Source organism: Bacillus sp. sid0103 (assembly GCF_019219025.1).
In genome coordinates this window covers 1-57,671 of the sequence record NZ_JAHUWN010000020.1, presented here as the reverse complement: position 1 = coordinate 57,671, position 57,671 = coordinate 1, and the positions used below count along the sequence as shown (strand labels likewise).

The following is a 57,671-nucleotide window of genomic DNA, read 5'->3' as shown; positions in this document are numbered from 1 at the left end:
GAAACCAATCGTTCTTCTCCATGGCTTTTGTGGTAGTTCTAGTTATTGGGAGTTTGTTATCCCAGCGTTATCAACTGAATACAGGGTGATTGCTCCCGATCTTCCTGGACACGGACAGTCTGAGCCTTTAAAGGGAAGCAGTTCGATTGAGGATATAGCGGATCAAGTGAAAAAACTGCTGGATGCATTAAATATATCTGAGGTAACAATGTTTGGTCACTCATTAGGCGGCTACATCACATTAGCCTTTGCCGAAAAGTACAGCAGCAAATTAAATGGTTATTCTTTGATTCATTCCACCGCATTCCCTGATTCGGAGGACGCGAAAAAAGGCAGATTAGCTAATATTGAAAAAATAAATAAGTCCGGGATTTATTCGTTAATCGATGGCTTGGTACCGAAACTATTTTCTCCGGAAAACCAAGATGAGAATTATGTGGGGACGGCAATGGAAATAGGCTATTCTACTTCCGCACAAGGCGCGATCGATACCCTCCATGCGATGAAAGACCGGCCAGACCGAAACCGAGTATTAGAATCCTCGACATTGCCTGTTCTGTTAATTGCCGGTGAGGAAGACCAAATCATCCCAGTAGAAAAAACATTTTCCGTCAGCAAGGCCAATATTAAGCAATCATTAATAAAAGAATCGGGCCATATGAGTATGTATGAAAATCCCATGGAACTTATTTCGGAGCTACAGGGATTCTTAGCGCCAATTTAAGGTCGATGATAGGAACCAATTAGGTTCCTTTTTTTTATAGATATATTCCAATATAGAACATATTTATATATTAAGAAATAATTGTTGACAATCCAACTAAACTATTGTTATTCTATAAACAACAAAGATTCACATTAGAAAACAAACAAGCTTCTTATTTTTTTATCTCTTTGTTTCCTTATATGAATTTTTTTTATTTATTTGTATTAATTGCTGTTACAAAAATCTTATCTTCATTTGAATTTATGTTAAGAATCAAAAAAACAGCCAACCTAATGATATAAGGTTTGTATTAATCAAAAGAAAGGATGATGGTAATGAATTCACCAATGATTTATGAACTTCGTCGACCTGCACAGACTGAACCAGGTAAATCCTATCCTGCGTTGTTTTTAATGCACGGGATTGGCAGTAATGAACAGAATATGCTGTCGCTTGTAAACGGATTAGAAGACCGTTTTTATATTTTTAGTATCCGTGGCCATCTTCCACAACCACCAGGTTACGCATTTTTTACCATTGAAGGATATGGAAAACCGCATCGGGAAGTGTTCGATGAAGGTATCCTTAAACTGACTAGCTTTATTGACTTTGCCTGCGCTGAATACCCAGTGGATGAAAGTCAGCTATTCTTACTTGGCTTTAGTCAGGGAGCAATTTTGTCGATGACGCTAGGGTTAACACTGGGCAGCCGAATAAAGGGGATTATTGTACTAAGTGGATACATTCCTGCTTTTGTAAAGGAAGAGTATAAGGTAAAGCCAGTTGATAAAGTTTCATTGTTTATTTCTCATGGTGAGTTGGATCAGGTGCTTCCATTTGACTGGGGCTTGGCAAATAATGAGTATTTTCGAAGGCTAGAGTCAAATGTAACCTTTAAAACTTATCCAGAAGGACATACCGTTTCGATGGAAAACCATAAGGATTTCATGAACTGGTTAATAGAAAAAGTAGAACAATAAAAAAATCACAAAAAAGGGGAAAATAATTATGTTAACAAAATTTGAAGCGAGTACCTTACTTATAAGAGTCATATTAGGGATTACATTCTTTGTTCATGGGGTAGTAAAATTTCAAGGCGGAATTGAGAACATCGTTGGCTGGTTTGACAGTATTGGTTTACCAGGATTCTTAGCATATGGGGTTGCAACGGTTGAAATGATTGGTGGTGCTGCAATAGTTCTTGGATTAGGTAGCAGAATAATTTCAGGATTATTGTCGTTGTTAATGGTTGGTGCCATCGTAAAAGTGAAACTAGCTGTAGGATTTTTAGGGAACGGACAAATGGCTGGTTACGAATTGGATTTAGCTTTACTAGCTATGGCTGTGTTTATTGCGATTAATGGTAGTAAAATGTTTGCACTCGATCAACTCATTTTCAAAGGACAGAAGGAAGAAACAACCTCATTTTCAAGAAATTAACCTAACTAAATAGGGGGAAGTTAAAATGCTGCCATCTTTTTTTATTGCTCATGGAGCACCATTATTAGCAATTGAGAACAATGAATATACTCAGTTTCTAACTCAGCTCGGGCAAACACTGCCCCGGCCCAAGGCAATTATATTATTTTCGGCACATTGGGAATCATCTATACAAAAAGTAAGCGAAGTGGATACCTATGACACGATCTATGATTTTGGTGGATTCGACCCAGAACTATACACGATTAAATACCCGGCTCAGGGGAACGAACAGATTTCTAAAGAAATTAAAGATTTGTTCACGAAAAACGGTGTCCCCTTTGATGTAGAGACGAAACGCGGACTTGATCATGGGGCATGGGTAGTTCTTCGCCTTCTCTATCCTAATGCAGATATTCCAGTCATTTCGATGTCAGTTAACCCAAATCTTACACCTTCAGAGCAGTATAACATTGGGAAAAGCTTAGCATCGTTACGCGCAAATGATGTTTTAATTATTGCGAGTGGAGGAACCGTCCATAACCTGAGAGCTGTGAAATGGACAGATAATTCCATTGACCCATGGGCGCTTGAATATGAGAATTGGTTGACTGAACACTTAAACAATTGGGACCTCGATGCATTATTTAAATACGATTCACTTGCACCTAATGCTGAATATGCCGTACCGCGTTATGGAAATGAACACTTTATTCCACTTTTCTACGCATTGGGAGCAGCAGATGATAGCCAGAAAGCAACATTGCTGCATCGCAGTTTTCGATATGGAAATTTGAGTCATAGTGTTTGGCAGTTTGGGTGAGTTAGAAATGAATAAAAAAACCTTCCACGTTGGAAGGTTTTTTTATTCATTATAAAATACTTCAACTGGCAAATGATCAACATAATGACCATTAATAAAAAATGCAATCTCAATAGAACCTGCTTGCGTATAAAAAGGGACAACAATTAAAACTGCATCACCAAGTGTATGATTGACCTCGACAACGATGTTATCTTTACCTCTCCAGTTAAATCCTGCATTTGTAATTAATTGTTTTGCGTTCTTAAATTCCTGACTACTTAATAAATCTGCGACAAACTTATTCTTTTCCGATCCAATAGCTGTTGTAACATCGCAACCGCAATCATGGTCAGTTGTGGGTAAACCAGGTTTCGCGGCTGCTTTAGCGGTATTGCCAGTAGTCACAAACAACGATAATGCAATAATGATTCCACCTAAAACGGTTAATACTTTCTTCATCTTTTCTCCTCCTTTATTTAACCTCCTTAACTTCATTCTCTTTTTTTCGACATACTCCTTCAATAATTTTGGAAAAATATTCGACAAATACCATTTTTTATTACAATTTCGTGTCAAATTGGGTGTCAGGCACCTAGATGTTGTCGTTTTTCCATAAATAGGGTCTAATAAGAGTAAAAGGTAATAAGGGTGGCAATGTGTCATTAGACCCGACATCGAGCAATAAAATGAATTTATATACCTAATTTTACAAGGCTTAATACTATTGCAGATTGGTTTATTGGGGGGGTAATAGGTTAATGAGTTATAAGTTCTGTACGGAATGCGGAACGAAGGTGGAAAAGCATTACCGCGTTTGTACAAATTGTGGAAAGCAGTTTGCTAATGTTCAAGACAACTATGATCAGAGTGAGGCGGGCATTGCTTTAGGAGGAACAACATCGCAAAATTTTCCGGAAATAAAGGAAGAGTTAGGAAACAATACAAGGTCAACCAAACAAATTTCACGAAGAAAAAAATTATTTCTTACGATTGGGGTAATTCTTGTAGTGCTTTTATTTGGTGGATATTATCTAGGGTCCACGCCGACCAGTAAGAAAACAGTGATTCAGAAATTTGAGAAGGCATTACAGGAACAAGACACGACTGTCCTAGCTGGGATAGTAACTACGACCGATCCGAATCTGAAAATTACTAAGAAGTCCTTATTTCCTTTCCTTTCATACATAGAAGACCAACCACAAAACCTTACTTTTTCAGGACTGGAAAAGATGGGATTTGTATCCATTCATCCATCAGGGAAAAAGTGGCTCTTTTTCGATCATTATAAAATTTATATTAAGCCGTTTTATCCGTTTATTTCATCCAATTTTGACGGAACAGAAATTATTATCAATGACAAAAAGGTTGGAAAGATTAATCGGGGTGAAGGGAAAACGTTTGGACCTTACCTGATCGGAGAATACAGACTTAAGGCAGTCTACAAAGGGAAATACGCAACTATAGATAAGGAAGAAGTAATCGACCCTCAGAGTATTACGGGTAAGAAAATGGAAGTTAATTTGACCCTTCCCGAAAATTATCTTTCCATTTATTCTGATCGCGAAGATGCCTTTCTTTATGTAAATGGCAAGAATACGTATCAACGGGTAGGGGAAATGGATCGGTTTGGACCTGTCGTATTTGATGGTTCTATTACGATCCATGCTGAAACAGAAATCAACGGAAATGTGATAAAAAGTAATGAAACTACATTGGTAGACGAGGATTTCAGAGATATTGGCTTGCTATTTAATTATCAGAAGGAAAATACTCCTGTAGAAAGTAGCAAAGTGACTACCGAAGAAGAACCTCCATCTACTGAAGTGGTTGCCTCTGATGAAGATCTTTCATTTATTAACGTTGAAGCTGAAGTGAAAAAAATTAGGACAGAATATAATAAAATTAATAAGGTGCAAAAAGACTACACAACAATTAAGCAGAGTAGAAATTTTACTCAGTATATTAATGAGAATGGAATTATTAAGAAAATTGTGAAGCACGAAAATGGATTAACGACTGAATATTATTTTTGGAATGATGGTTCACTGTTTTTTATTTTTACGACCACAGCTAAACCATTAGAAAACCGCTACTACTTTAAAAATAATCACATGATTCGCTGGATTGATTCAAACGAACGGAAAATCGATGTTAATAGCATCAAAGTGAACCAGGCATTTAAAGACTGGGAAAACTATCGGGTGAATCAAATACTTAGTTCAGTAGATTAAATCAACTAGTTCCGGAATGGATTGAATCGATTCCTGCAACAATCAGACAGGAATTAGAAAAACATTTATATGATTTTTTGGATAGTGATGAAAAGATTGGATATTAAGTTAGAGAGGTGCATTCTGGGGTACCGAGAATTTTAATTAATTAAAAATAGAGGTTATTTTAGTGGAATGTTTAATTTTGAAGCAGAAAAATAAAAAACCACTCAGAGTGGTTTTTTAATCTCGCATTGCTCCTGCTTCTCGTGAAGTCATTGCACCTTGTCCTTCGCTTACATCTTTTTGAATTTCTTGTTTTACTTTTTGTGCATCAGTTCCTGAAAATTCTGGTTTCATAATAGAACCCAAATTCTCTTTAGCTTGTTGATCCTGTTGCATACAAGTCCTCCTCAATTTATTGTTTAACAATCTTATTATTTACAAAAAAACACTCGGTATATCCCGAGGATTGAGCGAATTTCACTTAGAGTAAAGGGGGCTTTCTTTGAAAAATTGGGTTGCTGCGGTAGCCCCTTTTTCTTTTTCGACTAACCCCTGAAACATGTTTATTAAAGTAGGGGGTGAACAGTTTAGCTAAAGGAATCAAGTCCAAAGGGGGCGACGTTCTACCCTGACTACCGTAATCATATGACCATTTAGAAATAGGTTAAACAGAAAAATCTGGCTAACCTTATATTACGAACGAGGGCTTTAATTAAAGTTCCTAATTTGAATTTAATACATACATCCATGGAAGCAATGGCATTCTAGAATCATGTTCAGAATGAAATAGTTAAATATTTCATAATAAGTTTAGGAAATAAGATGAATAATAGGAAAAAAGGACAAAAAAAATGCAGAATAAGTTAAGATTTATTTCCATCGTGTACATCATTTTGCTTTCTGTGGGCTTGTTTGCCCATGTTGAGATTATTCCTTTCCTGTTAACGACAGCAAAAAGAGATTCTTGGATTAGTATCCTAGTAACGCTCATCATTCTACCTTTATGGATTTTTGTTCTTTATAAGATTGTTGTCATAGTAAACAAGAGATCCATCATTCAGCTTTTGAAGGATCATGGGAGCCCGCTTAGTTATTACCTCCTTCTTCTACCCTTAGCCATATATATGCTGATTGATGCTTTTGTGACGGCAAAGGATATCATTTATTGGTCACAATTGAGCTACATGCAAGGGTTTAACAGTTTTACACTGGCGGTTGTGCTGCTTTTATTTTGTTTGCTATGTACCGAGTCTGGTTTGTTTTCGATTGGACTCTTAAGCAGTATTCTTTGTCCTATAGTCCTTTTCTTAGGCTTTTTTATTTCGTTTGCAAATATGAAGAAAAAGCATTTTGAACTTTTATTCCCATTGTTTACGGATGGCTATTTACCAATGACTAAGGGGCTTATCTATACTTCTTTGCCAATTTTAGAGTTATTTATCGTCATATTTTTAACTCCTGTATTACAAAAGGCTGTTTCAAGAAAGCAATTATTCGTTGTTGGATTGGTTATCATAGGGTTAATGCTAGGACCTACAATCGGAGCGATTGTCGAGTTTGGACCTGAGCAGGCTTCGGAGTATCGATATCCCGCATATGAAGAGTGGCGCTTAATTTCCATTGGAAGATATTTTTCCCATGCGGATTTTTTTGCGATTTTTCAGTGGCTTTCAGGTGGAGTGATTAGAATCAGTTTATTTGTATTCATCGCATGCCGAATTCTTACCAAAGGAATGGCGAATGTAAAAGTAGTAAGGATCCTATATGCTTTCCTTTTTATCGCATGTATCTATCCATTTGATCAAAGCCCATTCTCTACCATTATCTATGGATATTTCAGACCTCTGTCGTTCATTTTATTAACCATACAAATCTTAATCTTGGCGTTATACATTGTGAAGAATAAACAGAAGTGGACAGGAGGCAAGATTTAACATGAACGGACATCTTCTCTCTATTGAAAACTTGCAGCGACTTTTCAACCATTCGTCTGATATCGAAATAAAAGAGGAGCATACTTCAATCTTTGTGTATTGTAAGACCATAACAGATACTAGTCTGATTCCCTCGTTCATATTGCCCTCTGTTGAAACTTCCAGCTCCATATATCAATCTTTAAAGATGGAGGTTATCAGCAAAAAGGATATCGATGCTGAAAAAATAGAGAAGGTTATTTTCTCGGGGAAGCTAATGGTCATACCTGCTGGAGAGAAGCTGTTTTTTTATGATATCAGTAAATCTCCCGCAAGACAGCCTGATGAGTCTGTGGCAGAAGTTTCGATTCGCGGCCCGAAGGATGGATTTGTCGAGGATATCACGACGAATCTTGGATTAATCCGCAAAAGGTTACGGACGAAATCTTTAGTAGTAGAAGATTACACAATCGGCAAAAGAACGAATACAATGATTTCTCTTCTTTATATAAAGGATATTATCAATGAAGATATTTTAAGAGATATACAAGGACGTCTTACTGCTATAGATGTTGATATCCTGACAAGTACCTCGATGCTGATAGAACAGATAATGGAACACAAATTCTCACTTATTCCTCTAATAGACTATTCCGGTAGAGCTGATTTCGTCTCAGAAGCCATCAATCAAGGGAGGTTTGCCATTATCGTGGATGGAGCTCCCACTGCGTTGATTGCACCGATTGATCTTCCTTTTCTTTTTAAGACTCCTGAAGATGAAAACACGAGTTTTTATTTTGCCTCATTGGAAAGAACATTGCGAATTATAGGTCTCTGTACGACGACTTTTTTGCCAGGCTTTTATGCGGCGCTAATCACACATAATGTTGGGCAATTACCCCTTCCTCTTATTGCAACGATTGCGGTTTCAAGACTAGGGCTGCCATTTTCACCATTATTAGAAATTCTAGTTATGCTTATCATGTTTGAGCTATTTAAAGAAGGTGGAGCACGCTTGCCGAAGGGAATCGGACAAACCGTTGCCGTTCTTGGTGGTTTGATCATAGGTGATGCAGCCATACGCGGAGGAATTACATCTCCGACAACTCTTGTTGTTATTGGGGTCACCGCCATTTCCAGCTTTACTCTTGTCAATCAGTCTTTATCAGGGAATATTTTTTTTATCAGAGTGTTTGTTTTACTTTTTTGCTACTTCATGGGGATTTATGGATTTTTCACCAGTCTGTTATTCGTTTTTCTTTACTTAACAAGGTTGAAGTCTTTTGGAGTTCCTATTTTAGCAGATATCTCTTCTCCAAATGGGAAGGATATTATGTTCGCTTTTTTCCGCATTCCTTTTTCATTCATGAAAAAACGGAAGGCATCTTTACAAATTAAAGATGGCACAAGATCAGGTGAATAGATGAGGAAATTTTTATACATTGTCCTACTATTTTTTGTTTTAACAGGATGTACGAAAATTAATGAAATTCAATTCCAAGCCTATGCAGTAGGAATTGGAATTGACTATCAGAATGATGAATATCACGTCATGCTCCAGTTCTTAGATTTTTCAAATGTAGCGAAATCGGATCAGGGGAAAAGTGCTGAACCTAGCCCGGTCTGGATTGGAGAAGGAAAAGGTAAAACTCTGGAAGATGCGATGAATAAAATCTATCATGGTATTCAAATTCCCGTCAATTACGACCAGTTAAGTGTGTTTGTTTTTGGAAAGTCAGTCTTAGAAAAAAGATTAAGCAAAACAGTAGAGGCGTTAGATACGAATTTCAATATACGTCTAACAGGATGGGTTTACGGTACAGAGGAACCGATTGAGAAGATTTTCACCACAAAGGTTCCGTTTTATTATGCCTACTCAAACGCAAGAATTGTTCAGCCAGAATACATGCAACAACAAGATTCCTCCGTTCCAGCTTTATCACTGCAGGAACTAATTTATAAATATAATGAGAAAACAAAAACGATCCTAGTGCCAAGTATATCGACGAACGATGAAATCATGAAGAAGGATCAAGAGAAATTGCCTGTAACCATTATAAATGGTGCCTATCTCATGAAAGGGGCAATACTGAAGGGGCATTTAAAAGAAAAAGATCTTGAGGGTTTTATTCGTGTGAATAACAAATCAGTCCGATCACCTCTCATTGTTCGTGGAGGGGAAGAGGAATTTGTTCAAATCGAACTATTGAACCCAAAGGTCAAAAGAATGGTGAATAAAGACGAAAATGGGATACAAATTGGTTTAGATATAAAAATCTCTGCCATTGTCAGAGAATCAAGCAAAGAGATTATCTCCCCTAAAATTAAGAGACAAATTAAAGAAAAATTAAGAAACGAAGTATTTACAGCATATGAAAAAGGTCAAAATATTGGTGGAGATATTTATCAATTTGAGGATTATATATACCGATTTATGCATGATGATTGGAAGTCATTTCAAAGCAGAGGGAAATTCCCTATATTAAATAAAAACAATATTCATATAGAAATAGCACCATTAAAAAGCATAAGTAAAATCAATGCCGGGATTAATACGCTTCTTAAAAATGGGAAATGATACCAACTAGCCATCTTCTTTTGACGGATGGACAACAACAAAGAGCAAATTTTTATACAGAAACAACTGATGATAGACATTTCAGAACCAAAATTGGATTATAGAAGTAACGGGCAGGTTAGCGGAAGAAGGCATTTAGTAACGAAGTATAGAAATAAAGGGGTATAAAATGAAAATTCAAAGGAGAGGAATGAGGTTAAATGTAAACGTATTTAATGAGTGGACACTATCATGCGTTTTTGTTGACAGTGTCCTTCATTTTCAACTACCCTGTGAACCACTATGCGTGAGAACTTTAAAAACTTAATCTTGGAAGGTATTAGAAAGATTTCGTAGAATCCTTTCCAATGTGGATAACAGAACTGATACATCATCTTATAAAGATGTTTTTTGCGAAGTTCCCTTAGGGCTACCTGTAGGTTGATTTTTATTTTCACTCTAATCGTTTGATTTTTGACGTGACACATGTCCTCGTGACTAATGGTCTTCGGATTCAGCCTTTTTAATTTTTACTCCTATAACTAACATTATTAACGTGGAAGATGGGAATGCGAACGAGTTCCTCATTGGCGACCAAATGAACAAAATCATCTTTTACCTCACAGAGTACTCCCTTAACCACTTCAGAACTGCCACGATTAATTTTTACCCAATGATATTTCAATGATTTAAGTAGGTCTTTGAATTTCTCAGCTTTTTTAAAATTCTCAGGAATTTCAACGTCGAAATCCCACTTCCCCTTCATATTTTCTGTAAAACTTTTAATGTGATGAGTTTTGTAATAAACGACTCCATCCTCTTCTGTAAGAACGGCGATATAATCATGCCCTTCATCCAATAACTTCCCAATTTTGGATTCCGATCCGTCTCGATTAACCTTGATTACTGTATCTTTAAAATATTTCATGAGGTCATCACTCATATAAAAAATCTCCCCTTTGAGTTATTTAATTACACTGCATCATATGTATAACGGGAGAAACTTGTCCTAAGCAAATGGCCTGTCTTTGTTCCAATCTTATTAAAAAGACTTAAGTTAAGGCACCTGTAGGAATTGCACGACGAAACGAGACTTATTTTCGCATTTAAACGAGAGGTACTAGGATTAATTCTCACATGTAAATTGCCTGGGGCAAATAATTTTCCCTTGTTAGGTGATCATTTAAGTGGGGAAGCTAATTATTTTAGGAAATGATTAATTGAATTAAATGAAGTTAAAATGAACCCTCTTCTTGATGCCATTTTTAAAGAAAATGTCTTCTTCTAAGGATGGTTTCGTGATTTATTATGAACTTTTACGAAAAGAGTCTTTATTTTTGAGAATATCAATCTTTATAAAAGCAACCGTAAAAAAGGTTAAAGAATCTTTTCATAATTAATAAGAGTTAAGTATTCGTTAACTTGTTGCTCCCCTGTTTTTTTATAGCCAAATTTTTCATAAAAATGGCGATTTCTACGGTTTTCCTTAGGGGTATCAAGTGACCACTTTTTAACTTTAGGGAATTGCCTTTCCAACTCCTGTAAAATTTTTGATCCCAATCCTTTATTTTGAAATTCAGAACCAAGGAAAATTCGATACAAATAATTATGATCTTTTGTTTGCTTTACAAGACAGATTCCTCCTGCAATCCTGCCATCAACGTAAATAGAATAGTGCAAAGAATTTTGCATTCTAAAAAAAAAGTAATCCAATGATTCAGTTGCAGGACTTGTATGATAATCCTTATATTTGATTAAATCTGAATGAAACGCTTCTTTTTGAATCTTTAACAATTCGTATGCTTCCGCATGCTTTGATGGTATTATCTTAAATTTCAATTTCCCCACCTCTTACACCATTTCTGTCATTATATGAACATCTGCCATATTTGTTTAATTAAAAGATACAGTTCCTCAGTTATCGCAAATAAGGACTTACGCTCGAAAAATGTGCTTCTCTTTTTATAATAATTCTTCTTTAACTAACTGGGAGTTTAACAAGAAGACAGTAAATCGGTGCCTGATGCTAATTGTCTTGTTAACACCAGAACAATGAGGACTTATGACTATACCGCAAATAAAATAACAGCCAAGAAGACACTTACAAATAGGCAAATATCTATTCCTCTTTAAAAATGGACACATACACTATTTTTGAAACGAGATGAGGAGGAGATATAAAATGGAAAGAGATTTCTTTGGAAGCGGTATGGGTTATGGAGGTTATCCTGGTTATGGCATGGGTTATGGCGGTTACCCATTCCATCATGGTTATGGTGGTCATCCAATCCATCATGGTTATGGTGGTCATCCATTCCATCATGGATATGGTGGCTATCCATTCCATCATGGATATGGCGGCTATCCATTTCATCATGGATATGGTGGCTGCTGTTAGAGATCGTTCTTGCTAGACTCTTTAATTAATATTAGTTAATTTTGCACATGACGTTGTTTTAAAAATGAACATTTGTCTTATTGGGGGATTTTTCCACTATTCCTGCTATTTATGTCGGGAAAAACCGTTTTAACAAATGTACCAGTAGTGCAAAACGGCGATAGGGTTTTGGATGTGGAAAGAAGATGTTAAGATCAAGGTAAACGTACAAAATAGGTGCTAAATGGGTTAAAAAGGCTAATCAATAATATGAAAAAAGAGCAAATGGGATTAGCCTGTTTGCTCTTTTTAAGATTCCCAACTGCAATTTTATATAACTGACTGTTAAGTTAACGAAGAGCCAGTGCTGTCGAAGTGGCAGCTTGTTCTTATTATGCTAACGGGCAGGTTTGGCGAAGAAAGAAAAAAGAATCTTTTGTTGAATATTAAGTTCAATTCGAAGAAAGGAGAGGTTCATCTATTCATGGAATTTTCAATGTCTCAATTATTGGCTTTAGAGAATATTACAAGGTATGCAAGGAACCATAAATGGTTTTACCAAAAAGGATTTGTGTATAATAAAGGCAGTAAAAGTTTGAACACAAAATAGGGAGATTATATGGCGGTCAAATACAAAGATATAGCGGATGGTTTAGAACAAGAAATTCATGATGGGAAATTTGATCATACGAAGAAGTTACCGACTGAAGATGAGTTGATAAAAAAATTTGAAGTGAGCCGAAATACGATTCGAAAAGCAATTAATCAGCTGGTCAATCGCGGTCTAATCTACCAGGTGCAAGGCAGTGGCATGTTTTTACGGGAAAAGTCTGAAACGGATTATATCAATTTAGGCAGCCTTAGAGGATTAACAAAAGATTTGACTGCCAAAAACATTGAGACGAAAATTTTGGCCATCGATGTGATTGAAGCAGATGAATTTATCGCGAAACCATTGCGTTGTGAAGTGGGGGCTAAACTTTATTATATAAAGCGGCTGCGAATCGTCGACAATGAACCTTTTTCGATTGAAATAAGTTACTATAAAAAAGATATTGTGCCCTATTTAAATGAAGATATCGCATCGAGCTCTATTTATAGTTATCTTATTGAGGACCTGAAGTTACAAATTGGTTTTGCTGACAAAGTGATCAACTGCGAAAAAATCGATGAAGAGAGTGCGAAGTTGCTGCATGTTCATCCGTTAGATCCAGCATTGATTATTGAAAATACTGTTTGCTTAACGAATGGAACCATCTTTGAATTTTCTAAATCATTATTTCATTATCAAAAAGCAAAAATCTTAAATCGAATTAATTTTAAATAAAAACCGGAAAAGACTTCGCGTCTTTCCGGTTTTTTGCGTGGGCCCAAATTGTTTTTTAACTTACTCGTATGTGACATGCGCCCCACATCATACATTTTTAAAAGGGAATTCATTGTACTTCATAACGATTTTCACCAAACTAACGCACCTGCTGCTAGAAATAGGGAAGAGCAAATGAAAAAACAGGAGGGGCTGAGTATGAAATTTACGATACAGTACATTCCTCTGGAAAAAATCAAACCTGGCCTATCGATGAAAATTACAGAGCACCTTAAGAAACTTCAGAGAGTTATGTGGGACTGCATGTTTGTTTTGGTGGTCAAAAAAAATCGGAAGGATGGCAGTTACATTATTGTTAGCGGGCAAGATCGATTCGAATCCCTTAAAAAACACACCAAAAATATTTATGCGCCCTGTATTGTTGATAAAAGTAGTCGTTCACCTGGAATGCTATCGTGGTTTCATCGATTTCGGAACAAACAACCTCTTGATGACTTTCCTTTGATGCCGGCCAGCTGGTCAATCGTTCGCTCCTTTTTAAAACAAGAACCACGTTTTAAACATCTTTCCCGTTCCGAGCAAATAAGAGTGCTCCTTATAGCAGCCCATTACAAAAAAACGGTTATTTTTTCCATGAAAACAACCGTAAATGATATTCTAAGAACTAAAAATTGATTTTTTTAGCAAAACGTAATGCCGCCCGATTTTACTACATAATGAAGCGAAATCGGGCATCCCGTTCCAAAAATCAAAAATAGGGTGCACTGTCATGGACTGTTTTTGATGAAATTTGGGAGTGAAGGATGTTACATAATGTGGTAACTCCCTGTTTTAATAATGACTCATTCATAAAAGAGTAACTTATACGCAAGTGATGATTTTCGTGCTCTACCGGGTAACAAGCTGATCCGGGCAAGAAGGTTAGTTGCTGATTTTTTGCTTCTAATAGCACTTGATTACTATCCAGCCAAGGTGGAAGACTGACCCACACGTTTAATCCCCCTTCTGGGATTTGCCATGATACCCCCTCAGGCATATGTTCTGAAAGTAATCCAAGAACTAAATCGCGCCGAATCTTTATTGCCGTTCTCAATTTTTTATAGTGATCCATCATATTTTTCGAGTTGATAAACGATAGAATGGATTTTTGAGTGAGTAATGGACTCCCAAGGTCAGTATTAGCTTTGGCAGCCAACAGACGATTGAAGACGGTGCCTGAAGCAGCCAATATGCCAATTCTAGAACCTGGTGCCAGTGTTTTGCTTAATCCTTTCAAGTAAATCACATGACCGTTATGATCGATACTTTTAATGGGAGCCGGCGGCTTTTTCGTAAAATAAATCTCACCCCATGGATCATCTTCAATAATAAGGCTCTGGATACCTTGTGCAATATCAAGAATTTGTCGGCGGCGTCTAGATGTCATCACAGCACCGGTTGGATTATGAAAAGTTGGAATCGTATAAATGATTTTGGGTTTATGTTTATCACATAAATTTTGGAGGATATCAACGCGCATTCCGTCCTTATCAACCGGCACGGTAAGAATTGTGGCTCCTCTCCCTCGAAATACATCAATTGCTCCTGGATAGGTGGGGGCTTCCATGACCACCACATCTCCCGGCCCAACAAATGTACGAGCAACAAGATCAATCCCTTGTTGTGAACCACTCGTAACTAAAAGGTTCTCAGGAAAAGAAGGAACTCCTGAACGTTTCAAGTACTCACACATTGCCTTTCTGAGTTCTGTGTCGCCTTGAATCTCTCCGTATTGAGACAATATCCTCGGGTTTTCGGAAAGCATTTGGTGAATCTCACGTTCTAAATAGCGATTTGGTAGAAGCCCGGGATCAATCATAGAGGAGGAAAGGTTAATCTTTTCAGGGACAAGATGAAATCGGCCAAACTGTGATCTTGGTAAATAATCTTGAACTGATAGCTGCCAATCAAACGAAAAAGTCTCATCTTTTCTTTCCTCATCCGCTTTTCGTGCCTCTTTTACAAACGTTCCTTTTCCTTGGACAGAAGTGATAAAACCTTCATGCTCCAATTGCCGATACGCCTTGACTGCTGTAACCAAACTGACACCAAGCTGTTTAGATAGCTCGCGCACGGAAGGTAATTGGAGACCTTCTTGCAAAAGTCCTGATCGGATGCGATCGACAATCGCTTGATATATTTGCTTTGATAGTGAAACCTCTGCATTTCGTTGAATTTCGATTTGCATCATGAATATCCCCTTAGTGTTATACTTCCGTATTGAGTGTTATACAGTGTTCAATATAAACTATTCGTAATTTAGTTGGTTTACATTATAACACTTAGGGGGAATATGGATGAAATATTATGTAGTGGATGCCTTTGCCGAAAAAGTTTTTGAAGGAAATCCTGCCGGGGTATGTGTAATGGAGAAATGGCTTCCAGACGAGATCATGCAGAAAATTGCGATAGAAAATAATCTATCGGAAACGGCATTCGCGGTAAAGGAGGAAAAAATATATCGGCTTCGCTGGTTTACACCGGGCGGGGAGATCAACCTTTGCGGTCATGCTACTTTAGCAACCGCGTATGTCATAATGAACTATATCGACAAACAAGTCGATACCGTCCAATTTGAGACGATGAGTGGAGTACTTACAGTAAACAAACTAGGGGAAATGTATGAATTGGATTTCCCAGTCGTTCCATCAGAAGAATTGACTGTTACGAAACAGATGATTGAAGCTTTGGGAGTTACTCCGCTAGAAAGCTTTATTAATAGAGACCTAGTGTTTGTATTAGAGTCAGAAGAGGCCGTGAAACATTTCAATCCTAACTTTTCAAAAATAGAAAGACTACCAGAAGGTATTGGCGTTTGTATTACCGCAAAAGGAAACGAATGTGATTTTGTTTCGAGAGGATTTTTTCCAAAATTAAAAATCAATGAGGATCCGGTGACGGGTTCCTTACACTGCAGCTTGATTCCATTTTGGTCGGAGAGGTTAGAAAAACGTGAGATGGTGGCGAAACAGTTATCCAGTAGAGGTGGTACGCTATATTGTAAACAGGAAGGGACACGGGTGAAGATGGCCGGAAAAGCCGCACTTTATTCCATTGCGGAATTATATATTGGGAAATGACGATGTGAGATTTCCAAATTTAGAGATGAGAGGCGGCATTTTATGCCGCTTTTGTACATAGCATTCCAGTCTTGACAACTAGGATGATATTGATTTATTCTGAATATTCATAACAACCGGAGGCTGATGACTTGAGACGGATTCATTATAGTTGGTTTATTTTAGGAATCACATTCCTTTCTATTATTGTAGCAGGGATTGTTCGCTCCTCATCAGGAGTGTTAATTGTTCCATTTGAAGAAGCATTCGGTTGGGATCGGTCATTAATCTCCATTGCGTTTGCAATGAACCTTCTTCTCTATGGGATTTCCGGCCCATTTATGGCCGCACTGTTAGAGGAAATTGGTTTAAAGAAAATGATGGTTTTAGCGATGACAACGCTGTTGATTGGTGTGTTACTTACTCTTTTCATGAAGGAACCTTGGCAATTAATGATCATTTGGGGAGTGATCATCGGCTTAGGTTCTGGGTTGTTTTTAACGATATTAAGTCCTTATGTTGCGAATCATTGGTTTGAAAAAAAGAGAGGACTTGCGGTGGGCATTTTGACCGCGAGTACAGCGACAGGACAGTTAATCCTTTTACCGTTGTTAGCCATGATCATCGATGCGTATTCATGGAAATGGGCGATTGGTTTCATTCTGATCCTTAGTTTCATTATGGTGGTCATCATCCTATTATTTATGAAAAACTCACCAAAAGATATAGGGCTTCTACCATATGGACTTGACAAAGAATCACCTGTAAAGGAAGTAGTCCAAAGAAAAAATCCCATTCTTATCGCCTTTCGTACTTTATTTGAAGCGGTAAAAGTGAAGGAATTTTGGTTATTAGCAGGTAGCTTTTTTATATGCGGACTTTCGACGAGTGGATTAATCGGTACTCATTTCATTTCATATTGTATAGGTTTTGGATTTACGGCGGTTACTGCTGCGTCCATGCTATCGTTTATGGGAATATTTGATTTAATTGGAACCACTCTTTCAGGCTGGTTATCAGACCGATTCGATAATCGCTGGCTCCTGTTTTGGTATTATAGTCTAAGGGGTGCCTCACTTGTATTTCTTCCTATTGCACTAAATGAAGGCTCGATTACACTGCTTATTATTTTTTCTGTTTTTTATGGATTAGATTGGATTGCGACCGTACCGCCAACAGTAAATATTTCACGACAAATCTTTGGAATTGAAAAAAGTGTTGTTGTCTATGGCTGGATCTTTGCTGCCCACCAATTAGGTTCGGCTGTGGCAGCCGGTGGAGCCGGGATTATCTATAATCTCTTCACCTCCTATACATGGGCCTTTGTACTTGCAGGAATGTTTTGTTTGTTAGCCAGTCTATTTGTGATTGTAATTAAAAAACAAGAAATCAAAGTGGATGTTAGTCAAACGTATAAAGCCTAGACGTATTAGAATACACCATTTTTCAAAAATAAGAGGCTGTTAGCGCAGCCTTTTTACTAAGTTTATTTGGGTATATCATTTACTTCGTTTGCCACTTGGATTCCTGATTCAATTGCCCCTTGGATCCAACCGTGGGTAAGTCCGGTATGCTCACCCGCAAAGTGTACTCTTCCCTCAGGTGTCGATATATAAGGATAAAGCTCCACATCCTGACCAGGTTCAAAAGCGGTAAACGCGCCACAAGAATAAGGATTTTTACTCCAGCTAAAAGCAGCCCCTGTAACGAATTCTGAATAAACTTGATACCCGAAAATTTCAGCCAAGTTGGTTAATGCATATTGGATCAACTCTCGTTCAGAAAGGCAATCCAATGTTAAGGCCTCATCTGCCCATGTATAGCTCGCGATCACAACCGCAGGTCCATTCGTACCAATTCCATAATTTGGGTAAAAGGTAAACCGAATCGGCAGTTCGGTAATGGATTTGCCGCCAAGTTGCCCTGCTTTTTCCCAAAATCTACTTTTAAACTCGATGGCGATCTTAGATGAGGCCATATAATTGAGTTCTCGAATCGCGCTTCTTTTATAATAGGAAAAAGACTCGTACGGTTCGATTTTCACAAATCGTAAGGTCGAAAAAGGGATGGTCACGATCGCTAGGGCACCAGATATCATGATATTCTCACCGGTTTGTTGATGCCTACAATGAATAGTTACACTGTTTTGGTATTGAGATATCTTCACCATCTTTTGGTTGAACAGAATATTCTCTTTTAATTGTGGAAGAAAGGAAATCGGCAGCCGGTCCATACCACCCGTTATTTCATAGAAAGCCTTAGTGGATGTTAGGATGATGATCTCTCGTAATACTTCAACAAAGGTCATCCCCATAAATGCTTCTAGATCTAGAAGGACACCAATCATATCAATGGCACCGATTGAAAAATGTGCGTTTAAGAAGGTGCCAAAAGCGATACTTCTATATTGTTTTTCTATTATCGGCCAATTCTTATCTGGATCTTGGTTAATAAAATCAATAATGGGTTGGACCACAGAAAGCAAAAGTTCCTCAGCCGTTTTTCCTCTTTCATTCGGAGCAACAGGATATTTTAAAACGCTGGGATTACTTTCGTATTTATTCAGACGTGTTTTGATGCCGTTAGCATAAAGGATGTCATTTGGTGTCCGGTTAATAAAAGGATTTGTAGGCAACTTAAATTTTTTAATATATTCAAAGGTTATCTTATGCTGGTCAGGTATTCGCATCGCTCCGGCATTGAAATATAAGGGATTACTAAAGGGAGTGCGTATCGTGTAAACACGTCCTCCAATTCTATTAGAAGCTTCCAAAATTGTGATTTGATGTCCGCTTTCCTTTAGTAAAGATGCAGCAACGAGTCCAGCCATGCCTGCACCGATGATAATAATCTGTTTAGGAGCTTGTGATATCTTCAAACCATTTTGAATGATGGCGAGCATTTGTTGCTCCGTTAATGGGGAATTCATGCTATAGGGTAACCTCCCTTACTTTCCCAAAAAATGGCTTATTGCATTATATACAGTTAAAACGTTGACTATGTGCTATTTTCCTGTTGGGATTGTTGGGAAAACTTGTCGTTTCATTCATAAGAAAATTATCCAGTTATTGTATTTCTTTTACTGAACGTATGTGCTATAACAGATTAGAGAAGGGACATCTAGGATGGGGAAATAGTCCTGTTAAAAGGGAGGGCATAGTTATGAGAGTGGATCAGACAGAATATGAAGTTCATCCATTACATTATGTGATAAGGTCTGCAACGGAGAAAGATGCGAAGAACTTGTCTGAATTAAGACTGCAAATAGACGGCGAGACAGAGAATCTAGATCGAGAAAAAGGAGAAGCCTACATAGATGAATCAGGTTTCAAACAGATCATTAAGGATGACACAGAAAACGCTCGTAACCTATTTTTGGTTGTTGAAGTGAATGAGAGACTTGTAGGTTTTTCAAGATGTGAAGGATCCAAATTGAAAAGATTTGCTCATAAAGTAGAATTTGGCATCTGTGTGTTGAAAGAATTCTGGGGATATGGGATCGGCAAAAACTTATTAATAGAAACGGTTCAATGGGCAGATTCAAATGAAATTAAGAAAATAACGTTAACTGTTATCGAAACCAATGACAAGGCAATCAAACTTTATCAGAAATTTGGTTTTGAAGTGGAAGGTATTCTAAAAAAAGACAAGAAGCTATCCGATGGGCTTTTCTATAATACCATCGTGATGGGAAGGTTTAATGACTAATAATAAGGAGAAGTTGATGAAAAATAATATTTTGTTTGACACCAATAAAATCGACAGAGAGGCATTGCCGTATTATTATGACTATGGCAAAATCGTTGCTACCCTTCAAGAAAAATTAATCGATGAAACAGGCATCGATTTTCATATGTATTCAGATGAAGATACCTCAAATGAGATTTGGGACATTCTGGAGGAAGATTTGAAAGAGGAATCTCCAGAAGTACAACTTATTTGTCATATTTATAAAGAAGGTGAGACAAAGACCATCTCATCTAACCATACCGATAAAACGTTGGAGCTAATTGTAAAACCACGCATAACCAACGGTCTTTTTTACTATTCAAGTTATCAGGTTGCCCTTTCGAGGTTGGTTATTTATCAAAGTGATGGGGAAATGACACATGATTTTATTTTTGCGAAAAATGATGCTTGCTTAGTAGCCTTTTTGAAATATGTACTTAAACGAAAAAGAGATTATATTAAGAACTATGTCACTGTATTTACGGATACAGAAGATGGCGTAGAAACAGAGATTGATAGTATTACTACCTTGGTTAGAAGAGAAGATGTATTTTTAGAGGATTCTTTAAAGCGGGAAATTTATCGCTCGATTGACGAATTCTTCTTCGAAAGCGGGCAGTTTTTTAAAACCTATGACATTCCCTACAAACGCGGGATTCTTCTCTACGGAAAGCCAGGGAATGGAAAGACCACACTCGTGAAATCGATCGCAAGCAGCATAAATGCACCGGTAGCTTATTGGCAGATCACAGAATTTACCTCGAGTTATACCATCAAAGAGGTATTTACGTCTGTTTTAAAACTAACACCCTTGGTACTAGTCATTGAAGATATTGATTCCATGCCTGCTAGTGTCCGGTCTGTTTTCTTGAACATTTTGGACGGAGCCACTTCGAAGGAAGGGATCTTCATCATTGGAACGACGAATTACCCTGAAAAAATTGATCCCGCTCTTATGAACCGGTCGGGACGGTTTGACCGCGCCTATGAGATTCATGTACCGACGAAGGAGCTTCGTTATCAGTATCTAGTAAACAAGAATATTACTCGGATTTTATCAGAGGAGGAGCTTCAGCAAGTCGTAGATTCGACAAAGGATTTCTCTTATGCCCAGCTCAATGAACTGTATACATCAATTGCCCTTGAATGGCATTACGAACAAAAAGTGGATGTGAAGAGACTTTGTGCGGACTTAAAGTCGCTGCAGCAAAAACAACAAAAACAAGAATGGGACCAAGCCCTTTCATCTGCCTCGATCGGATTTTCCGGGTTTGGCGACGATTAATCCTATTTATCCAGTAGAAAGAGAAGATGGTTTATGAGAGTGATAGGTATTGACTTATCAGGTCCGAGTAATCACAAAGATACTGTCATGGCGGTGTTTGAAAGAGAAAATGGCCGCTTGGACTTTTTGAAATTACTCAGGAATATTGGCGATATGGACATTTTAAGGGAAATAGAGGCTCAGAGCCAGTTAGATGAGGTTGTAATCGGGATCGACGCACCCTTATCATATGAGGATGGAGGAGGAGACAGGGAGGGTGATAAGCTGCTCCGTCAGTTTATTGTTTCGATGGGAATGAAGCCTGGATCCATCATGCCCCCAACCTTCAATCGAATGGTCTATCTTACCCTAAGAGGAATAAAGATTACTAGAGAGATAGGGAACCTTACTACCAGGTTTCCGATTTCCATCGTAGAAGTTCACCCTGGTGCCGTGATTGGATCAAGACTTACTCGGTGCGATCTGGAGAATGTGTTGAGCTACAAACAAAGTCTATCATCAAGAACCTGGATTCGCGACTGGCTCGGGGAACAGAACTTAATCCAGCTACCTGTTTTTATTGATGAGGAAAGTCATTTAATCGATGCCTGTGCTGCAGCATTAGGGGCCTGGCATTGGAAAGATCCATCATTCCAGCCCAAGTGGTCATTCCCAGCGAACCCGCCATTGCATCCTTATAGTTATTGTTGTTAAGTGATAATAATGATCTGCCACAGTATTAGTTTCTGTGGTATTTTTTCGTTGATGAGAGTGGGGGATGGAGACCTAGTTTTGTGGTAAGCGACTGAAATTATCAGAAAAAGAAGAGAAGGGTCGTCAATATGGGTTCCACAGACTACCTTTTTTAGTTCACACAGGATGAAGGACAAAACCCACCGTAAGAACCAACGATATGTCCATCATAAGCTCGATGAAGGACAAAACTCACCGCAAGAACCAACGATTTGTCTATCATAAGCTTGATGAAGGACAAAACCCTCCGCAAGAACCAAAGAATTGTCCATCATAAGCTCGATGAAGGACAAAACTCACCGCAAGAACCAAAGAATTGTCCATCATAAGCTCGAATCATTGGGTTCTAAGGTGAATTAGTATTTTGGAATGAGATAAAAAGGGTTTCACGTGTTGATATTAAAATTTCGTAAAAGATTTATATTTTTACCTCTTGTAAATTCTCTGAAAATTACATATAATTTACTTTACCACTATCTCTAACTTGCTTACAGCAGAAGATTATGTTATTAGAAAAAATGAAAGGAGTGCCCCATTTCGGGACACTCATCTTTAGCACTATAAATCTAAGATTAATTTGATCTTTCTACTAACCAATCGGCTATGGTAGGATACGTAATTTTTGTTGCTTGGCTGCCAAAAGTAATTGAAGTATGCCCAACTGGTAATACTTTAAATTGTTTATCCTCACTTGAAATTGCATTCATCAATGCCTCAACTTGATGAGGAGGGGCTATGAGGTCGTTTACCCCAGCTAAATTGAGCACATTAGCCGTGATATTTTCAAGTTTAACCTTCTGACCACGAATAACTAGTTCGCCTTTTATCAGTTTGTTTTTTTGATAGAAGTCTCTTATCCACTGGCGGTAGGCTTCACCAGGGAATAAAATACCGTCGTTTAACCATTTTCGCAGTAGTTTAAAGCTCTTTATGAAATTTTCATTATCAGCACGCTCAACGAGACTAATAAATGGTCCAAAGTTGGTTCCCATCGGATTAATCATTTTGTTTCCAAAGTCTATCATTTCTGGTGGAATAACACCAAGGGTTTCTACCACATTATCAATATTAAAATATCGCTCATCTAGCATCGCTCCATATGCGCCGCTATTTTCAAAATTAAAAGGACTAGTCATAAAGATAAGGTTGCGGATTGGCAATTCAGGGTGTAGTGCCGCAAATGCAGACGTAATCGTACCACCCATGCAATAACCAAGGATCGATACTTCCTCAGCTTTAGATCTTCTCAATACCTTACGAACAGCACGTGGTATATAGTCCATAATGTAATCATCTAGTTTCATATGTCTATCTTCGTAACCTGGTGTACCCCAGTCAAGGAGATAAACATCAAACCCACGTTCAACTAAATATTCTATTAAACTGCCACCTTTTGTTAGATCTAAAATATAGGGTTTATTAATTAGCGCATAAACCAAAAGAAGTGGAGTTTTATGCTTTTTTGGGTGATCGGAAATATACCGATAGAGTTTCGCTTTATTTCTAGTCCAAACTACTTCTTTCGGTGTAGGTGCTACTTCCGGTTCGGGATCGGTTGTTAACACTTGACTTGCCCTCATTACACGTTGATACATCTCTTGATATTTTTGAGGTGCCAATTCGAGCACCTCATTCCATTCTTTCATAAGAACGTTAATGACTGTTCACTCCTTACATGATTTTTTTACTCTTTTAATATATAAAGAAATTCGTTCCTTCATGACACTTACATGTAAAGTCCACCGTTAATATTTAATTGCTGACCAGTAATATAGTCACCATCTTTACATAAGAAAACCACACCACGAGCTATTTCTTCTGGTTTGCCTAAACGTTTTTGCGGTACTTTTTCAACGATTCCTGCAAGAACTTTTTCAGGAATGGCTTGAACCATCTCGGTTCCAATAAATCCTGGGCAAATCGCATTCACGGTTACTTTACTTTTAGCAAGTTCAAGAGCAAGAGATTTAGTGTACCCAATTAGTCCTGCTTTTGCAGCAGCATAGTTGGTTTGTCCAAAACCGCCAGCTTGTCCAATAATAGACGAAATGTTGATGATGCGACCTGCATCTGATTCAAGAAGGTAAGGTAGAGCGGCAGATGTATTATTGTAAACACTGTTTAAATTAACATCGATTACTTTTCTCCAATCTTCTTCGTTCAATTTTTTGAACGTGCTGTCTCTTGTAATTCCTGCATTATTAATTAGGATATCTAATTTGCCATAATGGTTGATGGTTTCTTGTACAAGATATGCCGCTTCATTACTTTCTGAAACATCTGCTTGAACTGCGTATGCATCTCCGCCAAATTCATTTATTTCTGCAACAACTTTATCTGCTAGTTCTTTGCGGATATTATAGTTAATGACAACTTTCGCGCCATTTTTAGCCAGTTCCAATGCAATCGATGCACCGATTCCTCTGCTGCCGCCTGTTACTATTGCTACTTTATCTCTTAATTCTGTCATTGTTGTCCACCCCATCTATTTTAGTTGTTAAAAATAATCCTGCTAGTTTACTAAATTACTTGGTTTTACATGCATTATGTAATCCGTTTCTATTTCGTTTTTTCTGGTGTTTTTAATACAGTCAAGATTTGATTCAATTTATGATCTAAATTCTTCATATCCTTTTTTAAATTCGACAATTCTGTTTTAAATGACTCCTGATCTCCCTGATTATCGAATCTTTCTTCTAATCTTTCTTCTAGATCATCCACTTTTGCATCTACATTCACAATCAACGACGAAATGTTGGCAATGTCATTTCGAGATGGTACATTCATAAATTCTAAGTACTTTAACGTTGATTCATCAATCATTTTTTTAAATTGAAGATTCATCTCCAAAATCTGACCCATGCCTTGAGAAGGGAAATCCTTGCCGATTTTTTCATCGAAAAATTTACTTGATTGTGAATATAAATCCTTCCACATATCATAAAAATTAATGTTTTGACTCATCTGTTCTCCTCCTAAAATACTTTTGTTGTTGACCTACTCATCATACTAACTTGCTGAAAATTTTAAAAGGTAAAAGATTAAAAATTATCCAAAAACAATTCTTCATTTTTTGACAAAATTCTCACTTTGATGCAATATCTTCACGAATTAAAGAAAAGTGATAAATAGGGATAATCCATCATAAATATGGGTATAAATGGTTTGTTCCTGTGATCATAGTATTGCACCAATGACATTGTTTGTAGTGGATTTCTTTACTCATTTGCCTAGGGATGATGTTGTACCTAAATGTCTTTTTTGAAAAGAAAAAACGAGGTGATATTATTGCAGTATAATGAAAAAGTCGTGTTAATTACTGGTGGGGCACAGGGGATTGGAAAAGAAACTGCTAAACAATTTCTACAAGAGGGTGCAAGTGTCGTAATTTGTGATTATGATGAGTCGGCTGGACAAACCGCATTAGAAGAATTTAATAGTGAAAAGGTAGATTTTTTTAAAGTGGATGTAACAAATAGCGTCCAGATTGAAGAGATGGTTCGTTCCACAGTAAAAAAGTATAACCGAATTGATATCTTAATTAACAATGCTGGAATTACACTTGATGGATTTCTAACAAAAATGGAGGAATCCGAATGGGAAAAGGTGATTTCTGTAAACCTATCAGGTGTTTTTAAATGCACAAAGGCGGTGGCACCGATTATGTTAAAACAGGGGTCAGGTGTCATTCTTAACGCATCTTCTGTAGTCGGTTTGTACGGGAATATTGGCCAAACTAACTACGCTGCGACAAAAGCTGGGGTGATCGGGCTGACCAAAAGCTGGGCGAAAGAATTTGGCCCCAAAGGGATCAGGGTCAATGCAGTCGCTCCAGGCTTCATTGAAACAGGTATGACTGCAGCGGTACCAGATAAAGTACTTCAAATGATGAAGGAAAAGACCCCGCTTAAGAAGCTAGGAAAACCAGAAGATATTGCCGCAGCGTACGTATTTTTAGCTTCAGATAAGGCTAGTTATATAAACGGTACGATCCTAAGTGTGGATGGCGGTTTAGTCATATAAACAATAGTACAAAAGCTAAGGGAGAGAATAATAATTTTCTCTCTATTTTTTTATTTTTAAATAATATTGAAAATTAATTATCAAAATACTTTTCTACAAAATCTGGCATTATATTCTAAAGTTCAACATGAACAATCTACCATATCCCATTGATTTATTTTTTTACGTTTTACTGCATATCCATTGCTGTTAGTTGATTTTCTTACTCATTGCAAATAGAGATTACCAGCGAATTTAGCATAATGAAATGTGATGGTAAAAAATAGATAACTCTGAATTTGTCGAATAGTTTGTCGCAAAAAGTACGGCTGAATGTAGTAATATTTGTGAGGAATTATTATTTGAATACATAAATAGGTTGGAGGAGATTAGGATGCCAGTAAATGACGTAGTAATTGTAAGTGCTGTAAGAACACCGATTGGAAGTTTTCTGGGGAGTTTAGAAAGTGTTTCGGCTACCCAGTTAGGTACTACTGTAATTAAAGGAGCCATTCAAAAAGCTGGAATTAATCCAAATGATGTAGACCAAGTCATTATGGGGAACGTTTTACAAGCAGGATTGGGCCAAAATCCAGCAAGACAATCATCCCTCGCCGTAGGTATACCTCAAGAGGCAACAGCAATGACGATAAATATGCTTTGTGGTTCAGGTTTAAAAGCGGTTCACTTAGCTACCCAAGCAATTCTTTCTGGCGAAGCTGAAGTAGTGGTTGCAGGTGGAATGGAAAATATGAGTCAGGCTCCATACTTGTTAAAAGGTGGCCGTAATGGCTTTAAAATGGGAGATCAGAAAATCTTAGACAGCATGCTTCAGGATGGTTTAGTGTGTGCGGAAAACGACTACCATATGGGAGTTACAGCTGAAAATCTTGCAGAAAAATATGAAATCTCGCGTGCTGAACAAGATGAATTTGCAGCATGGAGTCAGCAGAAGGCACAAGCAGCGATTGAATCCAATCGTTTTGCTGATGAAATTGTCCCTGTCGAGGTCCCTGGCCGTAAAGGACAAGTGACATTATTCAGCCAAGATGAGTTCCCTCGGTTTGGAACGACAGCAGAAGGATTAGGTAAACTTCGTCCTGCATTCAAGAAGGATGGGACAGTTACTGCCGCAAATGCTTCAGGAATTAACGACGGTGCTGCTGCATTTGTTGTCATGAGCCGTAAAAAGGCAGAGGAATTAGGAGTTACACCTTTAGTATCAATCAAAGCGAATGCTACCGCGGGTGTGGATCCAAGTATTATGGGAATCGGACCTGTTCCAGCTGTGAAAAAAGCTCTAAATTCAGCGTCTATGTCCTTAGAAGACATTGACTTAATTGAAGCAAACGAGGCATTTGCCGCTCAATCTATTGCAGTGGATCGAGAGCTTCACTTTGGGAAAGAAAAGTTAAATGTAAATGGTGGTGCCATTGCACTTGGTCATCCAATCGGTGCGAGTGGAGCAAGAATTTTGGTGACTTTAATTCATGAAATGAAGAAAAGAGAAAACCGCTTTGGTTTAGCTACATTATGTGTCGGTGGAGGACAAGGTGTAGCAACGATCATCGAAAATGTTAAGTAAATAATCATAAAAATGGCTGGAAGGTAAACTCCCAGTCATTTTTTTATTGGTTACCAAGAAACGGGTTTAGCCATAAATGTAGATTTATGTATTTATAAACTTTATTTGTAATATACAATGTATCCTTACAATTACAAGGTGACCAAGTAATTCGGCACAAACTATATTTTATATCTTTATTTGTAAATTTAATCTAAAAAGAACAAGGTAATGTAAGTAATTTTTACCTTAAATAAAAATGAAAAGTGGGGTGATGATATAGAAGTAATTTCAATACAAAAGGAGAGATGGTCATGACTCAAATTGATGTAAACCAACTAAACCAAGCAAAGGCAAATGTAACACTCACGCAAGAATTATTAACAAAAGCAATTGAAAAAGCCAATTCCGATCCAACACTGGCGGAGGAAGCCATTAAACAAGCTTCAAACGAAATTTCGTCTGCCCTAACAGCGGTAACTCAAGTCCAAAAATCAACTCAAGCCCAATCAACTGAATGATTAAGTAGTTTTTCGCGACAGTACTGAAACACTATTAAAATCACCTGAAATGGTTGATTCTCCAAAAAACAATGACCACCCCATAGAAATTCTATGGGGTGGTCATTGTCAAGTCATCTGAATCATCCTTCGACTTCATGATGTTGAAAGCCGTTTTTGGTGGCATACACTTCATACCATTTGTATTTCGGGGATTTGAACCACTGATACTGTGGCAAATAGATCAAATATCGTACATTACCATCGGCATCAAACATCGTTTTAAATATTTTTACTGGTCCAATTCCAAACGTTTGATCCAAATAGCCCTCCATTCCATCGCGGACCACATTTTTTTCAGCTTCCATTTCTTCCTTATATAGCTTCATTAGCCCATCAATAAAGATACTCAACAACACCAAGGTAATAGCAATCAAAACGAAAATCAATAAATTGAACAATAGAACATCCTCCTACGGTTTTTTTAGATTCATATGTATGCTTACTAGACTGTTAAACTGCTAACCCTCTGAGAACACCTCAACTCCTTTGCTTGGAAGGATTCATAATGATTGTACATCCGGCAGGGCAGAGAAGATGTGATGAAAAATACACCTCAGAGGATTTATAAAAGTAAAATTCATAATCTCTCAAGAGGACAATCTTATCCAAAATATTGACGTAAACTTTTTTATATATTAATATTAATCTTCATTTGTTTTTTTTTTTTTTTGAATTATCGAAATATTATTACCGATATACGGGGTGAAATTGAGAAGGGACTGCTACCGGTAGCAATCCCTTCTTTGTTATCCCCAATATCGCTGATATTGAGGGACATAAGGTGTTTGTGAGTATTGTGGAATATATTGGGGTTGTTGATACTGTTGATTTACAGATTGATTTGTTGAATTTCCTATTCCCTGGTTACATTCCTTATAGGGACCAATATAGGTCGACGGTTTAACGGGTGCAATTACTTGTTTCCATTGATTCTCATCCAGACAATAGGTATGTGACATGATATTGGCAGGAGTAAATTTTAAGATATCTGATCCTAAAATTACTTCTGGAGTGGGTGCATTAAAAATCGCCAAAAGATGAGTGTTATCAACTAAGGCGATCTCGTAATGCCACCAACCTTGCGGAACATTCGCCACCTGTCCAGGTGTAATCGTGAAATTGAGTATCTGTTTTGTAAATGGATTCAGAATGGATACCGTAGCTGAACCAGAAATACAATAAACCAGCTCAGCTGCATTTTGATGATAATGCGGTTCCACGACATTATTTGTACTTAAGAAAATATCCAACAGAGACACATTTTCCAATGTATTTAATTGTTTAATACCTAATACATTTATATAGTTTTGGTTGTCTTTTTTAAAGAGAGGGCTCTGATTAACGTCAAATGTGAATTGAGTGGATGGGGATGTATAATCCATATACGATACCATAAATATTCTTCACCTCTTATTTTGAAATTAGCACATAGGCATGTTATGCACGTATAACGAGTTGGGTGTGAGTAGTATTAATTATGTTCTAGATCGATGTTGTCAGAGAAGATATAATCCTTGTTCAATGCTATACTTTTTATAAAGGAGTGAATTACATGATATTGGAAGCAGTTATGCTTAAAGTAATACCTGGGATGGAAGCGGAATATGAGGAAACATTTCGAAAGGCCTCAGACATCATTGTGTCGATGAAAGGTTACATCTCTCACGAATTGCAGCGGTGTATCGAAGTGAAAGGAAAATATTTATTACTGGTGAAGTGGGAAACATTAGAAGACCATACAGTTGGATTTAGGCAATCAACCGAGTATCAGGAATGGAAAATACTGTTACATCGTTTCTATGACCCATTTCCAACTGTAGAACATTTTGAGAATATTCGGCTATAATTTTAAATCAACATATAAGTTTCCTGTTGTATATTATGATGAGTATATCTACAAGTCAGGAGGATTATTATGTTTAACGGTGGTACTTTGTTTGCATCAGAAGGAGCGTTTGTTCTATTAACTTTTTTGCCAATTTTCTTTTATTTAGTTATTACTGTTTTTGGAATTTATTTTGTTATTAAAGTAATAAAGTTTATGAATGCGAAAACAAAATCAGATCAAGAAAGAAATGAAAAGATTGATGAGTTAATTAAAGTTATCAATCAGAGTAAGAAGGATGAATCATCCTGTCTTTAATACATATTTATTATGATTTCGTGTGGCATTACTCATAACTAGTAATGCTTTTTCTTCTTCAACTAACAGGTGCTTGGTTCGAGAAGGGGATGCTGCGGCGATCCTATTTTATATGCATTGTTCTAAAAGCCTTATTGCCAATGACATTTTTAAAGTACACCTTAAAGAAAAAAATAAAAGTCGACAAATTATGATAACTTTAAAGTATAATAGGGAATAATTACTAATATGCTTACTTAAAGAATAGATGTTTGTATGGAAAAGGAATAAACATAATGAATTTGAATATCGTCCTTATATTGAAGGATTCAAATATCGAACAGAAAAGGTAACGAAGATGAGTATAATAAAGGATTTTTTGCTGCAACTAACGTTTATGGTAATACCCATATTTATCTACTATACATTTCTTACGGAGAAGGTAAAGAGTGATAAAAATAGAAAAGTAATAATGTCCATTTTGTGGGGAATATCAATATTATTTTGCATGTCCTTTCCAGTGAGTTTCGGTGAAAATGCTCGTTTGGAGTTAAGAATTATTCCTCTATTACTCGGAACGCTTTACGGCGGATTTTGGCCTGGGATCTTCTTATCAGCCCTTATCATACTTTATCGTCTTTATTTTGGAATCAGTCTAGGTTTTTACAATACTGTTCTTGTCTTATTATTTTCATTGCCTATTATTTTGTTTTTACAAAAATCGTTTGCAAGTTCGAATAAAAATAAAAGGATGAAGATTGCGGTTGGCCTTTCCTTTTGCTACTGTCTGATTGGCCTTACTTTTTTTGGTATTCTAAGAGGCTTTTCCTTAGATGATCTGAAGGTACAGATCATTCATCTTATCTTTGTAGTGGTCGTTACTTGGTCCTTCACTATGTTAATTGAAAGTATCAGGGAGATTCACAAACTCCGATCAGAAATGCAAAACTCGGAGAAATTACGAGTGATTAGTGAGTTAACAAGTGTTTTCGCTCATGAAATTAGAAATCCAATGCAAGTGACTCGGGGCTTTTTGCAACTTCTAAACGAGCCTGATTTACCTAATGAAAAGAAGGAATATATCCAATTATCCATCGAAGAACTAGATCGTGCAAATGAAATTATTAATGATTTTTTAGCTTTTGGAAAACCTTCCATAGATAACAAAAAAAGAATCAACGTAGGTTATCAGTTACAACGTGTAGTCAATATCCTTCAAAGTTACAGCCGGAACCACAATGTTGAGATTAAAACTGATATTCTTGAAAATTGTTGGATTTATGCTAATCATCAAAAATTGAACCAGTCTTTAATTAATATTTTGAAAAATGCGATAGAGTCTATGCCGAATGGTGGAATTGTTTGGATTGCATGTACTTCAACAGATGATGGATATATAAAAATTAACATTAAGGACCAAGGAATTGGTATGACAAAAAAGCAAATTGATAGACTTGGATCTCCTTTTTATTCCTTAAAGGAAAGTGGGACAGGACTAGGCATGATGGTAAGCTTTCAAATTGTCCGTTCTCTCAAAGGTAAAATTCAAGTCAACAGTGAAAAGGATATGGGGACAGAATTTATTATTCTTTTACCACAGATAACCTAAAGCGATATCTTTACTTGTAGTTCTTGCTGCCACATATGCAACTTTATGCTTTAGGAGTTAACCGGTGCAGTTTTGTTGAACAAGAATTTAAAAATAAATTCCTTTTAAAAGATAATCTGCTGTTTAATAAACAGATTATCTTTTAAAAGGGCATATTAATTAATTTAATGGATTAAGTTTAACACTCCTTTAAGAGACAAGCTTTAGTCCTATTGCTACACCTAAAACCATCGTAGTAAAAATAACTCTTCTCCAGTCTTTTAACTCATCATATAAATGCATTCCTAATATCGCCCCTCCAGATGCACCAATTCCTGTCCAGATTGCATATGCTGTCCCCATAGGCAGTGTTCTCATTGCGTAAGCAAGAAACAGAAAACTTCCTCCAAATCCCAAAAATAATGGAACAAAAGATTGCCAATTACGTTCTTTATGCAATTTATTAATCATAGCAACACCAAACATAACCCAATAACCCAAAAAAATTCAAAAAAAGCAACAATAAATACTTTAATTCAGGTTGTATTCATTTAAAAATAACCTCCATTTTTTTTTTTTACTAAAAAAAAGCCCAAGAGATAACTGTTAAACAGTTTCTCCCAGGCTTTTATCCCTCCGTGACACAGCATAGATGTGAGTTTTCTCTCGGACCAGACCAAAACTCTTTTTGCGGAACCCTAGAAAACATTTTACCTATACAATTACAATAAATTATCCACAAATTTAAAATTTATACAGGAATGAGGCATCGGTTTTTGTAAAATAGATTAGGAAACACACGGGTTTAGACACGAATGAAAATTCTAATACTAAAGATAACTTTAATTCGGTTGGGGCGTTTGATAAGGTGGAGAATTTTTAAGGAGAGATGCAAATTTGGAAACATTTTACCGTACATTTATTGTTTTTGTGGTTGGATATTTGTTCTTAAGGTTTACTGGGAAAAAAGCAGTAGCTCAAATGCACTCTTTCGATTTGTTATATATTCTTGTCCTTACGAACATCATTAGTTCCCCCGTAGAGGTTAATGACATGGGAAAGGCCATTACTTACGCTGGAATCACAGTAATTCTATATAAAGTCTTTATACGTTTATCCCTGCATAATAAATTAAGATGGATCTTATATGAAAGTCCAACGGTATTAATTCAAAACGGAGATATTGATAAAAAAGGGCTGAAAAAGGTCCGTATGCCTATAAATGAATTATTGTCACATTTAAGAGAAAAAGGGTACACCGATACTCAAAACATTGCCATTGCTGTGATGGAGGGAACAGGAAGTATTAGTGTTATCCCCAAGTCGGAATACCGACAAGTTCAACCCAATGATTTACATTTGCATGTAAAGAAAGAATATCTTCCTATCCCACTGATAATGGACGGTCAAATTGTTTACCATAATTTAAAATATCTGCAATTAGACAATAATTGGCTAAATGAGGAACTCAAAAAAATGGGTGAAAAATTAGAGAATATAACATTAGCGACTTTTTTAGAAGATGGAAAGTTATTTATAGATAATAATGAAATAATAGAACATAAAAACGATCCTTATTACTATAAGCCAGGGCGAGATAATTAAATTAAATAGGATTTAGATACCTTGTCTTCCATGTAGAGTTGAAGATCGAATCGTTTAATAATAGGTAAGGAATAAAAACGATTTTTCTGTGGAAATACTTTTATTAAATTTTATATAGGAGTGTCTACATGGAACAAACACTGTATGAAAAAGTTGGTGGAGAAGAAGCGATTGCAAAAGTTGTGGATTATTTTTACTCCGAGTTGGTTCTTAAGGATGATACAGTTAATCATTTTTTTAAAGAAACGGATATGGAAAAACAACGCCGCCATCAGACAAAATTTATTAGTTTTGCATTAGGTGGTTCAAATCAATATACTGGGCAATCTATGGCAAATGCTCACCAAGGAATGAATCTCCAACCAGCCCATTTTAATGCTATTGCAAAGCATCTGCACGATGCTCTTGCTCACTTTGGAGTGAATGAAACAGACATAGATACCGCTTTAACTAAAGTAGCTTCACTTAGAGACGATATATTGTATAAATAACTGTTATTTAGCTTACGGATCCTAGTAGGGAAGATCATGCTGCCATTAAAGGCAGCTTTTTCTATTTAATCTAAAGTGCTGGTTTACTAAAATAGGGTGGGTAATTCAATAAAAGGTCATAGAGAGCCTTTTTAAATTTTTACTCAATAACTAATACTTTTAATGTGGGACATGGAAAGGCGAATGATTTCCTGATTATGGATCAAAAAAACATAATCCTTATTTACATCACCCAGTACCCCCTCTAACTTCTCAGGACCGCCACGATTAATTTTTATCCATTTTAATTTCAATGATTCAAGCAGGTCTTGGAAATTGGCAGCTTTCTTAAATTTGAAATCTTTAGGAACTTTAATATTAAATTTCATTTGCCCCTTCATATTATCGGTAAAACTTTTAATATGTTTTATGCTGTAGTAAACAATCCCATCATCGGCCGTGAGAAGGACAATAAGATCGTCACTTGCATCCAGTATCATGCCAATTCTGGATTCTGGTCCACCTCGACCAATCCTGATTACTTTACCTATAAAACATTTCATAATGTCTTTATCCATAAAAAATTCTCCCCCTGAAATTAATTAAATATATTTGTACTGCATCTATATGTATCATGGGAGGTTGTTGTCCTAATAAAATAGCCTGTTTAATGATAATTTAAGTGAAAAATAGGCAATTAAAGTGATATGATACAAGACCATCTACCTAGAAATAGTAATGGGAACAAGCTGTGCTTGTATTCGTTTTTACGTGATAAAGAAGCTGATTGATTAAACAAAAGTACAGAAGATGTGTTAAAATGTGTGAATATTATAACTAATGGGAGGAGTTAGATGATGATTAATTACAATGGACGTAAATTTGTTTCTGTCGAAAATACAGCAAACGGAGAGGTTTCATCCAGTACATTTTTTGAATACAAACAAGAGGGAAAAATACTTTCAGCAACTTATAGTGGTGGCGATATCGTAAAAGGCACACTTATTGGGATTGTTGAAGAAAATGGGAGGTTACAGTTTAGATATAACCACGTTAATACAAAAAACGAAATAAGAGGCGGACAATGTTCCTCTACTCCAGAAACTCTACCAGATGGAAGAATTAGATTATATGAGAAGTGGAAATGGACAGATACTGATCAAAGTGAGGGTGAATCTATTATTGAGGAAATTAAATAATAATAAATAATTGTAGGTGTTTATATGGAAAATTCAATTCTTATTGATAATATGCTTGAAGAGGATTGGGATCAAGTTCGCGAAATTTACCAAGAAGGAATCTCTACTGGTAATGAAACATTTCAAAAAGAGGCCCCAACGTGGGAAGCTTGGGATATTGGGCATATCTTGGAGTGTCGTATTGTTGCAAGGTTGGATGACAAAGTTTTAGGATGGGCAGCGTTAAGCTCTGTCTCCAGTCGATGCGTTTATGCTGGTGTGGCCGAAGTTAGCATCTATGTTGGTCAAAGTAGTCAGGGAAAGGGAATTGGTAGTAAACTATTACATTCATTAATTGAAAAAAGTGAACAGAATGGATACTGGACATTACAATCTGGAATTTTTCCTGAAAATGTATCCAGTCTTAAATTACATAGTAGGTATGGGTTTCGGGAAGTAGGAAGGCGTGAGCGCATTGGACAATTGGATGGTGTGTGGCGTGATACGATTTTGTTAGAAAGAAGAAGCAGCGTAGTTGGAAATGATTAGAATGTCCCACAAAACCGGCTGGTGTGGTCCGTATTTTACTCGTAAAAGCGGTAGGATCTGAGATATTTATGGGTGCGTAAATAGGCAGAAACTAATTGAACGAGGTGATTGTCGATGGCAATAAAAGGTCTAAATCATTTTTTATTTTCTGTTTCTGATTTAAAGAAATCTATTGAATTTTACCAGCGTGTCTTTGATGCTAAGCTGCTAGTAAAAGGTAGAAGCACAGCCTATTTTGATTTAAATGGGATGTGGTTAGCGCTTAATGTAGAGAAAGATATTCCTCGTAATGAAATACATCAATCCTACACCCATATAGCTTTTTCTATTGATGAAGCAGAGTTTGACCGTATGTTTCAAAAACTACAAGAATTGAACGTTACTATTTTATCAGGTCGTCCACGAGATGAAAAAGATAACAAGTCTATCTACTTTACGGACCCTGATGGTCATAAGTTTGAGTTTCATACCGGTACTTTGCGAGAACGATTGGATTACTATAAACAAGAAAAAACACATATGGAGTTCTTCAGTTAACTATTTTGTTTCCACCAGTCTCAATTATTGGTGGCTTTTTCTTTTTTGCGGACTTCCACCTATTTTTTGCGTGTTTTATCGACCCCAACTCCATTATAATAATTATACAAGACTTAACTCGGATGTAATCTTTTGGAAAGGAGTTGCGCGATGGCCCCAGTTATAAATGTAATAAAAAGTGCGCAGCAAATGCTGCAAAAAATGCCTGATCCCATGTACATCATTGGCCTAGATAATAACGTTTTATGGGTAAACGATTCTTTTCAAAAATTATTTGGTTCGGAGCAGAAACGATGGGATGATGAATTAACCCATTTAATCTTTAATGTAAAGAAAGAAAATGCACCTTGCATTGTATATTGTAAAGATGGTTTGACTATCACCGTGACCCTGAAACTAATCCCTATCAATGAACACGAATCCCCAGCAATTGCTTATACGGGGATTATACAAAAGTCCACCATAGAACAACTATTTAATGAAGACATACGGTATAAAATTGTTGCCGACAACACGTCCGATGTGATTGTGCTCGTTGATAATAGGGCTGTTGTCCGTTATGTTTCACCATCCATTCACGAGACAATTGGTTATACGGTTGAACAATACGAAGAGATGGATGCATTTAATATTATTCATCATGAGGATCGTGAACGTGTTCGTTCCCTGCATTTAGAAGTGATTCAAACCCAAACGGAGGTTGATTTGGAATATCGTCTAATCCATTCACAGGGTACAACGCTTTATGTAGAAACAAGAGTCAAACCTGTTTTAGATAGTTTTGGAAATGTTAAGTATGTGGTGGCTGTTGTCCGTGATATCACATCGCGGATCATGGATAGTATCGAGCAAAAACGTTCGGAGTTAGCATTAGAGGAGAGCGAACAAAGGTATAAATCCTTATTTGAGAACAATCTGGATGGAGTTTTCTCGATTGATTTAAAAGCTTATTTTGTCAATGCCAATCAATCATTTGAAAAAATAACAGGAATCAAAATAGATGATTTACCTGATCGTTGTTTAATTGGGTTGATTTATGATGAGGACCATTTGTCGATCTATCAAGTACTTTCAGACGTCATTGCTACCCATGAATCAAGAGATCTTGAATGTCGGATTGTTCGCTTTAGGCAACGAAATCCACGCATTGTCCATATTACCTTTGTTCCGATCTTTCTTAATGGAGAACTCATTGGGGTTCATGGGATGGTAAAGGATATTACCGAGCGAAAGAAAGAGGAGCTTGAATTAATCCAAAGTGAAGAAAGATATAAGACACTTCAGCATAGTATTACTCGTTTCTCCCATGACCTTGCGAACGTCATGAAAGTTTCTGAGCTCGAAATGCGCTTAATGGAAGAGATCATGAGAGTATTACCTGTTAAGAGTGTTACGATTGAAGAAGTTCCTAGAAATCTAGAATCTACTTTAAGTGGCGTGAATGTGAAATGGGTCAAAATCGCCGATAAGGAACTGCCTGTCTACTTAAAGATTGACATCGATCAAGCTTTACAAAAAATAGAGGAAGAATGGCTGGAAACAGCGGTTCATTATGTCATGATTTTATATGATAATCTGGAGTTTATTGAAAATCTGATGAAACGAATTGAGGACATGGTAAGTGTTAACGAGACCCCAAAGTGGATGCTGAGGCTTTTGTTTAGACTTTCGGAAAAGGAAAGGGCTTCTCTATCCAGTGATTTACATGACTCAGTTTTACAAGATCTAATTATATGGTACCGTAAGTTGGAGTCCTTACGCTCTACCTCTATATTAAATGAGGGAATACAGGAGGAAATCATGCAGATTGAGGAAGGACTGCTGGATGCCATTCATCAAATTCGGATTACCTGTAATGAACTGCGCCCTCCGTTTCTATTAAAAATGGGACTAGTAGAATCCTTAAAAAGCTTGTTCTCGTACGCCCGGATGTTTTCAAATTATGAAATTGATTTTTCAGCGACGGAGTTGATTCATCCTCTAAATGAAGATCAAATCCTGGGTATGTATCGAATTGTCCAGGAGCTATTAAATAACGCTACCAAACATTCGTACGCATCTAAAGTTACGATGTATTTGACCAGCACTCAGGAATCGATTCAATTTTCCTATGCGGATAACGGAGTCGGGATCGATTTAACTTCGTTTGGCGGCTCGTATAGACACATGGGATTAGCAGGAATCGAAAATCGTGTCCTAAGTTTAGAGGGGAAAGTGGAATTCCATTCTGCTCCTCAGGAAGGATTTCATATGGAAATTACTATTCCAACAATAACAACGCAAAAAGGTGATCAATATGGAAATTTTATTGGTGGATGATCATAGGTCCGTCGTCGAAGGAACAAAGATGTTAATTGAGTCAGAACCCGATATGAATGTCACCATTGAAACGGATGTTTATCTGGTCACTGACTTGGTTCGACTAAAGAGTTTTGACGTGATCCTGTTTGATCTATATATGCCTAATATCAACGGGGCTGATTTGGCGCGAAAGGTGCTTGAAAATGTTCCGGACGCGATTATTTTGATTTATTCTGGATTTGACATTGCCCCTCATTTTAATTTGCTGATGGAATCAGGTGTGTCAGGCTTTGTTGCGAAAACGTCTACCCGCGAGCAACTTGTTCAAGCGATCCGGTGTGCTTCACGGAAAGAGGCGATTATTCCGATGCAACTCCTCAAGCAGTTGAGACGTCAGGAGATTGTCGTTCAAGGCGGAAAAACAAACGAAAAAACAACCATTGGCAAAAAAGAAGAAACGCTTCTCCGAGAATTGGCCAAAGGACACAGCAATAAGGAAATATCCAAGACAATGTTGATCAGTCAGCGATCATTGGAATACAGTCTGACAGAATTGTTTCAAAAACTAAATGTGAATTCACGGGTGGAAGCCATCAAAAAAGCCAAAACCCTGGGGATTCTGCCGACGGAGGATTTATATTAAATGACAAGAGAAGGACTGGCATATGCCGGTCCTTCTCTTGTCATTTAAAAGAATGAGATTCGGGAGATGCGCATTTTTTTGCGGTATGGCCTTTAATGTTTGCGGGTAGGAGGCTCTGTATTTAAATATTTTGCTTTTGGTCGTGGTTATAGTTGGAGGCATCGTTATTACACTTTTTTTGAACAAGAGGAACATACAAAGCAGGTAAGACCTTAACACATAGAGTTAAGGTTTTTTTGTTTTAACTGGAGGTAAAGATTTGTGATCCACCAGTAAAAATAGCTCTCGCCAGTAAAATAGGGCTATCCGTCAGTAAACCCGGGCTATCTGCCAGTAAGTCGGAGTTATCCGCCAGTAAACTCTCCTCATCCGCCAGTAAAAGTGGCTCTCGCCAGTAAACTCGCCTCATCCGACAGTATTGCCTCCTACCCCAAATCACCGCCCAACCAAAACCCATGCGGGCCTACCACAAAAGTCTGCGGTGGTTCTCTCAAAGTCTGCGGTTTTGATTGGAGTGAAACTTCGTACAATGAAACCATCAAATACAAAAGAAAAACCTTATACAAAGTAATGACTGATCTAAATAAAAATACGGGAGGAAAGACAAATGAATAAGAAGAGTAAAAAGAATTGAGAAGTATTTAGAAGATGGAAAAACCATTCAAAAAAGTGAGGTAATTATAATGAAAAAAGTAGAATTAAAAGTAATCGGTATGTCATGCGGACATTGTGCTATGGTCATTGAAAACAGTGTTGGAAGTCTACCTGGGGTAGAAAAAGTACTTGTTGATGTGAAAAATGGAAATGTAGCCGTGGAGTTTCATCCCAATTTGGTTTCCTTTGACAAAATTAAAGAAACAATCGATGACCAGGGATATGATATTGTATAACGGTGTATAAAACATGCTTTTAGTTATTGGCACGTTTTTTTCAGCACCATGAATTGTGAGGATTACAAAATAATTGCGGAAACACGAAAACATCTTGCGGTTTGAAAATGATTATAAATTATAAAATATATATATATATAAAGAAAGGCTTTATTTCGTTTTTGTTATACAGTACAGGGGTATTGTACTGTATAACAAAAAAAGAATGTGGGAGTGAAAGGTGATGGAAAATGCTTCACAAAAGAATGTTACTGAAAAAACAGAATTCGATGTAGTCGGGATGACTTGTGCAGCTTGTGCAGCCAGGATCGAGAGAGGGCTAGGAAAACTGGACGGAGTAAAAACAGTAAATGTCAATTTAGCGCTCGAAACCGCCGTCGTGGAATATAGCTCTTCCCAATTAAACATAAATGACATCGAAAAAAAGGTTGGAAGTATCGGTTATCAAGCCATTCCTAAACAAGCTGAGAAGATAGAAGAACACCGGGAAAAAGACTTGGAAAAATGGAAAGGACAGGTGATTTTTTCAATTATCCTTGCGACACCGCTGTTATGGGCTATGGCCACTGATTTTGAATTTACTTCATTCATAAAAATTCCTGATATGCTCATGAATACTTGGTTTCAATTGGCACTTGCCACACCCGTTCAGTTCATCATCGGCTGGCAATTTTACAGAGGTGCTTTTAAAGCTCTTCGCAATCGGAGTGCCAACATGGACGTATTAGTGGCATTAGGCACATCAACTGCTTATTTTTACAGTTTGTATCTGTCCATTAAATCGATTGGACCGGAATCCAATATGTTCGACCGTTACTTTGAAACGAGTGCAATCTTAATCGCGTTTATTGTGCTTGGAAAACTATTTGAGATAAAAGCAAAGGGAAAATCATCTGATGCAATCAAGAAGTTAATGGGATTACAGGCCAAAACGGCAAAAATTATCCGCAATGGGGTAGAGCAGGAAATCCCCTTGGAGGAGGTCATGATTGGAGATATTGTACTGGTCAGGCCAGGTGAAAAAGTACCTGTTGACGGTGAAATCGTTGAAGGGCACTCTTCCCTAGATGAATCGATGCTGACGGGGGAAAGTATCCCTGTAGAAAAATCAGTTGGCGATCATTTCATTGGTGCTACCATTAACAAGAACGGTTTTTTAAAGATTCGAGCCATCAAGGTCGGTAAAGATACAGCTCTTGCTCAAATTATTAAAATTGTAAAAGAAGCACAAGGATCGAAGGCACCAATCCAACGTCTGGCAGATAAAACTTCTGCGATCTTTGTACCGGTAGTAATCGGAATTGCTTTACTCACATTTGTCCTTTGGTATGTTTGGATCAGTCCTGGCGACCTTTCCGGTTCGCTTGAAAAATTAATTGCCGTGCTTGTGATTGCTTGCCCTTGTGGTCTAGGGCTAGCGACTCCCACCTCCATTATGGCGGGAACCGGTCGTGCTGCAGAATTTGGGATCCTCTTTAAAGGCGGAGAACATTTAGAAACAACTCAGAATATCACCACCGTTCTCCTAGATAAAACAGGAACGGTAACAAAGGGTGAACCAACGTTAACCGACATTCTCATAGAACGAGGGGTAAAGGAAGAGGAATTTCTTTTCTTGGTTGGTACTGCAGAATTTCAATCGGAACACCCTTTAGCTGAGGCAATTGTTACGGCGATAAGAGAAAAAGGAATCGAGCTGAGCGAAGTCAGCCACTTTGAAGCGATTCCAGGGTTTGGGATTAAAGCAACGGTGAAAGGAAAAGAAGTATTGGTCGGAACAAGGAAGTTAATGAGTTCAAACCAAATCGATATTCAGGGAAAGATCAACCAAATGGAAGAGTTCGAACAAAATGGCAAGACTGCTATGCTCGTTTCGATTGATGGTGTATTTTCAGGTATGATTGCTGTTGCCGATACCATAAAAGACACTTCAAAAGAAGCCATCAAGCGACTTAAAAGTATGGGACTTGAAGTCATCATGATAACTGGTGATAACCAAAGGACAGCCAACGCCATTGCAAAGGATGCTGGGATTGACAAAGTCATCGCCGAGGTCCTCCCGGAAGGAAAGGCTTCTGAAGTGAAGAAGTTGCAGAATCAGGGTAAAAAGGTCTCGATGGTCGGGGACGGAATTAATGATGCACCGGCCCTTGCAACAGCGGACATCGGCATGGCGATTGGTACGGGGACGGATATAGCGGTGGAGGCGGCTGATATCGCACTGATCCGCGGGGATTTAAACGCGATTGCTGATGCCCTATTTATGAGCAAAAAGACTATGGAGAATATTAAACAGAATTTATTTTGGGCATTTGCTTACAATGCGGTAGGTGTCCCGTTTGCCGCGGCAGGTTATCTAGAACCTTGGATTGCAGGAACAGCAATGGCATTTAGCTCTGTATCGGTTGTGTTAAATGCACTGCGTTTACAACGAATAAAACTACAGGAAGCGAGAAATTTCATCAATAAAGGAGTGACAGGAATGAAGAAATGGGCAATAGCTGGGATTCTTTATGTGACAGTCGTCATTTTTGGATTCCAAGCTTATGATAAATGGATTGCAAAGGATCAAACCAAAGCTGCAGAGACAGAAAGCCAAATGGCGATGGGAGACAACAAAAGCAAACAAGAAATGAATGGAGATCATCAGGAGGAAGAGAAGGAAAGCACTCATGGGCATGAAATGACTTCAGGAGACCATGAAAGCAGCGAGGTCAATGCATTTGTCCAAAATGATAAAAGTAAAATCAAGATATTTTTAAAAGACAAGGCAGGTAACCCGATTGACGAGTTAGAAGTGAATCATGAGAAAGAACTTCATCTAATCATCGTCGATGAACAACTGCAGAAGTATTACCATGTGCATCCGGAACGAACTGGAAAAGGGGAATTTACGATTAAAAATAACCTTCCAGCAGGATTTTATAAGGCGTTTATCGATATTAAGCCGACTGATTTTGCTTACAAGATAGAGCCGGTTCCGTTTGTTGTAGGCAACCCAAGCACTGCAGCACACAGCCACGAACTAGTTCCAGACACGAAATTCAGCAAAACTGTCGATGGTGAAACCGTAACATTAAATGTTAGTTCTTTTAAGGCAGGCGAACCGGTAACATTATCATTCGATTTAGATCAAACCAATTTGACGACTTATTTAGGAGCTATGGGTCACGTCGTGATACTTGACGAATATGGGAAAGAGTTTCTTCATGTACATCCGTCAAATAATCAAGAGCCCATTTTTAAAACCACCTTCGAAAAGCCTGGTATTTATAAAATCTGGGCTGAATTTAAGCAAAACGGGAAAGTACGAGCGTTTCCGTTTGTGATAGAAGTAAAAGAATAAGGATGTACTTCTCCTGCCTATTAAAGACAAATCTCTTGTTTCAGTGGTGAATTTCGTCCTTCATATTATTTACGAAAGACAAATCTCTTGCTCCAGTGGTGAGATATGTCCTTCATACTGCCTATGAAAGACAAATCTCTTGCTCCAGCGGTGAGATATGTCTTTCATCCTGCTTATGAAAGACAAATCTCTTACTCCAGCGGTGAGATATGTCCTTCATTCTGCTTATGAAAGACAAATCTCTTGCTCCAGTGGTGAGTTTTGTCCTTCAAACTGCCAATGAAAGACAAATCTCTTGCTCCAGTGGTGAGTTTTGTCCTTCATACTGCCAATGAAAGACAAATCTCTTGCTCCAGCGGTGAGTTTTGTCCTTCATCCTGCTTATGAAAGACAAATCTCTTGCTCCAGCAGTGAGTTTTGTCCTTCATCCTGCTTATGAAAGACAAATTTCTTGCTCTAGCGATGAGATATGTCCTTCATCCTGCTTATGAAAGACAAATCTCTTGCTCCAGCGGTGAGTTTTGTCCTTCATCCTGCTAATGATAGACAAATCTGTTGTTCCAGCAGTGAGTTTTGTCCTTCAGCATTTGAAATCAGAATAATTTCTTAGAGTTAAAGGGAGGTCTTTATGCTATATGATGTGGTTGTCATTGGCGGGGGGCAGGCTGGATTATCGATAGGGTATTACCTCAAGCAAACCTCGTTATCATTTATTATTCTAGATAACCAAAAGGCCGTGGGGGATGCTTGGCGGAAAAGATATGATTCGCTTGTCTTGTTTACTCCACGGGCATATAGTTCATTACCTGGCTTGGCATTAAATGGAGATCCTTCAGGATTTCCAACCAAGGATGAAATAGCAGATTATTTAGAGCATTACCCAGAGACCTTTGATTTGCCTATTCATCATAGTCATGTACAAAAGGTTCAAGAAGAAAACCAGCTCTTTACGATCACAACGAATGATTCTCTTATAAAAACTAAGAAAATAGTGGTTGCAACAGGTCCATTTCACACTCCTAGAATCCCATCGTTTGCAAAAGAACTTCCAACAGAAATGGTCCAACTTCATTCTTCCCAATATAAAAACCATACGCAACTTAAAGATGGTGCTGTCTTAGTAGTCGGCGCCGGCAATTCAGGTACACAAATAGCAGTGGAATTATCAGAGCATCACGAAACCTATTTATCAATTGGGCAAAAGATTCGTTTTCTTCCTTTAACTGTAGCAGGAAGGAGTATATTTTGGTGTTTTGACAAACTAGGAATATTAAAGGCAGATCGAAATTCGTGGATAGGGAAGAAAATTCAAAGTCAGGCTGACCCCATTTTCGGTTATTACCTAAAAGAGAAACTTAAGAAAAAGCGCGTCACCCTAAAAGGCAGAACCATTTCAATTAATAAAGATGAGATTCATTTTGAAGATCAATCCTCCGTTAAAGTCGAAAATATCATTTGGGCAACTGGCTTTCTTCCCAATTACTCCTGGATCGATATACCGCATCTTTTTGATGATCACGGCCATGTCAAGCATAATCGAGGTGTAACTGAAATTGAAGGACTTTATTTCCTTGGCTTGCCCTGGCAGCAACGCAGGGGATCTGCACTTCTTTTTGGCGTTGGGGACGATGCTGAGTTTTTGTATCAACATATTTCCAATCTCCAGGAATGATCCGCTATTTTACTAATTAATAAATTGGCGACCAGTGAATGGCACTGTTCGCCTATTCATTATTAGTTAGAAAAATGGAAGAAAAATCTATTTTTACCTACTTTCACTGGTCTGAATCGTACACGGCGTTTTATTAGCTATTACAAATCATTAAAACATTGCCGTCTAAGTCATGAAAGTTAAAATATGCAAACTCGCCTATACGTTCTATTTCTTTGACAATTGTTATATTGCTAGCCTTTATGTATTCGTATGCTGCATCAATATCTTTTGAGTAGAAATTGAATAATACATGATTGGAAGGTTTGAACTTGAAATCTAAGTCAAATGTATGGTCATCTAACGTTAACCCTGTTTCGCTTGTTACCGGAATATTATATACAGGCGACTCAATTTTATTTAGATTACATGGTATTCCAAGAAGGTTATGATACCATTCAGCTGATCTTTTAAGGTCCTTAACATGGATGAAAACATTGTTGACTTTGCTTTTAATTGGAGATTCTATTGATTTCATTATTTTTCCACCTTTCTCTATTTTATTTATGAATTCAACAATATTAGCCACATCTCCTCTAATAATCTTTAGATAAAAAGGTAAATTTGAATTCTGAAAATCCGTTAATCGGCGGTTTTTTTTTGCGTAAAAACCTGCAATAGTCTCGCTTTAAATAAAACTGACGCGAGCGGTACTGCCATTTGCAGAGGCGCTTTATTTTTTAATAAAAGACTACCAAACTCTTTACCATGCTCGAACCTAAAAAAGAGCCGCTAAATCTAGCGGCTTTTAACCTACGATAAAGTCAGGTTCATTTAAACCTGATACCAGGGCATCACGGGCTGCTTCTAAACTTAGCTTAATGAAAAACAACTGTCCATTAAGTCTTTCATTTTTACTGCTTAATAAAATGGCTTGGTCAATAGAATTAATGGTATCTTCCGTTCTATCTAAGGCTAAACTGATCCGATTGTCGGAAAGAATAATAAGGTGTTGGTTATCTTGGCTTTGGGCCACGATTGGGGCAATGGTAATAACGGGGTCACTCGGAAAATACGTATCAAAAGGTAAATCTTTAATGGCAAGATAGGCTTCAGTGAGATGATCGACAACATCTTGGTAGAATTGAATTTTAATTGGATTCGGCGGTAGAGGAAAATCAGACATTTCCAGGAAGAGCATTAAGGCATTATCAGCATAGCGAATGGCTTGTACGGTGTATGCCAGGGCTGTTCTTACATTTGTAATTAAGTTAGAGGACATTTTTTTTCACTCCAAACGGATTAATTGTTTTAGTGTATGTAAGATAGACGTGCCCGTAAAGGACAATCCGGCAAATAAGTTAAATTTACGCAAATGTTCAGGCGGATAATTATTTTACCATAATAAATTTGTAAATAATTAAGAAAAATATATACATATTATGTAAAGGACGAGTGATATGGAACAAAACCGTATTCTACTAACTGCTCCGGAAATCTCAAGTTTATGGACTCAATATATGTTCGATTCCATGTCAATTTGTTTTAATAAATGATTGAAAATGGATGGTTAGAGGAGCCGCCAAAAGCAAGTGATCGGAGAGCATTATCTAAAGGGAAAAGGGAAGGAATGGATAGTTAGGATTCTTGAGCGTTATCAGGTGACCCACCTGGTTTTTTTTGCATTTTTTTGCTGGTTTTGATAATAGAGGAAGATATAATAGTAGATAGAGCCATTCATTTATATTGTGAAGATAAACGATGCGGCCATTTATTATCGCCCAAATGATCGGAGGATTTTATGCTGGAATTTAGTATAAAGAGAATAACAAACCTTTCTACGATTGATGTATCTTATATCTTGAACGAAAGCAAAGAAGATGGTTTTCATTTTATTGATAAGTTAGTTAATGATTATAAAAGTGGTACCAACACCTTTCAAAAAAGAGGTGAGGGCTTATATGGTGTTTTCAATGAAAAAGGTCTATTAATTGCAATTGGAGGAATTAATATTGATCCTTATTCTCATGAACCTGAAATAGGCCGTCTAAGAAGGTTTTACGTGTTAAAGGAGTATCGTAGAAAAGGGGTGGGCAGGTTCTTAATAAATAAGATCCTTTTTGATTCAAGAAGAGTGTTTAAAGAGGTAGTACTCCATACAGATACTAATGACGCCGATTTGTTTTATACCTCACTTGGATTTTCAAAAAGTAGCCGTAATCCAAATTCTACCCATCATATCAAGCTAAAATCATAAACTTTCATTGACCTAATAAATAATTTGGATAGTAGGAGGAATGATAGGATGATAAAGATAAGAAACGTAAAAATAGATGATTTATCTCAACTGGTGGTCATAGAGAATCTTTGTTTTTCAAGAGAAGAGGCAGCTACGGAACATGCATTTGAAAAACGGATTGAGTTGATTTCAGATAGTTTTTTTGTTGCGGAGGCAGATGGTGAAATCGTAGGATTAGTTAATGGTCCTGTGATTGATACAGCGTACATAACCGATGATTTATTTAGTTTGACCAAGAAAAATCAAGATATTGGCGGTCATCAAAGTATTTTAGGTTTAGCGGTGTCGCCCCTTTTTCAGAAACACGGTGTGGCAGCGGCGTTACTTGCACATCTTGAAAAAGAAGCAAGAACAAACAAACGAGAAACGATTACGCTTACATGTAAAAAGGATTTAATTCGCTTCTATGAAAAGTTCGGCTACCATAATAAGGGTGTTTCAAGTTCCAAACATGGTGGAGTCACTTGGTACAACATGTGTAAAACAATTCACAAATTTGATTAAAGAAAACGATTCGAAAGCTGGATCGTTTTTTGTTTTTTCTCCGAAAAAATTCACATCTGTCATCTCTCATCAATGGACGTACCTAAATTTATGACATAAAACTACTGCTTTCTAAATAAAATTTATGTAGATAAGCAGTAAGTCCCATATCTGAATTTAGTTTCATGGTTCTGGTTTTCCGGTTTTATTTGCATTGAAAAAGTATAATAGGAGGGATTTGTTGGTGAGTGATTTGCAAACAAAACTTGGAGGCGGATTGAATCTCCTTCAGGATTCGCTTCAGCAAGGAAAGCAGAAACTCCAAACAGTTCAGGAAGTAAGCCAATTAAAAAAACTTATTCAGGAACATTCTGAAAAACGGGCTGAACTGCTTCTTCACCTAGGAGAAGAAACCTACCAAAGAATTCGGTCAGGAAAATTGGAAAATCCAGAATTGGGACAATTCTTTGTGAAGATTGCTGAACTGGACCAACGTATATTTCAAGCCCAAAAGGGATTGGAACAAATAAATAAGAAAGAGCATGCACGGGGCTGCTCTAATTGCGGCAGTCCAATTACTGCAAATGATAAATTTTGTGGCTCATGTGGCCAACGACAAGAACATCTGGCTAGTAGCACGGAGTCTTTGGATACAATCGCTTGCTCAACTTGTGAAGAACACGTCCCGGCACAAGCCAGTTTCTGCGCTTGTTGTGGAAGCCGTCTGGTTTTGTAAAGGGGGCTGACAGATGTTTTGTAAAAATTGTGGGACGGTGAATCTTGCTACTGCCAATTATTGTATAAATGACGGAACCTGGTTGAAACGAACTCCTGTGAAATTTCGATTGAAGGAATATAAAGCATCCTTTTGTTCCCATTGTGGGGGAAAAACAACACATGGTTATAACTATTGTACGGAATGTGGGTCAAGTAACCTTCAGTACAGCCATGACAAAGGCTTTTCCTCGCCTAAGGAATTGAAAAATCGGGCGGGAGTTCTTCCCAAAAATCTGCCGGGCTTTCGGTTTACATATTTTAAAAATGCCCTATTGCCAGCACTAATTGCCATCCTTATTGTTTTTGGATTATCATTTTCCGTAATGAAAACTTCGGAAAAGGTTTTTAACAGTTTAGTAGGGGATAGTCTGGACGAAATGGATATGGATGGATTGATGGATGAGGTTCCATTTGAACGGAGTGCAGATCTGCCTAGGCTTGATAAAATGTATGGTATATCTGACATCGTAATGGCTTCCATCCTCCAAAACCCTGTCATTACAGTTGCTGTGGATGGTGCAATTAGCGGAGACGCTGAACAAGCAACGGTTGAAGCTGAGGCAAAGAATGGTTTCATCATCTATCTTCTTATTCCATTCATCGGATTATTTGTAGCTGGAATCATTGCCTCAAGGCGAAAACTCAGTTCAAAGCTGAAAGACCATTTGATCAATGCAATCGGAATAGCCGTTATCTATGCATTATTTATGACAATCTTTTCTCTTTTTGCTGGGTATTCCTATGACTTCAATACGGACCAGAAAAATTTTGAATTGAGTCTTGAGATAAGTACCGACTATTCTTTTTTTAGAACCTTTATGATGACATTGATTTTTGGTTTCTTTTTCAGCGGTCTGGGCAGTTTATTTGCTGTAACCTTCCGGAAGACAACAGGTCTCCTAGCAGAGTGGATTCCTTCAGGTGAAGCCATTCATCAAGCCATCGTTATTCCGATTCGCGGCATTCTTCTTTTCTCCGTAGGGATATTTGCTTTCATTTCTAGTAAAATAGGAGAATTAAAAGAGGTAGGGTCGTTTTTTTCCGATACGCCGTTTGAAGAATTAATTGACAAAAGTTATATGCTAATCGCCACCGTTTCTGTTCAACTTGGCAGTTACTTATGGAATATATTACACTTCACACCCATCACGCTTACACATACTGAGTCAGGAGTGGAGGAGTCTTTGTCTTATGGAATCTTCTCAGGGGTTGAACCTGAGGGGAATGCATTATTCATTGATGATATGCTGGCCGGGACGGATTTCGATCTTTATTTAATGCTTGCGACACTGATACCGATTGCCTTATTTATTTGGGCGGGCTACAAGATTGCAAGAAATCCAGATATGATTAAGAATCTCGTCATCTTTAGTGTGGTTTATGCTGTTCTAATGTCATTACTTGCTGCTTTCACTGATTTAGGTTTTTCCCTCAGTGGAGAAAGAGAGAGTGTAAAAAATACGCTGGAGATGTCGTTGGAACTTGGCTTTGGACCAGTTGGAACCTTTATTAAAAGTCTCATCTTTTCATTTGTATTTGCCCTTGCAGGGACTTTCATCCATAAATTGAAAAAGAATCATTAAATTGTTCCCCTTGTCTCCTTATGTAGGCAAGGGATATTTTAATAGAATTTACTTTGATAAAGGAGGGGGTTCATCAGTGGGGGATTTCTGTACAAATTGTGGAAAGAATGTAACCGAGGGAGAACTTTTTTGTACTGGTTGCGGGGAGAAACTGTCAGTGATCATGGAATCGCCGGTTTTTGAGGAGGCACCGTTAACTAAAGAGGGAGAGACCCGTTCTGTACATAAAAACCATCATAAAGGATTCAAACTAGCCTTTTTCTCATTGTTAGGGATTGTAATAGTCGGCCTCGCGGCGTTTTTCATAATAAATAATCTGTTGGATACCACACATAAAGTAACCCCAGTAAATACTACAAAAAAAGAGAATACACCCAAAGCTGCTTCTAAAAACAAAGAAGATACAGATAAAACAGAGACGACAGAGGCGGGAATAGAGGAAGATGCTCAAAGTAAACAGGAAGAAGTGGTGGTAAATAGCGAAGAATCGATCATACGTTTCTACACCAACAAATTAAATAACCTACGGATTTTCACCTCTGGCAGGGAATTATCGGTCGGAGAATGGAGTGTTACCCATCAGGATGGCAGTGTGCTCTTATCAGCTTCGGCTATTCCGTCTCGGGATTTAGCACGTATTTTTGGTCTATTTGATGAAGGGAATTTGCTGCCATTAAAAACATGGGCTAAAGAGGTATATCAAATTGCCGATACTTTATCAAAGGAACTACATGCTGATTGGGTTATTGGCGTCGGTAATAATTGCGTGGGTGAATATCCTGTCACCCTTCCACAATCGGACATTCTAAATTTCTCAGGGTCATGTGGGTATTCGATCCCTGTGTTAGAAGGATCAAGCAAGGATAATTTAACACTTGTCATGCATACAAACGTTTTTGGTACTTCAACTAGCAAGCCACCTCGGGATTCTTCAAGTGAATATATTTTTCCAGATAGTGATTTTGTCAGATTAACAATGAGTGAACTAGTGCCACTAACTCCTCGGCAACTACGCTTAGCCAGAAATGAAATCTATGCCCGGCATGGATATATTTTTGAATCGGATGATTTAAGGATTTATTTTTCAAATACATCATGGTATTTTCCAGATCCATCTTATGACGGCACTACGTTGAATGCAGTTGAGAAATACAATGTGAAGTTAATCCAAGATCGAGAGAAGGATTTCAAATAATCTTCTAAACATAAGCTGAGAATATCCAGGTTTATAGATTCGTTGGATATTCTCAGTTTATTTGCTTTTGCTGGTTATGGTTTTGGTTCATTTATTCTAAACCCTTACATACATTTAAATGAGGAAGTTTAGGACAAGGCCACCAGTAGTGCAGTAATTTTTGAGGGACAAGCATAGAATCGTTTTATCCTATTAAGGATTTTGAAATAGGTCAAGAAAATAAAGCGATGGAAAGGGAGGAAAAATGGAGTTTCTACATGAAATTATCAATAGCTATAGTACATTTTTTTCACTAGATGCGTTAGAAAAGGTTTTTACGAACCCAGCGAGCTGGGGAGTGATCGGGACACTGGTTATTCTTGAAGGTTTACTATCCGCTGATAACGCCCTCGTATTAGCAATCCTAGTGAAAAATTTACCTAAGCACCAACAAAAAAAGGCGTTATTCTACGGGATTTTTGGTGCCTATCTATTTCGGATATTAGCGATTGGGTTAGGGGTTACTTTAATCAATATTGGCTGGATAAAAATTGTAGGTGGCCACTACTTACTCTGGATTGTGATTCAAAACTTTATCAAGAACAATGATGACGATGATGAAGTTCAAAATAAGAAAATGGGTTTCTGGAGAACGGTTCTAACTGTGGAATTGATGGATATTGCTTTTAGTTTAGATAGCGTGATTGCGGCCTTTGGTGTCTCCAATCAGGAGTGGGTTTTATTTATTGGTGGTGTGATTGGGATCTTAATGATGCGAGGGGTAGCTCAACTATTCTTGGTTTTAATCGAAAAAGTCCCAGAAGTCGAAATCACTGCCTTTGTGTTAATTGCCATTATCGCTATAAGAATGATTGTCTCTGCATTTGGATACCAGTTAGATGAATTTGTTTTCTTTTCGATCTTAATTGCTGTCTTTTCAGGAACATTCCTTGTCCATTTCGTCAGGAAAAGTTCAGGGAATGAAAAAACACTTTAATGTTTATTTTTACAGAAACCATCCATTCATTTGGATGGTTTTTACTTTTTGAACAGGAGGAGTGAACATTTGGATAGATAAAAATTGAAATAATAGTTGAAAAATTTCTGTATACGAATATTTCGGAAATGAAAATAATTTACCAGTATGTTATTATAGACCATATTAAAAACGGCTAAGCGAATAAAGCTTTGGGAGATGGAGCAGCATGCTAAACTGGAAACGTAATTTGTGGGTGCTTTGGATTGGGGTCTTTTTTACAGCGGCGAGCTTTTCCATGGTGATTCCCTTTTTGCCAATTTTCCTTTTGCAAATTGGTGTACATGAACATACAGAATTTTGGGCAGGGTTGTTATTTAGTGCAGCATTTTTTTCAGGAGCAATTGCCTCACCGTTTTGGGGCCGGATGGCTGATAAATATGGACGGAAACCAATGATTATCCGCGCTGGATTTGTCCTTTTTGCCATCTATACGTTAATGGCTTTTGTTACTAATCCATATCAAATATTAATTCTACGAATCTTGCAGGGGTTATTGAGTGGATTCATACCTGGTGCCATCGCTTTAATTGGTACCAATACACCTGGTAACAAGGTGGGCTATGCACTTTCCCTTATTTCGTCTGCCTCAGCTTCAGGAAGTATTCTTGGTCCCTTGTTAGGTGGGGGGATTTCACATTTAGTAGGAAATCGCTGGGCCTTTGCCAGTGCGGGAATAATTGTTTTTCTTGCCACTCTCCTGATTGTTTTTTGGGTAGTGGAGGAGAATTTTACGCCAAGTAAGGTTCGGGGTTCTATTAAAAATGACTTTAAAATAGCCCTGACGAATCGCCCATTCTTTCTCGTCCTCCTCCTCACTGTTGTTACAAGTTGTTCCATCATGACGATTGAACCTGTCCTTCCGTTATATATCGTGAAATTGGGGGGCTCGTCTGAAAATGCCTCATTATTAGCGGGAATTGTGTTCTCGTTACCTGGAATCGCAAGCGCCTTGTTTGCTCCATATTGGGGGAAATGGGCAGATAAAGTCGGCTTTCAACGCGTTTTGTTTATCGGGTTACTGGGCGGTGGAATAGGAACAATTTCTCAAATATTATTCAGTGAAATCTGGGGATTTTCCATTACCCGCTTTGTGTTTGGAATCTTTTTCTGTGCCGTCTTCCCAGCGCTTAATGGTCTTGTTGTAAAGGTAACACCTGAAGATTTCCGTGGCAGGGCATTTAGTTTGAACCAAACAGCTAACCAAATCGGTGGGATGATTGGTCCAATAATAGGGGGATTACTCGGCGGAATATTCCCTGTACACAGTGTTTTTATCGTCACTGGTATTTTATTATTAATTGCATGCGGTATGGCCTATTGGAATGGAAAGATTTTAAGCAGCCGTGCTCTTAAAAGAAAAGCGATAACCTAAATACTAAAAACACCCTTTTGTCTAATTATTCGGATGAGAGGGTGTTTTTGTGTTATTTTAGTAACATGTGTTGTTGATTATTGGGAGGGGTAGGAATGTCTAATCAACTAATAGACAATAAAAATAATAATAGTTTACGAGCAGATTGTATCAATTGCTTTGGTTTGTGCTGTATTGCTTTGCCATATACAAAGTCGGCTGATTTTGCGTTTGATAAAGAAGCAGGTACTCCTTGCCGAAATTTACAATCTGATTATCGTTGTGGCATTCATAAAAATCTTAGAAAAGAAGGATTTAGAGGCTGTGTTGGATATGAGTGTTTTGGTGCAGGTCAAAAAGTTTCGCAAGTTACATATAGTGGAAAGGACTGGCGAAACCATCCTGCTTTAGCTAAGGAAATGTTTGAAGTATTTCCGATAATGCAACAACTTCATGAGATGCTTTGTTATTTACATGAAGCTCTTAGCTTAAAAGATGCTCAGCCAATCTATAAAGAATTGCAGTCTGCATTTGACGAAACGGAGAAACTGACAACGCTAAGTCCTCAATCGATTTTAGCGTTAAATGTTCCTGCTCATAGAGCAATCGTAAATGATTTACTTCTCCGGACAAGTGAGCTTTTCCGTGCTAAAGTGTCAGCAAAGAAAAACGTTAAAAAGAGAGACTATATAGGCGCAAATTTAAAAGGTGCTGACCTAAAAGGAGCTAATTTAAGAGGGGCATTATTGATAGCGGCGGATCTAAGAAAAGCCGATCTGCGCGTGGCAGACCTGATTGGTGCGGACTTGCGAGACGCTGATTTACGAGGAGCAAATTTGACAGGAAGCTTGTTCCTGACTCAAGCTCAAGTCAATTCAGCAAAGGGCGACCGTACTACTAAAATACCGCCTGCACTAAGAATTCCGGAGCATTGGATGGAAAACTGATAGTGGAAGTGGTGAATGGTAGTTTGTGAGGGTCTTGGTGACTGAAAACGTTGAAAAAAGGGTGTAAAGGGAATCAATAGCGGGTCTTGGTGACCGAAAGCGTTGAAAAAAGGGTGGGAAGGGAATCAATAGCGCGTATTGGTGACCGAAACCATTGGAAAAAAGGATAGGACGGTCGTCTATGGCTGTTATAGACGACCAGTAACCAATCAAACAAATCCTATAAACAATGCATTTCACTTTCTGCTTCTTTCCACGGCACGGAATAGCCTTGTCCTTTGGAGCAGAAGATGGATGACGAAGTATATTCCGGATCAGCATCTTTATTGTATTGGATTTTTTCCATAACCTCATTTGGATTATGGCAAGGGTAATAACCTCCAACAACTAGATTTAGTTTTCCTTTTCCTTTGGTAATTGAGGCGAACTCAGGGCCATAATTCATAAAGGTAGCGACTGGTACTTTCCCGATTACTAGGGTTTTGTTTCCCACGGTTGTCGGAGGGTTAAAGCTGCCGTGTGCATTTTGAATATCGGTTAGAATTTTTCCCATATGTTCTAAATCGACGTTGATTTTATATTCATAAAAAGGTTCCAACAAGATGTTATTTGCCTTTTCAAGACCTTGCCGCAATGCTCGGAAAGCTGCCTCCCTAAAGTCCCCGCCAGAGGTATGTTTGACATGGGCTTGTCCTGTTAATAAGGTAATCTTCAGGTCGGTGATGGGCGACCCAGTAAGTAATCCATGATGGTCCCTCTCAAAAAGGTGATTCCGGATGACATTTTGCGTCCCGACCGGTAAATGATCAGTATGACAGATACTTTCGAAAGAAATCCCACTATTTCGCTCACCAGGCGCTAATTTAAGATGGACTTCCGCGTAATGTCCAAGGGGCTCAAAATGGCCGTACCCCATTACTTCTGAACCGATTGTTTCTTTATATAAGATCTCTGGTTCCGCAAACGATACCTCAAAAAGAAAGCGCTCCTTTATTATATGTTTAAGAACCTCAAGTTGGATTACCCCCATGACATGAATATGGATTTCCTGGGTGCGTTCCTCCCAGGTGACATTCAAGGCTGGGTCTTCGGCATCTAGCATTTTAAAATACCGCAGCACTTCTTTTACATTCATTGTTGGGTCGAAAATTACTTTAGATTTTAAGGCAGAAAGCATCTCGTATTCGGCTTTTTCCTTTAATGTCCCCAGACCATCCCCAGCTGAAGCGGCAGATAATCCTGTTACGGCAAAAATATCGCCTGCGTCTACTTGATCGATCGTTTTAAATTTACTTCCATTATAAAGTCTGATCTGTGTGATTTTTTCGCAGAGAAGATTTTCTTCCTCTCTATAATTTAATTCATCCCTTACTTTTAAGGTCCCAGACAATGCCTTGATAAATGTAATTCTTGTTCCTTTTTCATCATAACGAATTTTGTAAACACGGCCTTCAAAAGGGGCGTCACATTGATAATTGGTAGTGGTTAATAGGTCTAATTTTTCAAGAAAGCTGTAGACGCCAATCTCTTGCAAAGCGGAACCACTTGCACAGGGGAAGAGCTGCTTTTCTTTTACTAGCTTGCTCATTGTCTCTAACCAAAGTTGTGGTAGATATCCAGTTTCCATGTATGTATCTAAAAGGGCCTCATCACGCTCTGCAATAAATTCAATCAGTTCTTCACTCATTTGCCCATGGGACAAAGTCTCTGTTATATCAAATACTTCTGTGGTTAAGTTGCTGCGAATTTCGTCTAAGATCATTTCAGGATCGGCACCGACACGATCAGTTTTATTGATAAAGAAAAAGGTTGGAACCTCATGCTTTTGTAAAAGTCTCCAAACGGTTTCCGTATGTCCCTCGATTCCTTCCACCGCACTAATAATGACAATTGCGTAATCCATCACTTGAATCGCTCGCTCCATTTCAGGAGAAAAATCGACATGCCCGGGCGTATCGATCAAATAATAATGGGATTCGTTATAGGAAAACATGGCTTGATCGGCAAATACGGTTATGCCTCTTTGTTTTTCTATGTCATGGGTATCAAGGAATGTATCCTGATGGTCGACACGTCCTCTTTGTCTGATCGTTTTCGTATGGTAGAGCAGTTGTTCTGCCAATGTCGTTTTTCCTGCATCAACATGAGCAAACATTCCTATCGTTTTTTTCATGGTGCCACCTCTAATGTTAACTAAGTTTATTTCTAACCTATTATATCAAATGGGTCACCCATGTAACGTGAAAATGCTAGTGATAAGAGGGGGCATATTTTATATGATTATTTGGATAAAATTTCTATTGTCTCTGGTAGGACAATGATGTTATTATATGAGAGTTCCCTTTTGAGGCAGTCAAAAATACAAAATATTTATTGACAATGATGAAGAGAATATGCTATATTATTTTTTGTCACTTTTTAAATAGGTCTTTTCAAAAAAATGTCGTTTGGAAAGGGTATTTTTTTAAATTGATATTTTAATAGAAAAGCGATATTATAGATTTTGTCGCTTCTTTACTAAGTGATCTTGTTCTTTGAAAACTAAACAAACAAAATCGTGCAATCAAACAATAAATTTTAGTTTCAAATAAGAAACTAAGCCAACGTAACAAAATGAGCTAATCAACTTTCTTGGAGAGTTTGATCCTGGCTCAGGACGAACGCTGGCGGCGTGCCTAATACATGCAAGTCGAGCGAATCAATAGGAGCGCAGCTCTTTTGGTTAGCGGCGGACGGGTGAGTAACACGTGGGCAACCTGCCTGTAAGACTGGGATAACACCGGGAAACCGGTGCTAATACCGGATAATCCTTTTCCTCTCATGAGGAAAAGCTGAAAGTCGGTTT

55 protein-coding genes, 1 rRNA gene, 2 pseudogenes and 1 riboswitch (1 of these 59 running past the window's edge) are annotated in these 57,671 nt (G+C 37.7%); of the genes and pseudogenes, 42 read left to right on the top strand and 16 right to left on the bottom strand.

The features are described 5' to 3' along the window. From KW850_RS20980 to KW850_RS20965, 4 genes are all read left to right on the top strand, one after another. Positions 1-724: the 3' portion of an alpha/beta fold hydrolase gene (locus tag KW850_RS20980; RefSeq protein WP_218349711.1), read on the top strand. Its footprint begins 62 nt before the window's first position; the window shows 724 of its 786 coding nt (coding positions 63-786); its start codon lies off the left edge, out of view; its stop codon occupies positions 722-724. Positions 725-1,041: 317 nt separating this feature from the next. Then, the gene (locus KW850_RS20975) at positions 1,042-1,686 is read left to right on the top strand and encodes an alpha/beta hydrolase (RefSeq protein WP_218349710.1); all 645 of its coding nucleotides are present in this window, start codon (positions 1,042-1,044) and stop codon (positions 1,684-1,686) included. 28 nt (positions 1,687-1,714) lie between these two features. Continuing rightward, entirely contained in the window at positions 1,715-2,146 is a 432-nt protein-coding gene (locus KW850_RS20970) for a DoxX family protein (RefSeq protein WP_218349709.1), read from the top strand. 25 nt (positions 2,147-2,171) lie between these two features. Next, entirely contained in the window at positions 2,172-2,948 is a 777-nt protein-coding gene (locus tag KW850_RS20965) for a dioxygenase family protein (protein WP_218349708.1), read from the top strand. 42 nt (positions 2,949-2,990) lie between these two features. On the opposite strand, the gene KW850_RS20960 is transcribed toward KW850_RS20965, so the two are convergent. Then, positions 2,991-3,389: a hypothetical protein gene (locus KW850_RS20960; RefSeq protein ID WP_218349707.1), complete on the bottom strand. Its 399-nt coding sequence runs from the start codon at positions 3,387-3,389 to the stop codon at positions 2,991-2,993. 299 nt (positions 3,390-3,688) lie between these two features. On the opposite strand from KW850_RS20960, the gene KW850_RS20955 reads away from it, so the two are divergent. Continuing rightward, complete coding sequence (locus tag KW850_RS20955; RefSeq protein WP_218349706.1) at positions 3,689-5,161, top strand: zinc ribbon domain-containing protein; 1,473 nt, start codon at positions 3,689-3,691, stop codon at positions 5,159-5,161. 222 nt (positions 5,162-5,383) lie between these two features. Here the strand turns inward: KW850_RS20955 and KW850_RS20950 are convergent, their stop codons facing one another. After that, positions 5,384-5,542 carry a hypothetical protein gene (locus tag KW850_RS20950; protein ID WP_218349705.1) on the bottom strand — a complete coding sequence of 53 codons (159 nt, stop codon included), beginning with the start codon at positions 5,540-5,542 and terminating at the stop codon, positions 5,384-5,386. A gap of 455 nt (positions 5,543-5,997) precedes the next feature. On the opposite strand from KW850_RS20950, the gene KW850_RS20945 reads away from it, so the two are divergent. Genes KW850_RS20945 through KW850_RS20935 form a run of 3 tightly spaced genes read left to right on the top strand, consistent with a single transcriptional unit; the run spans position 5,998 to position 9,637 of the window. Next, entirely contained in the window at positions 5,998-7,080 is a 1,083-nt protein-coding gene (locus KW850_RS20945) for a GerAB/ArcD/ProY family transporter (protein WP_218349704.1), read from the top strand. 1 nt (position 7,081) lies between these two features. Next, on the top strand, positions 7,082-8,482 hold the full coding sequence (locus KW850_RS20940) for a spore germination protein (RefSeq protein ID WP_218349703.1): 1,401 nt from the start codon (positions 7,082-7,084) through the stop codon (positions 8,480-8,482). Continuing rightward, entirely contained in the window at positions 8,483-9,637 is a 1,155-nt protein-coding gene (locus KW850_RS20935; RefSeq protein WP_218349702.1) for a Ger(x)C family spore germination protein, read from the top strand. Between the two features lie 502 nt (positions 9,638-10,139). On the opposite strand, the gene KW850_RS20930 is transcribed toward KW850_RS20935, so the two are convergent. Further along, the gene (locus KW850_RS20930) at positions 10,140-10,559 is read right to left on the bottom strand and encodes a hypothetical protein (protein WP_218349701.1); all 420 of its coding nucleotides are present in this window, start codon (positions 10,557-10,559) and stop codon (positions 10,140-10,142) included. A gap of 132 nt (positions 10,560-10,691) precedes the next feature. On the opposite strand from KW850_RS20930, the pseudogene KW850_RS20925 reads away from it, so the two are divergent. Next, a pseudogene (locus tag KW850_RS20925) lies at positions 10,692-10,901 on the top strand (DUF2935 domain-containing protein); the annotation flags it as partial. Positions 10,902-10,993: 92 nt separating this feature from the next. Here KW850_RS20925 and KW850_RS20920 read toward each other — a convergent pair. Next, positions 10,994-11,455, bottom strand: coding sequence for a GNAT family N-acetyltransferase (locus KW850_RS20920; RefSeq protein ID WP_218349700.1), 462 nt, complete (start codon positions 11,453-11,455; stop codon positions 10,994-10,996). 343 nt (positions 11,456-11,798) lie between these two features. On the opposite strand from KW850_RS20920, the gene KW850_RS20915 reads away from it, so the two are divergent. The 3 genes from KW850_RS20915 to KW850_RS20905 all read left to right on the top strand — a co-directional run bounded on the left by KW850_RS20915 (position 11,799) and on the right by KW850_RS20905 (position 13,995). Beyond that, positions 11,799-12,014, top strand: a complete 216-nt coding sequence (locus KW850_RS20915; protein ID WP_218349699.1) for a hypothetical protein — start codon at positions 11,799-11,801, stop codon at positions 12,012-12,014. A gap of 598 nt (positions 12,015-12,612) precedes the next feature. Next, on the top strand, positions 12,613-13,320 hold the full coding sequence (locus KW850_RS20910; RefSeq protein WP_218349698.1) for a GntR family transcriptional regulator: 708 nt from the start codon (positions 12,613-12,615) through the stop codon (positions 13,318-13,320). 198 nt (positions 13,321-13,518) lie between these two features. Next, on the top strand, positions 13,519-13,995 hold the full coding sequence (locus KW850_RS20905; protein ID WP_218349697.1) for a hypothetical protein: 477 nt from the start codon (positions 13,519-13,521) through the stop codon (positions 13,993-13,995). A gap of 73 nt (positions 13,996-14,068) precedes the next feature. On the opposite strand, the gene pdxR is transcribed toward KW850_RS20905, so the two are convergent. Further along, on the bottom strand, positions 14,069-15,547 hold the full coding sequence (pdxR, locus tag KW850_RS20900; protein WP_218349773.1) for a MocR-like pyridoxine biosynthesis transcription factor PdxR: 1,479 nt from the start codon (positions 15,545-15,547) through the stop codon (positions 14,069-14,071). 109 nt (positions 15,548-15,656) lie between these two features. On the opposite strand from pdxR, the gene KW850_RS20895 reads away from it, so the two are divergent. Then, positions 15,657-16,439, top strand: coding sequence for a PhzF family phenazine biosynthesis protein (locus KW850_RS20895; RefSeq protein WP_218349696.1), 783 nt, complete (start codon positions 15,657-15,659; stop codon positions 16,437-16,439). Positions 16,440-16,570: 131 nt separating this feature from the next. Further along, positions 16,571-17,842: an MFS transporter gene (locus KW850_RS20890; protein WP_218349695.1), complete on the top strand. Its 1,272-nt coding sequence runs from the start codon at positions 16,571-16,573 to the stop codon at positions 17,840-17,842. Positions 17,843-17,904: 62 nt separating this feature from the next. Here KW850_RS20890 and KW850_RS20885 read toward each other — a convergent pair whose 3' ends face one another. Beyond that, positions 17,905-19,347, bottom strand: coding sequence for a flavin monoamine oxidase family protein (locus KW850_RS20885; RefSeq protein ID WP_218349694.1), 1,443 nt, complete (start codon positions 19,345-19,347; stop codon positions 17,905-17,907). A 233-nt stretch (positions 19,348-19,580) separates the two neighbouring features. On the opposite strand from KW850_RS20885, the gene KW850_RS20880 reads away from it, so the two are divergent. The 3 genes from KW850_RS20880 to KW850_RS20870 are packed head-to-tail and all read left to right on the top strand — an operon-like array spanning position 19,581 to position 22,125. Further along, positions 19,581-20,126 (top strand): GNAT family N-acetyltransferase, encoded by a 546-nt coding sequence (locus KW850_RS20880; RefSeq protein WP_218349693.1) that lies wholly within the window; start codon positions 19,581-19,583, stop codon positions 20,124-20,126. A 16-nt stretch (positions 20,127-20,142) separates the two neighbouring features. After that, positions 20,143-21,432 (top strand): AAA family ATPase, encoded by a 1,290-nt coding sequence (locus tag KW850_RS20875; RefSeq protein ID WP_218349692.1) that lies wholly within the window; start codon positions 20,143-20,145, stop codon positions 21,430-21,432. A 33-nt stretch (positions 21,433-21,465) separates the two neighbouring features. Beyond that, a complete protein-coding gene (locus tag KW850_RS20870; protein ID WP_218349691.1) occupies positions 21,466-22,125 on the top strand; it encodes a DUF429 domain-containing protein in 660 nt (219 codons plus the stop codon). Positions 22,126-22,736: 611 nt separating this feature from the next. On the opposite strand, the gene phaC is transcribed toward KW850_RS20870, so the two are convergent. The 3 genes from phaC to KW850_RS20855 form a co-directional block, all read right to left on the bottom strand. Continuing rightward, the gene (gene phaC / locus KW850_RS20865; RefSeq protein WP_218349772.1) at positions 22,737-23,822 is read right to left on the bottom strand and encodes a class III poly(R)-hydroxyalkanoic acid synthase subunit PhaC; all 1,086 of its coding nucleotides are present in this window, start codon (positions 23,820-23,822) and stop codon (positions 22,737-22,739) included. A gap of 68 nt (positions 23,823-23,890) precedes the next feature. Further along, positions 23,891-24,634 (bottom strand): 3-oxoacyl-ACP reductase, encoded by a 744-nt coding sequence (locus tag KW850_RS20860; RefSeq protein ID WP_218349690.1) that lies wholly within the window; start codon positions 24,632-24,634, stop codon positions 23,891-23,893. Between the two features lie 89 nt (positions 24,635-24,723). Next, entirely contained in the window at positions 24,724-25,128 is a 405-nt protein-coding gene (locus KW850_RS20855) for a DUF4164 family protein (protein ID WP_218349689.1), read from the bottom strand. A 324-nt stretch (positions 25,129-25,452) separates the two neighbouring features. Between KW850_RS20855 and fabG the strand changes: the two genes are divergently transcribed. From fabG to KW850_RS20840, 3 genes are all read left to right on the top strand, one after another. Continuing rightward, positions 25,453-26,187, top strand: coding sequence for a 3-oxoacyl-ACP reductase FabG (gene fabG, locus KW850_RS20850; protein WP_256358363.1), 735 nt, complete (start codon positions 25,453-25,455; stop codon positions 26,185-26,187). Between the two features lie 373 nt (positions 26,188-26,560). Beyond that, positions 26,561-27,751: an acetyl-CoA C-acetyltransferase gene (locus tag KW850_RS20845; RefSeq protein WP_218349687.1), complete on the top strand. Its 1,191-nt coding sequence runs from the start codon at positions 26,561-26,563 to the stop codon at positions 27,749-27,751. A 293-nt stretch (positions 27,752-28,044) separates the two neighbouring features. Continuing rightward, a complete protein-coding gene (locus KW850_RS20840) occupies positions 28,045-28,251 on the top strand; it encodes a hypothetical protein (protein WP_256358362.1) in 207 nt (68 codons plus the stop codon). A gap of 122 nt (positions 28,252-28,373) precedes the next feature. Here KW850_RS20840 and KW850_RS20835 read toward each other — a convergent pair whose 3' ends face one another. Then, entirely contained in the window at positions 28,374-28,691 is a 318-nt protein-coding gene (locus KW850_RS20835; RefSeq protein ID WP_218349685.1) for a hypothetical protein, read from the bottom strand. A gap of 348 nt (positions 28,692-29,039) precedes the next feature. Continuing rightward, a complete protein-coding gene (locus KW850_RS20830; RefSeq protein WP_218349684.1) occupies positions 29,040-29,687 on the bottom strand; it encodes a cupin domain-containing protein in 648 nt (215 codons plus the stop codon). Positions 29,688-29,845: 158 nt separating this feature from the next. On the opposite strand from KW850_RS20830, the gene KW850_RS20825 reads away from it, so the two are divergent. From KW850_RS20825 to KW850_RS20815, 3 genes are all read left to right on the top strand, one after another. Further along, on the top strand, positions 29,846-30,139 hold the full coding sequence (locus KW850_RS20825) for an antibiotic biosynthesis monooxygenase family protein (RefSeq protein ID WP_218349683.1): 294 nt from the start codon (positions 29,846-29,848) through the stop codon (positions 30,137-30,139). A gap of 69 nt (positions 30,140-30,208) precedes the next feature. Continuing rightward, on the top strand, positions 30,209-30,436 hold the full coding sequence (locus tag KW850_RS20820) for a hypothetical protein (RefSeq protein ID WP_218349682.1): 228 nt from the start codon (positions 30,209-30,211) through the stop codon (positions 30,434-30,436). Positions 30,437-30,683: 247 nt separating this feature from the next. Then, the gene (locus KW850_RS20815; protein WP_308128833.1) at positions 30,684-32,024 is read left to right on the top strand and encodes an ATP-binding protein; all 1,341 of its coding nucleotides are present in this window, start codon (positions 30,684-30,686) and stop codon (positions 32,022-32,024) included. A gap of 189 nt (positions 32,025-32,213) precedes the next feature. Here KW850_RS20815 and KW850_RS20810 read toward each other — a convergent pair whose 3' ends face one another. Further along, positions 32,214-32,489 (bottom strand): DMT family transporter, encoded by a 276-nt coding sequence (locus KW850_RS20810; protein WP_218349680.1) that lies wholly within the window; start codon positions 32,487-32,489, stop codon positions 32,214-32,216. 129 nt (positions 32,490-32,618) lie between these two features. Further along, a riboswitch (guanidine-I (ykkC/yxkD leader) is annotated at positions 32,619-32,716 on the bottom strand. Between the two features lie 184 nt (positions 32,717-32,900). Between KW850_RS20810 and KW850_RS20805 the strand changes: the two genes are divergently transcribed. Next, positions 32,901-33,608: a DUF421 domain-containing protein gene (locus tag KW850_RS20805; RefSeq protein WP_218349679.1), complete on the top strand. Its 708-nt coding sequence runs from the start codon at positions 32,901-32,903 to the stop codon at positions 33,606-33,608. Positions 33,609-33,736: 128 nt separating this feature from the next. Continuing rightward, on the top strand, positions 33,737-34,099 hold the full coding sequence (locus tag KW850_RS20800) for a group I truncated hemoglobin (RefSeq protein ID WP_218349678.1): 363 nt from the start codon (positions 33,737-33,739) through the stop codon (positions 34,097-34,099). Positions 34,100-34,242: 143 nt separating this feature from the next. On the opposite strand, the gene KW850_RS20795 is transcribed toward KW850_RS20800, so the two are convergent. Next, complete coding sequence (locus tag KW850_RS20795; protein WP_218349677.1) at positions 34,243-34,656, bottom strand: hypothetical protein; 414 nt, start codon at positions 34,654-34,656, stop codon at positions 34,243-34,245. A gap of 279 nt (positions 34,657-34,935) precedes the next feature. On the opposite strand from KW850_RS20795, the gene KW850_RS20790 reads away from it, so the two are divergent. From KW850_RS20790 to KW850_RS20755, 8 genes and pseudogenes are all read left to right on the top strand, one after another. Next, positions 34,936-35,277: an avidin-fold protein gene (locus KW850_RS20790; RefSeq protein ID WP_218349771.1), complete on the top strand. Its 342-nt coding sequence runs from the start codon at positions 34,936-34,938 to the stop codon at positions 35,275-35,277. Between the two features lie 24 nt (positions 35,278-35,301). Further along, positions 35,302-35,805, top strand: coding sequence for a GNAT family N-acetyltransferase (locus tag KW850_RS20785; RefSeq protein ID WP_218349676.1), 504 nt, complete (start codon positions 35,302-35,304; stop codon positions 35,803-35,805). A 114-nt stretch (positions 35,806-35,919) separates the two neighbouring features. Further along, positions 35,920-36,342, top strand: coding sequence for a FosM family fosfomycin resistance protein (fosM, locus tag KW850_RS20780; protein WP_218349675.1), 423 nt, complete (start codon positions 35,920-35,922; stop codon positions 36,340-36,342). A gap of 150 nt (positions 36,343-36,492) precedes the next feature. Then, on the top strand, positions 36,493-38,661 hold the full coding sequence (locus tag KW850_RS20775; protein ID WP_256358361.1) for a PAS domain S-box protein: 2,169 nt from the start codon (positions 36,493-36,495) through the stop codon (positions 38,659-38,661). Then, on the top strand, positions 38,639-39,286 hold the full coding sequence (locus tag KW850_RS20770) for a response regulator transcription factor (RefSeq protein ID WP_218349674.1): 648 nt from the start codon (positions 38,639-38,641) through the stop codon (positions 39,284-39,286). The genes KW850_RS20775 and KW850_RS20770 overlap by 23 nt, the downstream gene beginning before the upstream one ends. 683 nt (positions 39,287-39,969) lie before the next feature. After that, positions 39,970-40,176: a copper chaperone CopZ gene (gene copZ / locus KW850_RS20765; protein ID WP_218349673.1), complete on the top strand. Its 207-nt coding sequence runs from the start codon at positions 39,970-39,972 to the stop codon at positions 40,174-40,176. 247 nt (positions 40,177-40,423) lie between these two features. Next, a pseudogene (locus tag KW850_RS20760) lies at positions 40,424-42,619 on the top strand (heavy metal translocating P-type ATPase); the annotation flags it as partial. A gap of 1,531 nt (positions 42,620-44,150) precedes the next feature. Further along, positions 44,151-45,194: a flavin-containing monooxygenase gene (locus KW850_RS20755; protein WP_218349671.1), complete on the top strand. Its 1,044-nt coding sequence runs from the start codon at positions 44,151-44,153 to the stop codon at positions 45,192-45,194. Between the two features lie 133 nt (positions 45,195-45,327). Here the strand turns inward: KW850_RS20755 and KW850_RS20750 are convergent, their stop codons facing one another. Then, on the bottom strand, positions 45,328-45,711 hold the full coding sequence (locus tag KW850_RS20750) for a VOC family protein (RefSeq protein WP_218349670.1): 384 nt from the start codon (positions 45,709-45,711) through the stop codon (positions 45,328-45,330). 270 nt (positions 45,712-45,981) lie between these two features. After that, positions 45,982-46,455 carry a hypothetical protein gene (locus tag KW850_RS20745; RefSeq protein ID WP_218349669.1) on the bottom strand — a complete coding sequence of 158 codons (474 nt, stop codon included), beginning with the start codon at positions 46,453-46,455 and terminating at the stop codon, positions 45,982-45,984. A 519-nt stretch (positions 46,456-46,974) separates the two neighbouring features. Between KW850_RS20745 and KW850_RS20740 the strand changes: the two genes are divergently transcribed. The 8 genes from KW850_RS20740 to KW850_RS20705 all read left to right on the top strand — a co-directional run bounded on the left by KW850_RS20740 (position 46,975) and on the right by KW850_RS20705 (position 54,826). Continuing rightward, positions 46,975-47,430: a GNAT family N-acetyltransferase gene (locus KW850_RS20740; protein WP_218349668.1), complete on the top strand. Its 456-nt coding sequence runs from the start codon at positions 46,975-46,977 to the stop codon at positions 47,428-47,430. A gap of 48 nt (positions 47,431-47,478) precedes the next feature. After that, the gene (locus KW850_RS20735) at positions 47,479-47,976 is read left to right on the top strand and encodes a GNAT family N-acetyltransferase (RefSeq protein ID WP_218349667.1); all 498 of its coding nucleotides are present in this window, start codon (positions 47,479-47,481) and stop codon (positions 47,974-47,976) included. Positions 47,977-48,199: 223 nt separating this feature from the next. Beyond that, positions 48,200-48,691: a zinc ribbon domain-containing protein gene (locus KW850_RS20730; protein ID WP_218349666.1), complete on the top strand. Its 492-nt coding sequence runs from the start codon at positions 48,200-48,202 to the stop codon at positions 48,689-48,691. A gap of 13 nt (positions 48,692-48,704) precedes the next feature. Further along, positions 48,705-50,315: a zinc ribbon domain-containing protein gene (locus KW850_RS20725; protein WP_218349665.1), complete on the top strand. Its 1,611-nt coding sequence runs from the start codon at positions 48,705-48,707 to the stop codon at positions 50,313-50,315. 163 nt (positions 50,316-50,478) lie between these two features. Further along, the gene (locus KW850_RS20720) at positions 50,479-51,510 is read left to right on the top strand and encodes a YARHG domain-containing protein (RefSeq protein WP_256358368.1); all 1,032 of its coding nucleotides are present in this window, start codon (positions 50,479-50,481) and stop codon (positions 51,508-51,510) included. Positions 51,511-51,754: 244 nt separating this feature from the next. After that, positions 51,755-52,486: a TerC family protein gene (locus tag KW850_RS20715; RefSeq protein WP_218349663.1), complete on the top strand. Its 732-nt coding sequence runs from the start codon at positions 51,755-51,757 to the stop codon at positions 52,484-52,486. A 208-nt stretch (positions 52,487-52,694) separates the two neighbouring features. Further along, positions 52,695-53,900 carry an MFS transporter gene (locus tag KW850_RS20710; RefSeq protein WP_218349662.1) on the top strand — a complete coding sequence of 402 codons (1,206 nt, stop codon included), beginning with the start codon at positions 52,695-52,697 and terminating at the stop codon, positions 53,898-53,900. 95 nt (positions 53,901-53,995) lie between these two features. Further along, positions 53,996-54,826, top strand: coding sequence for a pentapeptide repeat-containing protein (locus KW850_RS20705; RefSeq protein ID WP_218349661.1), 831 nt, complete (start codon positions 53,996-53,998; stop codon positions 54,824-54,826). 220 nt (positions 54,827-55,046) lie between these two features. Here KW850_RS20705 and KW850_RS20700 read toward each other — a convergent pair whose 3' ends face one another. Then, complete coding sequence (locus tag KW850_RS20700) at positions 55,047-56,999, bottom strand: GTP-binding protein (protein ID WP_218349660.1); 1,953 nt, start codon at positions 56,997-56,999, stop codon at positions 55,047-55,049. Between the two features lie 455 nt (positions 57,000-57,454). Here KW850_RS20700 and KW850_RS20695 point away from each other — a divergent pair. After that, positions 57,455-57,671 (top strand): 16S ribosomal RNA (locus KW850_RS20695); the annotation flags it as partial.

Coding starts and splice junctions, on each gene's coding strand:
- KW850_RS20975 (WP_218349710.1), top strand. CDS start 1,042: ATGAATTCACCAATGATTTATGAACTTCGTCGACCTGCACAGACTGAA.
- KW850_RS20970 (WP_218349709.1), top strand. CDS start 1,715: ATGTTAACAAAATTTGAAGCGAGTACCTTACTTATAAGAGTCATATTA.
- KW850_RS20965 (WP_218349708.1), top strand. CDS start 2,172: ATGCTGCCATCTTTTTTTATTGCTCATGGAGCACCATTATTAGCAATT.
- KW850_RS20960 (WP_218349707.1), bottom strand. CDS start 3,389: ATGAAGAAAGTATTAACCGTTTTAGGTGGAATCATTATTGCATTATCG.
- KW850_RS20955 (WP_218349706.1), top strand. CDS start 3,689: ATGAGTTATAAGTTCTGTACGGAATGCGGAACGAAGGTGGAAAAGCAT.
- KW850_RS20950 (WP_218349705.1), bottom strand. CDS start 5,542: ATGCAACAGGATCAACAAGCTAAAGAGAATTTGGGTTCTATTATGAAA.
- KW850_RS20945 (WP_218349704.1), top strand. CDS start 5,998: ATGCAGAATAAGTTAAGATTTATTTCCATCGTGTACATCATTTTGCTT.
- KW850_RS20940 (WP_218349703.1), top strand. CDS start 7,082: ATGAACGGACATCTTCTCTCTATTGAAAACTTGCAGCGACTTTTCAAC.
- KW850_RS20935 (WP_218349702.1), top strand. CDS start 8,483: ATGAGGAAATTTTTATACATTGTCCTACTATTTTTTGTTTTAACAGGA.
- KW850_RS20930 (WP_218349701.1), bottom strand. CDS start 10,559: ATGAGTGATGACCTCATGAAATATTTTAAAGATACAGTAATCAAGGTT.
- KW850_RS20915 (WP_218349699.1), top strand. CDS start 11,799: ATGGAAAGAGATTTCTTTGGAAGCGGTATGGGTTATGGAGGTTATCCT.
- KW850_RS20910 (WP_218349698.1), top strand. CDS start 12,613: ATGGCGGTCAAATACAAAGATATAGCGGATGGTTTAGAACAAGAAATT.
- KW850_RS20905 (WP_218349697.1), top strand. CDS start 13,519: ATGAAATTTACGATACAGTACATTCCTCTGGAAAAAATCAAACCTGGC.
- pdxR (WP_218349773.1), bottom strand. CDS start 15,547: ATGCAAATCGAAATTCAACGAAATGCAGAGGTTTCACTATCAAAGCAA.
- KW850_RS20895 (WP_218349696.1), top strand. CDS start 15,657: ATGAAATATTATGTAGTGGATGCCTTTGCCGAAAAAGTTTTTGAAGGA.
- KW850_RS20885 (WP_218349694.1), bottom strand. CDS start 19,347: ATGAATTCCCCATTAACGGAGCAACAAATGCTCGCCATCATTCAAAAT.
- KW850_RS20880 (WP_218349693.1), top strand. CDS start 19,581: ATGAGAGTGGATCAGACAGAATATGAAGTTCATCCATTACATTATGTG.
- KW850_RS20875 (WP_218349692.1), top strand. CDS start 20,143: ATGAAAAATAATATTTTGTTTGACACCAATAAAATCGACAGAGAGGCA.
- KW850_RS20870 (WP_218349691.1), top strand. CDS start 21,466: ATGAGAGTGATAGGTATTGACTTATCAGGTCCGAGTAATCACAAAGAT.
- KW850_RS20860 (WP_218349690.1), bottom strand. CDS start 24,634: ATGACAGAATTAAGAGATAAAGTAGCAATAGTAACAGGCGGCAGCAGA.
- KW850_RS20855 (WP_218349689.1), bottom strand. CDS start 25,128: ATGAGTCAAAACATTAATTTTTATGATATGTGGAAGGATTTATATTCA.
- KW850_RS20845 (WP_218349687.1), top strand. CDS start 26,561: ATGCCAGTAAATGACGTAGTAATTGTAAGTGCTGTAAGAACACCGATT.
- KW850_RS20840 (WP_256358362.1), top strand. CDS start 28,045: ATGACTCAAATTGATGTAAACCAACTAAACCAAGCAAAGGCAAATGTA.
- KW850_RS20830 (WP_218349684.1), bottom strand. CDS start 29,687: ATGGTATCGTATATGGATTATACATCCCCATCCACTCAATTCACATTT.
- KW850_RS20825 (WP_218349683.1), top strand. CDS start 29,846: ATGATATTGGAAGCAGTTATGCTTAAAGTAATACCTGGGATGGAAGCG.
- KW850_RS20820 (WP_218349682.1), top strand. CDS start 30,209: ATGTTTAACGGTGGTACTTTGTTTGCATCAGAAGGAGCGTTTGTTCTA.
- KW850_RS20815 (WP_308128833.1), top strand. CDS start 30,684: ATGTTTGTATGGAAAAGGAATAAACATAATGAATTTGAATATCGTCCT.
- KW850_RS20810 (WP_218349680.1), bottom strand. CDS start 32,489: ATGTTTGGTGTTGCTATGATTAATAAATTGCATAAAGAACGTAATTGG.
- KW850_RS20800 (WP_218349678.1), top strand. CDS start 33,737: ATGGAACAAACACTGTATGAAAAAGTTGGTGGAGAAGAAGCGATTGCA.
- KW850_RS20795 (WP_218349677.1), bottom strand. CDS start 34,656: ATGGATAAAGACATTATGAAATGTTTTATAGGTAAAGTAATCAGGATT.
- KW850_RS20790 (WP_218349771.1), top strand. CDS start 34,936: ATGATTAATTACAATGGACGTAAATTTGTTTCTGTCGAAAATACAGCA.
- KW850_RS20785 (WP_218349676.1), top strand. CDS start 35,302: ATGGAAAATTCAATTCTTATTGATAATATGCTTGAAGAGGATTGGGAT.
- fosM (WP_218349675.1), top strand. CDS start 35,920: ATGGCAATAAAAGGTCTAAATCATTTTTTATTTTCTGTTTCTGATTTA.
- KW850_RS20775 (WP_256358361.1), top strand. CDS start 36,493: ATGGCCCCAGTTATAAATGTAATAAAAAGTGCGCAGCAAATGCTGCAA.
- KW850_RS20770 (WP_218349674.1), top strand. CDS start 38,639: ATGGAAATTTTATTGGTGGATGATCATAGGTCCGTCGTCGAAGGAACA.
- copZ (WP_218349673.1), top strand. CDS start 39,970: ATGAAAAAAGTAGAATTAAAAGTAATCGGTATGTCATGCGGACATTGT.
- KW850_RS20755 (WP_218349671.1), top strand. CDS start 44,151: ATGCTATATGATGTGGTTGTCATTGGCGGGGGGCAGGCTGGATTATCG.
- KW850_RS20750 (WP_218349670.1), bottom strand. CDS start 45,711: ATGAAATCAATAGAATCTCCAATTAAAAGCAAAGTCAACAATGTTTTC.
- KW850_RS20745 (WP_218349669.1), bottom strand. CDS start 46,455: ATGTCCTCTAACTTAATTACAAATGTAAGAACAGCCCTGGCATACACC.
- KW850_RS20740 (WP_218349668.1), top strand. CDS start 46,975: ATGCTGGAATTTAGTATAAAGAGAATAACAAACCTTTCTACGATTGAT.
- KW850_RS20735 (WP_218349667.1), top strand. CDS start 47,479: ATGATAAAGATAAGAAACGTAAAAATAGATGATTTATCTCAACTGGTG.
- KW850_RS20725 (WP_218349665.1), top strand. CDS start 48,705: ATGTTTTGTAAAAATTGTGGGACGGTGAATCTTGCTACTGCCAATTAT.
- KW850_RS20720 (WP_256358368.1), top strand. CDS start 50,479: ATGGAATCGCCGGTTTTTGAGGAGGCACCGTTAACTAAAGAGGGAGAG.
- KW850_RS20715 (WP_218349663.1), top strand. CDS start 51,755: ATGGAGTTTCTACATGAAATTATCAATAGCTATAGTACATTTTTTTCA.
- KW850_RS20710 (WP_218349662.1), top strand. CDS start 52,695: ATGCTAAACTGGAAACGTAATTTGTGGGTGCTTTGGATTGGGGTCTTT.
- KW850_RS20705 (WP_218349661.1), top strand. CDS start 53,996: ATGTCTAATCAACTAATAGACAATAAAAATAATAATAGTTTACGAGCA.
- KW850_RS20700 (WP_218349660.1), bottom strand. CDS start 56,999: ATGAAAAAAACGATAGGAATGTTTGCTCATGTTGATGCAGGAAAAACG.